Raw genomic sequence first — 54,325 nt, forward strand, 5'->3', positions numbered from 1 at the left:
CGTGCGTCGCGCAGGACCGTGGTGCCCTTCACATACGGGGCGAGCGGCTGAGACACCCAGACGTGGTCAAGACGGCGGCCCTTGTCGGCGGCAGACCAGTCTTTGGCGCGGTAGCTCCACCAGGTGTAGAGCTTTTCATCCAGCGGGGTGAACTGGCGCATGGCGTCCAGCCAGCCGCCTGCCTCGCGGACCTGCTCGAACAGTTCCGTTTCGACCGGGGTATGTGAGACCACTTTCAGGAGCTTCTTGTGGGACCAGACGTCGTGCTCGTAAGGCGCGACGTTGAGGTCGCCGACCAGAATGGCGGGTTTCGAGGTTTCCTCGCCTTTCAGCCATCCCAGCATCTCTGCCATGAAGTCGAGCTTGTGGCCGAATTTCGGGTTGATGGTGCGATCCGGCTCGTCACCACCTGCCGGCACATAGAAATTGTGCAGCCGAATGCTGGAGCCGTTGAAAGGCACGTCCGCCGCCACGTGACGGCTGTCCCCCACCTGGCAGAAGTCGCGTTTCTCGATGTTGCTCAGCGGCAGCTTGGAAAGCGTTGCGACGCCGTGGTAGCCCTTCTGGCCGTGGATGGCCATGTGTTCGTATCCCGCCTTGCGGAAGGCGTTTTCCGGGAAATTGGCGTCCGGGCACTTGGTTTCCTGCAGGCAGATCACGTCCGGTGCGACTTCCTCGATCAACTGTTCCACAATCGGCATGCGCAGGCGCACGGAATTGATGTTCCAGGTGACGAGTTTGATCCGGTCTGTCATGGGAAATTTGCCAAGGCTTGTTGCGGGAATAGCCAAGTCATACGGATTCGGCCACCGAGTGCAAACGAATTCAGGTCTCGGGATCGTCTTCCCCGGCCTTGCCGGTTTCGTCGACCCGTTTCAGGGCGAGCTGAGTGGCCGCGGGGCCGAGCAGTTCGAAGACGATGGTTGATCCGATGGCGACGGTCAGAATTTCGTCCCGGAACTGCGGCAGCACTTCGGCAGCAACCAGGGCCATGCCAAGCGCGACGCCCGCCTGGGGCAGTAGCGAGAGGCCGAAGAGATAGCTTCGGTCGGTTCCGGCCCCGCCGCTGAGCTTGCCGCCCAGCCAGCCTCCTGCCAGACGCCCGGCGAGCCGCAGCAGAACATATGCCGCGCCAAGGAGACCAAGCTTCAAAAGCAGGTCCGGCTGCAGCGCTGCGCCGGCCAGCACGAAAAAGAAGATCATGAACGGCCATTCGATATGTTCGATCTCATAGAACGGCCGGGTATGGTGACGCCCGGTGTTGACCACCATGGCCCCGCAGGCAATGCCGGCAAGCAGGAACGAGAGGTCGAGCCAGAGGGCCAGACCCGCCGTCAGGAACACGATGCCAAGCGCCTCGGCAAGGGTCGGGTCGCCGGGTTGGAGGCGGCCTGACAGGTAGCCTGCCGGGAGGCCGACAATCGCGCCAAGCAGGAGCGATCCGGCAATTTCCCAAACCGCATGCAGCAGGGCGCCCGAACCATCGCCGCCCATGAGCGCCTGTGCTCCCATGAGACAGAACGCAAAGACCAGAATGCCCCAGATATCGTCCAGCGCAACGATGCCGGACAGAATGGTTGTGAAGGGCCCCTTGGCGCGGTACTGGCGGATGACATCGCTGGTGGCTGCCGGGTCGGTGGCGGTCGCCAGGGCTGCCAGAATCAGTGCCAGTTCCAGCGGAAAGCCGAGCAGGGCGAGACCTGCAAAGACGACGATCGCTGTTGACACGACCGCTGAAGCCGAAACGACTGTTACGGCCTTGCCGCTGTTCTGCAGATGGACCCTGGAGAGTTTGCCGCCCAGAACGAAGGCGACCATCGACAGGGCCAGAACGGCGAGGGTTTCGTAAAGCTGGGTCAGGTTTTCAGGCAGAAGATCCAGAAAGGCGGGGCCCGCGGCCAGTCCGCACAGGATCAGCAGCGTCACGCGGGGCATCTGCGTCCTGTGGCCGATTTCGTCGGCCAGCATGCCGAGCAGTAGCAGGGCGCCAATGGCGATCAGGGTGGTCGCGATTTCCATGCTCATACATTGAGGGAAAGAGACCAGACGTCTTTGATCCGCCGCAATCCCGCCCTATTCGATTGCCCGCACGATAACAGATACGTGTTTATGCGGAGAAATCGTGATTTCGTCTACGCTCCGTTAGGAAATCCCGCGCATTTTGTGCGGTGAGTGAAAGCCTTTCTTAACCCTGCCGAGGACGCTGTGCTGGCAATCGTAAAATCGTTTTGTTCCATTTTCGGGTTCATCTTTTTAAGCTCGTGCGCGGCTTACGACTTTCCGGATCCAACGCCAGAAGACTACGCGGTACACGGCATCGACGTGTCCCGATGGCAGGGCGATATCGATTGGGCGGCCGCAAAACAGGGCGGTGTCGCCTTTGCCTGGATCAAGGCGACCGAAGGCGGCGACCACGTCGACCCGCGCTTTGTCGAGAACTGGGTGGCAGCGCGCCAGGCGGGCATGCCGCGCGGGGCCTATCACTTCTATTATTTCTGCCGTCCGGTTGAAGAACAGATTTCGTGGGTGAAGGAAATCGTTCCCGTCGACCCGCAAGCCCTGCCGCTTGTTCTCGACATGGAATGGAATGCGCATTCCAAGACCTGCCGGGAACGGCCGGAACGACCGCAGATCCTGCGGGACATGAAGATCTTCCTCGACGAAATGGAAAAGCACTACGGCAAGCGCCCGGTGATCTATTCCTCGGTCGATTTTCACCGAGACAGGCTGGTCGGTGCGCTCAAGAACGAGCAATTCTGGCTGCGCTCGGTCGCCAGCTTCCCGAACAACATCTATGAGCAGCGCGACGACTGGGTGTTCTGGCAGTATACGGCCGAGGGGCGGGTGCCGGGCGTCAAAGGCGACGTCGACCGGAATGCGTTCTTCGGAACCAAGTCCCAGTACCGCGACTGGCTGAACGGCAAGCTGAGGCGCTGACCGTTCCCAGGGCCAATACCGCTAGCGCACCTTGATCTGGTGCGTGACGTCTTTGCCGTTGCTGACTGTGACCTGGGTGAAGCCGATCATCTTGCAAAGATCGAGAAAGTTCAGGTCCTGCGGCTGGTTTGACCGCGCGAAGAGTTCCGTCGTGCGGGCCATCGAGGTCAGCGAGGCAAGCAGGGCCCGCAGCCGGAACAGCGTGTCATAGCGCCCGTCGCCGGTTGCCACCACAATCAGTTTTTCCAGTTCGGTGCCCTTGGCGAAGAGGTGATATCCGGGCGGATACCCCAGTTTTGCGTTCTGGGATGCAAGGCCGCTGACGAAGGCTGCCCGCGACCGCTTGCCCGTGTCAGGTGCAAGGTCCAGTTCTGAGACATAAACCTCCTGGGTCTGCACCTCCGGGTAATAATAGCCCGCATGCGCATCGAAGGCCGACACCGGTGCAATGGATGCAGCAAACCAGAGCGCCGCCAGCGCCATGGTAGACGCAACAGATTGAATTCGTTTCACTTCACAAAGCCCCCCGGCTGTTCGTGCGCCTATCAAGCCCGAAATGCAGGCCGAACGCAAATCGGACGCAAGCTGGGCGCAAGCTGGGGCGGGCAGCATTTGGCGTGAGAAGGAATAGAGACGCCTGCAGCGCTATACTTTTGCCATGATGCTAGCCGCTTCTTGAAAGCGTCAGGGCGCAGAACTTTGGAGTTTTGAACATGTTGATCCGCTTTTCGCTGGCATTTGCCGCGATCGTGATGATGGTGCTGCCAGCAAGCGCACAATCACGGCCGGCCATTGCCTTCACGACGGCCAATCTCAACATGCGCGCCGGACCGGGAACCAATTATCCCGTGATGGCCACCGTGCCGCGCGGGGGTGGGGTAACCATTTTCGGGTGTACGGCCGACTTCGGCTGGTGCGATGCCGCCTTCACCAATGTGAAGGGATGGGTTTCCGGCCAATATCTCAGCTATGGCGGTGAAGGCATCTATTATGGCCGGCCGATCCCCAGCGCGGGCATCAACCTGGGTGTGCAGCGCTACTACCGGGATTACCCGATCTATGCGGAGGCGCCTGCGCCTGCCTATCGCGGCGGGCCGGTCTACAAGGGCGATCCTCCCTATGATCCGCCGCCGGTTGAGCCAGGCCCAGTCTATGCACCGGAACCGCTTTACGAAGCGCCGCCTGTCGTGGTCGCGCCGCCGCAGCCGATCATTATCCGGCCCTATTGGGATTCATTTCCCGGCTATCCGCAAAGGTATTTCGAGCCGCGTATCTATTGACGCGGGCTGTTACCGGGCCGGTTTCGGTCCGGCCATGACCAGCGACCAGAAAACCTTGTGCTTGGCATTGGGCGCGTAAGCCGTCGCGATGCCAAGCCGGGTGGCGTCTTTCGTCAGCAACACCTGGTTATGCTTCGGGCTTTCCCGCCAGCCTGAAAAAGCTTCGGCAAAGGTTCTGTATCCGGCGCTGACGTTTTCGGCGGCAGCCGTCTTCGGCTCGCCGATGGAGGCCATGCGGGTTGCCAGCTGCTGGTTCGGGGCGAGCGATGCCTGAACGTTTCCGGCCGCGGCCATTGCGTCGGCCTGCGATTTTGCAATGGATGTCAGCTGCGGATCGGCAATCACGGGCGACAGTCCGTTGTTGATCCGGTATTGCGAGATCATCTGAGCGGCCGTTGCAGCATCCACCACACCGTCGACACGCGCCATGTCCTCGTAGAAGGGCGGTGTCTGCATGCGGTCGCCCATGCAGGCGGCAACCGAGAGCAGCAGCGCTCCGGCGAGGGCGAGTTTCAGGGATCGATGGACCATCGGATTGTCAGCCACGCTGTTGAAGCTCCCACTCAGGATCAATGAGATTTAGTGAGGCACATGATTCGCCTCACTTTGGAAGGTGATGGGACGACAGTTGAGCAGAATTGCGGCGCAAGGCTCCTGAAACCGGTGCACAAGCCTTTCAGCTGGGTTGTGCGCGCAATGGGTTGGAAAAAATGGAGCAGGTTTCTTGAATGGCAATTTTCAAGTTACATATAAAGTAACATGATGGTGCCGAGCGTCTTGGTATGGATCGGAGCACCAGGCCACGCATTGCTTGAGGACCTTTTCCATGTCCCTGTTTTCCGGAGCCGCATCAACCGCCGGATATGCGGAAAGAACGGCGAGGCTCGTTCCCGGGCTTGCAGACATGCACAAGATGTCAGGCCTGCTGCTGGCGGAGCGGGCGCCATCGGACGGGACAATCCTGGTGCTTGGTGCCGGTGGCGGTGTTGAACTGAAGGCCTTTGCCCGCATGCAGCCGGACTGGCGTTTCCTTGGTGTCGACCCGTCCGCAGACATGCTGGAAAAGGCGCAAGAGCACCTTGGTCCCCTCGGGGCAAGAGTGAGCCTGCTGGAGGGATACATCCATGATGCCCCCGAGAGACAATTTGATGGCGCCGCTTGCCTGCTGACGCTTCATTTTCTGGATCGGGAGGAGAGGTTGAAGACGCTTTCCGGACTGCGGCAACGGTTGAAGCCTGGAGCGGCCTTCGTTTCGGTTCATCACAGCTTTCCGACCGACCGTGCAGGCAAGGACAGGTGGCTGGCAAGATATGCGGCGTTTTCCACCCTATCCGGTACTTCCCGCTCGCTTACCGAAAACGGCATGGCCGCGATGAAGGAGCGATTGCCGGTGCTGACGCCCGAACAGGATGCGGATCTGTTGAGGCAGGCCGGATTTGTCGACGTCGAGACCTTCTACACGGCCTTCACCTTCAGAGGCTGGGTCGCCACCGCCGGGTAAACAATAAGAAAAGACCAGCCCGTGAGACACGGGCTGGTCAGGCTGCATGAGGCTAACGGGGCTTGAGGCCCCCAGCCTTTCAGGGAGCTTGTTGAGCCCGCCGCCTGCAGGTGGTTGCCCTGAAGGCGGCGTGCCGGATCAGCGGGTGGAGGCTTCCAGAACGTCCTCATAGGTCCGAAGACCGGTGGTCGGCGCGCAGACCAGGACGGACATGTTTCCCGGTGCGTGCTGGTTCTTCCACATTTTGGTATGGGCCTTCGGGATCTGATCCCAGGGGAAGACCTCGGACATGTAAGGGTCGATGCGCCGTTCGATCATCAGCTTGTTGGCGGCCGAGGCCTGCTTCAGATGGGCGAAGTGTGACCCTTGAAGGCGCTTCTGGTGCATCCACATGTAGCGGACGTCGAAGGTGCAGTTGAAGCCTGACGTGCCTGCGCAAATGACGACCATGCCGCCCTTCTTGCAGACCAGTGTGGAGACCGGGAAGGTTGCCTCGCCCGGGTGTTCGAAGACGATATCGACGTTGTTGCCCTTGCCGGTGATGTCCCAGATCGCCTTGCCGAACTTGCGCGCTTCCGCGAACCATTCCGCATATTCGGGCGAGCCGACCGTCGGCAATTGACCCCAGCACTTGAAGTCCTTGCGGTTGATCACACCCTTGGCACCGAGATCCAGCACGAATTGGCGCTTGTCCTCGTCAGAGATGACGCCAATGGCATTGGCGCCTGCTGCCGTAATCAACTGGATGGCGTAGGAGCCAAGGCCACCCGAGGCGCCCCAGACAAGCACGTTCTGACCCGGCTTCAGCTCATGCGGGTGATGGCCGAACAACATGCGATAGGCGGTTGCGAGCGTCAGCGTGTAGCAGGCGCTTTCTTCCCAGGTCAGGTGGCGCGGCCGGGGCATAAGCTGCTGGGCCTGCACGCGGGTGAACTGCGAGAACGACCCGTCCGGTGTCTCGTAGCCCCAGATCCGCTGGGAGGTGGAGAACATCGGATCGCCGCCGTTGCACTCCTCGTCGTCGCCGTCGTCCTGGTTACAATGAACCACGACCTCGTCGCCCACTTTCCAGCGCTTGACCTTGTCACCGACGGCCCAGACGATGCCCGAGGCATCGGAGCCGGCAATGTGATAGGCGGCGCCGTGACCGTCGAACGGGCTGATCGGCTGGCCGAGGCCTGCCCAGATGCCGTTGTAGTTGACGCCGGCGGCCATCACCAGAACCAGAACCTCGTGGCTGTCGAGTTCCCAGGTCGGCACGACTTCCAGTTTCATGGCGTCTTCCGGCGGTCCGTGGCGTTCACGGCGGATGGTCCAGGCATACATGTTTTTGGGAACGTGTCCGAGCGGCGGGATCTCTCCGATTTCATAAAGATCTTTCACCGGCGCGCCCTCTCGCGTTTGGTTGTCATTGGCTTCCGCGGTCGCTGTCATTCTCCCCTCCCAGGGCTTCTTTTGGGCCTCAGAATTTCGCATTTGCACAAGTCGTAATCGGGCAAATACCCAATTTTGCGCAACTATTGTTCAAAAACGATCACCGTTCTATACGACTATTGCTTAACTTGCGTTTTGATGCCAACCATATTTTGCATTGCACATTGGGGTTTCGCAGTCGCGTAAACTCCGGCACACTGCTGACTGTTCGGGAGAAACAGGCTGACGCGGTGCTGCCAAATCAAGAAAAAACAGGCAGCAGAACGCCTTAGGAGGATGAGTGGCATGAGTGCATCGGGTGAGAGCCGGCCGGAGAAAGATCGTCCATGGATTTTCCGGACCTACGCGGGCCACTCGACGGCGGCCGAATCGAACAAGCTCTACCGTGGCAATCTTGCCAAGGGTCAGACCGGCCTGTCCGTTGCGTTCGATCTGCCGACTCAGACCGGCTATGATCCGGATGACGCCCTGGCGCGCGGCGAAGTGGGCAAGGTCGGTGTTCCGGTGGCTCATCTCGGCGACATGCGCACCCTGTTCCAGGATATTCCGCTGGAGCGGATGAACACCTCCATGACGATCAATGCGACCGCACCCTGGCTGCTGTCGCTCTATATAGCGGCTGCCGACGAACAGGGCGCCGACCGCAAACTGCTGTCTGGTACGACCCAGAACGACATCATCAAGGAATATCTGTCCCGGGGCACCTATGTGTTTCCGCCGGCGCCTTCGCTCAGGCTGACGACCGATGTCATCGCCTGGACCTATTCCAACATGCCCAAATGGAATCCGATGAACGTCTGCTCCTATCATTTGCAGGAAGCAGGCGCGACACCGGTTCAGGAGTTGTCCTTCGCGCTGGCAACGGCTGTGGCCATTCTGGATTCCATCAAGGCGAGCGGTGCCATTCCCGAGGACGATTTCCCGAAGGCTGTCGGCCGGATTTCCTTCTTCGTCAATGCGGGCATGCGGTTCATTACCGAGATGTGCAAGATGCGCGCCTTCACCGAATTGTGGGACGAGATCTGCCTGGAGCGCTATGGCGTTGAGGACGAGCGCTATCGCCGCTTCCGCTATGGGGTTCAGGTGAACAGCCTCGGGCTGACCGAGCCGCAGCCGGAAAACAACGTCTACCGTATCCTCATCGAGATGCTGGCGGTGGTCTTGTCCAAGAATGCGCGCGCCCGCGCTGTGCAGCTGCCGGCATGGAACGAAGCGCTGGGCCTGCCGCGACCGTTCGACCAGCAGTGGTCGCTGCGTATGCAGCAGATCGTCGCCTATGAAACCGACCTTCTGGACTATGCGGACATTTTTGACGGCTCCGCCGAAATTACCCGCAAGGTGGAAGAGCTGAAGGCGCAAGCCCGCGAGGAACTTGCCCGGATCGATGCCATGGGTGGTGCGGTCGCCGCGGTCGATAGCAGCTACATGAAGCGTCAGCTTGTGGAAGCCAATTCCGCACGCCTTGCCGCGATCGAAGGCGGCGACCAGGTGGTGGTCGGCGTCAACCGCTGGACAGACAGCGAGCCTTCACCTCTGGCCGCCGGGGAAGACGGCGGCATTCTCACCGTTTCCGAGCATGTCGAGGAAGAAGCGGTTGAGAAGGTCAAGGCCTGGCGCGATGCACGCGATCAAGCCGCGGTCGAAACCGCGCTGGCGGACCTGAAAGCCGCCGCCCAGGAAGGCCGCAACATCATGGAGCCCTCGATTGCCGCGGCCAAGGCCGGAGCGACCACAGGCGAATGGGGCCGGACACTGCGCGAGGTCTTTGGCGAGTACCGTGCACCGACCGGTGTCGGTCAGGCCGTGCGGGACAATGTCGGCACTTTGGCAGACATCCGCTCTGACGTGGAGGCGGTATCAAAGAAACTTGGCCGCCGGCTGAAGTTCCTGGTCGGCAAACCGGGTCTCGACGGGCATTCGAACGGAGCGGAACAGATTGCCGTCAGGGCGCGCGACTGCGGCATGGAAGTGGTCTATGAGGGAATCCGCCTGACGCCGGCGCAGATCGTCAACGCCGCGGTGGAAGAAGACGTTCACGTGATCGGTCTGTCGATCCTGTCCGGCTCGCACCTGGCCCTGGTGCGTGACGTGATGGACCGCCTGCGAGCAGCCGGTGCGGACGATATTCCGGTCGTGGTCGGTGGGATTATCCCTGACGAAGATGCCGCACAGCTCAAGGCGCAAGGCATTGCGGCGGTCTATACGCCCAAGGATTTCCAGCTCACCGATATCATGGCCGATGTGGTGAAGATTGTCGGCAACCGTGCAGAACAGGCTGCTTGAACCGGCCTTCGTCGAAAGTGACAATAATGCCGATTGAAGTATTTATTGGCGAAAATTAGTCGCTCTTCTAGTCTCGGATAAACTTTCAGTTGCAACTGGCGCAGTCGTGGCTGCGTCGGTTTCGCTGGCGGGTTCAAGATTTATTTATACTTGGCCATTAGTAGTTTCCCTTAGCGCGGGTCTAAGCAGGAAACGATCCGATGATACGTAAGCCAATTTCCAGAATAACTTCAGTCCTCATCGGATTGCGGGACGGGACCAGTCTGCGCCAGCAGATTGCCCTTCTGGCGGCTTCGCTTTGCATCCTTTCGATTGCGGTGGCGGCATTCGGTGCGGCCCTGATTGCACGCGGCGAAGCCATCCGGGAAAACCGGTGGGACCTGACGCTGATTGCACGCAGCATGGCGCAGCGGCTGGACCAGACGATGTTCGACCGTTACCGCGAAGTGCGCAACGTTGCAGACATGGAACTGCTGAAGCCCGTCTGGACCCGCAATCCCGACATCATCCGTGAAACGCTTGACCAGCTGCAGCGCAGCCTGCCGCAATATGCCTGGATCGGCTTTGCATCTGTCGACGGCACGGTCGTGGCGGCAACCAAGGGCATGCTGGAGGGCGCATCCGTCGCCGAGCGACCCTGGTTCATCAGTGGCCTGAAAGGGCCCGCGGTCGAGGATGTGCATCTTGCCAAGTTGCTTGACCACCTGTTGCGGACAAGCCCCGACGAAGCGCCGTTTCGTTTCGTCGACGTGGCAATGCCGGTAAAAGACGAAAACGGAAAACTGGCCGGCGTACTCGGCGCGCACATGAGCTGGAGCTGGGCGGAAGAAACCCGGCGCGATGTTCTGGAAAACAATCTCGGCAAGGAAGGGCTCGACCTCTTCGTGCTTGCGCGCGACGGCTCGGTGCTTGTCGGGGAAGACGCCGAGGGCACAAACCTCTCCCGGGAAAATGCTGCCTACGATCCCGGCAATCCCGACATGGTGGTCGCGGAGGTCGAAACCTCGGGCCTTGGCGATTATCCGGGGCTGGGCTGGAAAGTTGCCGTGCAGCAGCCGGTCAGCGTCGTGTCGGCTCGGGTGGCGGCTCTGGTTCGCAATATCTTTCTGATCGGATTTGCCGTTGCCTGTCTTTCCGCGCTGCTGGCATGGCTTGCGTCTCGCACCATCTCGCAGCCGCTTCTCGGCCTGGTCTCTGCGCTGGACAGGATCGGGCGTGACGAAAAGGAAACGACAGTTCCGCGCCTGCACGGGTTCCGGGAGCTTTCGCAGGTGTCTGCCTCCGTCAGGTCGCTGTTGCGCCGGCTCGGTACGGTGGAAGAAAGCGCCAGGACAGCCCGGGACATGCTGGCGGTTCTGAAGGACGAATATAGCCGCAACATACGGTCCAGTGAGGAACGGAACCGGCAACTGGGAGCCGACATACGCTCCTTGAGAACGCTGGCGGAACACGATTCCCTGTCGGGCCTCCTGAACCGGCGTGCGTTCCAGCCATTTGCGGAAGATGCCTTTGCGACCTTCCAGCGTCACGACCGGCTGTTCAGTGTTCTGATGATCGATGCGGACCACTTCAAGACCGTCAATGACCAATTCGGGCACCGGGCCGGTGACGACGTCATCCGGGCCATCGGGGATGCCATCGTTGAAGAAATTCGCTCGACCGACAAGGCGGCCCGGTTCGGCGGGGAAGAATTCGTTCTCCTGTTGAGGGAAAACGACGCAAACGGGGCCTGGGTCCTGGCTGAACGCATCAGGTTGAGAATTGCAGCCCTCACCGTGGATGCCGGCGTTGGCAATATCTCTGTCACCGTCAGCATTGGTCTGGCGGAAGTCACGGCTGATGATCGTGATGTCGAAGACACGATCGCCCGGGCGGATCAGGCGCTTTACGTCGCCAAATCATCGGGCCGCAACAGGGTCTGTGTCGACTATCCGACCCCTCGGTCCCAGTCGGCCTGACGCCGTTGCTTTTGATGAAACCGAAGGTTAACTTAACGTAAAGTTTTGTTAACCCTTTGTTGAAACAATTGGCGGGTTCCGCCAGAAGGCGGCAATTCTCTGAGGGCCAGGAGGCCGGAATGGCGACGATCGAAAGGCCGCAATCGGCCCAGGTCGTGGCGCATGCGACAGAGTACCCCGCGGACCGTGATGGTGACGGCACCGGTTACGACCGCAGAAAGAAGCGTGACACCGCAGAGCGCCATGAAAATGAAACCGGGATGTCCGAGGACACTCCGGCAGTTCTTGTTGACGATCACCACACCGTAAATCATGTGCTGGATGGCGTTGCCGCCTATCGGGCTGTCGCGTTGCAGGTCATGGAACCGGGCATCGATCACGGGCCGGTACACCCCTTGCGGGGACCTGTGGACAGGATGCCCGCGGACAACGTCCGTCATGCCTATGAGGATCACGAGGACGGTGAGCCGCCCCATGAGGTGAATGTCGCGACCTGAGGGACGAAGTCGTCCAAAAGGTTGAAGCCACTTGGCTCGTTACGTATTAACCCGTATCTATGGCCGGCAGGGGAGATCCCCTATCGTTCGTGCACAGGTGCGCGTCCTTCGGGATGCAGTACCAGGTGCCGCCATTCCGGTTGGCAGGCCTGCCCATATCTGGCGCAGGTGGCTGATCCCGGGTGACAAGAGCTGGAGACTTGAGTTTGACTTTCCCCGCACATCTTCTCGAAGGCTACGGCCGTTACCTCAACAAGGGGTTCGTCAGGTACAAGGAAACCCATGAACGCCTGGCGGTCTATGGTCAGACGCCGGATGTGATGGTGATTTCCTGCTGCGACAGCCGCGTCACGCCGGAAGGCATCTTCAATGTCGGTCCGGGCGAATTGTTCGTGGTGCGCAACGTTGCCAACCTGGTGCCGCCTTACGAGGATACGGAAGGCCAGCACGGCACCAGCGCCGCGATCGAATTCGCGGTCAACGGGCTCAAGGTCAAGCACATTGTGATCATGGGACACGGCCAGTGCGGCGGCGTGAAGGCGTTCCGGGAAAACGCGAATGCGCCGATGGCGACAGGTCAGTTCATCGGCCGGTGGATCAAGCTGCTGGAGCCGGCGGCAATCGCGATGGCCTGCATGCCGGTGGACAAGGCCGACGATCCTCAGCTTGCCATGGAATATGCCGGTATCCGCCAGTCGCTGAAGAACCTGATGACCTTCCCGTTCATCGAGGCGGCCGTTTCGGCGGGTTCGCTCAGCCTGCACGGGTCCTGGTTCGACATCGGGTCCGGCGAATTGCGGGTCATGGACGCCGAAACACAGAGATTCTCCACGACAGCCCCTGAGGCTCTCGCCACGGCGGGATAAGCGCTGCAAGGAAAGGGACGTCATGCTCGTCGATCCGGTGCTCTATCGCCGAATGGCCAAATACAACAGCTGGATGACCGAAAAGGTCTATGCGGCAGCGGATCTCATGAGCGATGAAGACCGCAAGGCCGACCGGGGCGCCTTCTTCCGGTCCGTGCATTCCACGCTTAACCACATCCTGTTTGCCGACAGGGCCTGGATGAGCCGCTTTACCGGCCGCAAATACGAAATCAAGGGCATGGGCGTTGATCTCTTCGAGAATTTCGATGAGTTGAAAGCCGCCCATTTCGACATGTGCCTGCAGATCTCCGACTTTGCCGAGTGGCTGACCATCGACTGGCTGGCGGAGGATCTGGAATGGACAAGCGGCCAGGATGGTATTCCCCGGTCCCGGCCGCGCTGGATGCTTGTCACTCACATGTTCAATCACCAGACCCATCATCGCGGCCAGGTGTCGACACTGCTGACACAGGCCGGGCATGACATCGGCGTCACCGATCTGCCGTTCATGCCCGATCTGGTGTAACGGGGAAGCCTGTTCAGACTTCCGTCTTCATTCCGTAGTTCTTCACCGCGCCAAGCACCGCGTCGATCTCGGATTTCGAGAGAATGTGCGGCGAGCCGATCGTCCGGCTGAGGATATAGGCCTTGGCCAGGACTTCCAGTTCCTCAAGACGCCAGAGGCCCTTTTCAAGGGTCTCGCCGACAACCACGGCACCGTGGTTGGCCATCAGGCAGCCTTGCCGGTCTTTCATGACGTCTGTCACTTCCCGCGCAAGTTCGTCGCTGCCGAAAAGGGCGTAGCCTGCCAGAGGAACCGTGTCACCACCGAAGAGTGCGATCATGTAGTGGCAAGAGGGGATCTCCATCCGGTTGATCGCCAGCGCGGTGCAGTGGACCGGGTGGGCGTGCACGACTGCGTGCATGTCCGGCTTTGCCCGCAGCAGCGCAAGGTGGAACTGCCATTCGGTTGAAGGTGGCAGGGGCCCTTCGAAAGCGCTGTCACCGTCCAGCGGGATGGAGGCCAGCATCTCCGGGGTCATGCGGTCATAGGGCACGCCGGAGGGCGTGATGATCATCCGGTCGCCTGCGCGCGCGGAAATATTGCCCGATGTGCCCTGGTTGATACCGCGGCTGTTCATCTCCTTGCAGGAAGCGATGATGGCCTGGCGAAGTTCGGGAGTGTCCTGATAAGGCGTCTTAAGCATTGTTTTCCGTCAGATTGAGCATTTCCGTCGCCGTTTCCGAGCAGGTGGCGATGTGGGTGGCGTAGCCGCCGCGCAGGGCGGCCAGCATCGGTCTGGCACGGTCCGGGCCGGAGCCGACCAGCAGGCCCATGTCCTTGCCGCGCATCTGGTCCAGCGTCACGGCAATCATCCGGTCCTCGATTTCCCGGTTGAGACCGTTGCCGTCGTGGTCGATCAGGCGGCCGCAGATCACGCCGATGGCACCACGTTCCGCGCATGGGTCAACGTCGGCGGGGTCAAGCAGGCCGGTATGGACGACGTGGCTGTCTGCCGTGCAGGTGCCGCAGGCGAAGATGGTCTTGTTGCAGTCGGCCACCGCATCAAGCTGCATGCGGATCACCGGCTCCCGCTTCAGTTCTTCCACCAGCGCCCGGTTGGACAAGAGCAGCGGCACATGAAGGTTGACGCAGTGCGCGCCATAGCGGCGGGCGAGCGTTGCCGAGCAGGTTTCCGCGGCAAAGCCAAGGGCTGCCGGACGCGAGCCGACCAGCTGAACCACGGTAAGGTCCGGCACCGTCACCCGCGGCGCGGCCTCCGCCACCCGGTAGACCGTTTCGCCCCAGGCAACGCCAAGCCGGTCGCCCGGTTCCAGCAGGCCTGGCAGCCAGTCGGCAACCACCCGGGTGACCCGGTCAAGGGACTGGTCTGCCCCGGCGGGGGATGTCGGAACCACAATGGCGTCCTGCAGACCGAACCGGTCGACAAGACGGCGCGCCAGATCGTGGTCGCGGAAAATGTCCGTGTCCAGTGTAATGCGGACATAGTCCCGTTTTCGCGCTTCGGACAGATAGTTGACGACCGTCGCCCGCGAGATGCCGAGGCGTTCGGCGATCTCGTTCTGGTTCATGCCTTCCTGGTAGTAGCACCAGGTGACCTCGATGATGGCATCGTCCTGGCTGCGCGCCCTGGTGGCCGCGGAGGGTGCCGCGGCCTTGGTGCCGGTTGGCCGGGAACTGGTCGGGCCAGGGCTCATGCGCTCTTGGCGATCCTGCTGAGATCCGGGAAGAGGGCGGCAAGGCCTTCGGCGCTGGCCTCGCAGATACCGCGTTCGGTAATCAGGCCGGTGACGAGGTGGTTCGGCGTGACATCGAAGGCAGGATTGCCGCCGGGCGTGCCGACCGGTGTCACCTGCACGACGCCGATCTTGCCGTCGTCCGTCAGGCCCTGGATGTGCGTGACTTCGCGTTCCTGGCGTTCCTCGATCGGAATTTCGGCAACGCCGTCATCTACCGTCCAGTCGATGGTCGGTGAAGGCAGGGCAACGTAGAACGGCACGTTGTTGGCCTTGGCGGCGAGTGCCTTCAGATAGGTGCCGATCTTGTTGCAGACGTCGCCGCGGCGTGTGGTGCGGTCGGTTCCGACGATGACCATGTCGACAAGGCCGTGCTGCATCAGGTGGCCGCCGGCATTGTCGGTGATGTAGGTGTGCGGAATGCCGTGGCTACCCAGTTCCCAGGAGGTGAGGGCGCCCTGGTTGCGCGGGCGGGTTTCATCCACCCAGACATGGATCGGAATGCCGGCGTCATGGGCCTGGTACATCGGGCTCGTCGCCGTGCCCCAGTCCACGGTCGCAATCCAGCCGGCGTTGCAATGGGTCAGGATGCGGACAGGCTCTCCGTCCTTCTTGCCGGCTGCGATCTTGCGGATGATCTCAAGACCATTCTGGCCGATGCTGTGGTTGATGCCGACATCCTCGTCGGAAATCTCGTGCGCGAGCTTCAGCGCTGCGGCGGGACGGTCGGCTTCCGGCAGCGGGAGCAGGTGCGCACGGCAGCGGTTAAGCGCCCAACGCAGGTTGATGGCCGTCGGCCGGGTCTTGTCGAGAAACTCCCAGGCCGTGTCCAGATGCGCATTGGACGGGTCGATCTTTGCGGCCAGTGCCATGCCGTAGGCAGCGGTTGCACCAATGAGCGGCGCGCCGCGCACGCGCATCTCAACGATGGCGTCGGCGAAGTCCTGAAGTGTGTCGACCTGCTGGATGCGGAATTCGTGCGGCAGCCAGCGCTGGTCGATGATCTGCAGGGCAGCCTTGTCGTCATCCCACCAGAGCGAGCGGTAATGAGTGCCGTTGACCTTCATGGGATGTCCTTCTTGTTGAATTGGCGCGCAAGCTTCACGAGCGCATCGGTCGAGCCGTAACTTTCTGGCGACAGGATGAGGTCGGCCCCCATCAGCAGGTTGCGCGTTTCCAGACGGCGCTTCAGCTGCTTGTCCTCGATTTCCTCGAAGTCGGCATTGTGGGCGAGCGACAGGGTACGGCGGTGCATCTCGATACCGCAATAGCCCATGGCTTCGTTGCGGATTTCCTGCAGGAGGCCCGCACATGCGAAGTCCGATACCTGCCCCTGATCCTCGAACAGGGAAGCCGGATAAAGCATGCCGGTGCGCTCGGTGTTCCAGAGGCGGGTGAACTCGGCCTCGAAGGATGAGAAGGTTTCGGCGATGACCGACAGGACCCATTCCTGGAAATCGTCGAGTGTTTCCGCGCTGCGATGGGCCGGCTGGCTGAAATAGGCCATCAGGAAGTTGGCAGTCAGCATGCCGATGTCGAAGCCGAGCGGGCCGTATTGCACGAATTCGGGATCGATGACGCGGCTGTCGCTGTCCGTGGACATGATCGAGCCGCTGTGCAGGTCGCCGTGCACCATGGTTTCGGTGTTGGAAGCAAATTTCATCAGGAACCGCTGCACCTTTGCCTTCAGTTCGGCATTGGTGCGCAGGTCTGCCACAACGGGGTCGAGACCTTCCGTGTGGTGGTTCATTTCAGCAGCATAATAAGGATCAGTGAAAACCAGCGCTTCGGTGATTGCGGGGATTTCCACGTTGCCGGCGAACAGGCTGACATCGGCCTTCTTGTCCGCGCTCTTCATGGAAAGTTCCGAGCCGCGAAACGCGGTGCGGGCGCAGAAGGTGCCAAGGAAAGCACCAAGTCCGGCAACCTTTTCACCATCGATCAGCTTGCGCCGCAGGATCTTGTGCGGCGAGAGGAATTCCATGACGATCAGCGCCTGGTCCTCATCGAAGTGGTAGACCTCCGGCACTGCGCCCGGATCACGGGCGGCCTGTCGCACAAGCGCATGGTTCTCATAAAGCGCACGATAAAGCGGCAGCGGCCAACTGTCGCCCACCAGGCGCACATAGGGCAGCGCCTGCTTGACGATGATCGTGCCTTTGGGGCCCTCGACAATGAAGACGAGGTTCAGGTTGCCGTCGCCAACTTCGCGAACGGTCCAGTCAGAAGGGTCTGCTCCGATCCTGTCCGCAACGGCGGAAATGCCGGAAAGTCTTTCGCCGAGCGTTTCCGGCGTGAGGGGCCGATAGAGGTCTGGCGTGTCCATCTTGGGTCTTGTTCCTCCCTATTTTGCCCCGATAATGGTCAAGATTATTCAAAAGTCAACACAGTTGACAAATGCCTATTTAGCGTGTTGTAACGATGAGAAGCGGGGGAGGAACTCGCAAAAATATCGGGAGGAAAGGTGCCAGACGTCACCTGTAAATTGAGCGGCTTGGAAAAGTCCTTCGGGCGCAACCACGTGCTTCGGGGGATTGATCTGGAGCTGCGCGCCGGCGAAGTCACGGCGCTGATGGGAGCCAACGGTGCCGGCAAGTCGACGCTGGTGAAGGTCCTGTGCGGCTATCATTTTGCCGATGCCGGCGAGATCGAGCTGGCCGGTGCGCCCTTCAAGCCGCTTGATGCGGCCGATGCCATCTCAAAGGGTGTCGTGACCGTTCACCAGTCCATTGATGACGGTGTCATTCCGGATCTCGATGTTGCCACCAACCTGACGCTGGACCTCCTGACCGAACCGGGCGCCGATTTCTTCGTCAACGACAGGAAACTTCGCCGGCAGGCCCGCAAGGTTGCCGAAAGCATGGGGCTGACGATGGACGTGCGCACCCGTGTTGCGGATCTGGAGGTTGCCGACCGCCAGATGATCGCGATCGCACGTGCCATGGCCCGCGCGCCGAAGCTGCTCATTCTGGACGAGCCGACCTCATCACTGTCCGCTTCCGAAGCCGACCGCCTGTTCGCGCTGATTGACCGGCTGCGTGCGGAAGGTGTCGCCATTCTCTATATTTCCCACCGCATGTCGGACATCCGCCGCGTGGCCGACCGGATCGTTTCCATGCGAGACGGGGCGATTTCCGGCCTGTTCGAGACAGAGCCTCTGGATTATGTCGGCGCGGTCAACGCCATGCTTGGCCACCAGATGACCGAGGTCGATATCGATCCGGTTGCCGACGGCGATCCGATCCTGGAAGTCGATGGTGTGCGCCTACACGAAAATGGCCCGCAGATCGATCTGACTGCTCGCGAAGGCGAAGTGGTTGCCCTGACGGGTCTGCTCGGCAGCGGCACCACGGAACTGGCGGAAGTGCTGTTTGGCCTTGCGAAACCGGCCGGCGGCACCTTGCGCCTGGACGGCAAGGCCTACACTCCGAAGAGTGCGGAAGACGCCGTCGCCAAGGGTGTATTCATGTCGCCAAAGGACCGCAGCGTGAACGCCGTGGTGCCGGACTTCGACATCGCCAACAACATGACACTGCCGTTCCTGGGGGCATTCAGCCGGTTCTCTTTCCTGAGCGAACGCGGTCAACGCCGGGCTGCTGACGACATGATCGGCAAGATCGGGATCGTCTGTCAGGGCAACGGCGACGGCATCAACACCCTGTCGGGTGGCAACCAGCAGAAGGTCATGATCGGCCGCTGGCTGTTGCAGGCAAGCCGCGTGCTGTTGCTGGACGAACCTTTCCAGGGGGTCGACATCGGCGCCCGGCGAGACATCGGTCACTACATCCGGCAGACCGCAAAAGGGCGCACGACGCTCGTCTTCGTGGCGGAAATCGACGAGGCCCTGGAAATCGCCGACCGCATCGTCGTCATGCACGAGGCCGCCATCGTCGGCGAATACATCAACAAGAACGTCGACCTGAACCGTCTGGTCGCGGATGTCTCGGGGCCCGCAGGCGGGCAGGGGCAGAGCGAGCCAGCAACGCAGGCAATGGCAGGATGAATACCGGAACAATGAACAAGAACCCGCTCGAACTTGCCATCCGCTACGGCTTCCTCGTCCTACTCGGCGGACTGGCCCTTTTCTTCAGCCTCTATGCCAGCGGCTTTGCCAGCCCGCGTTCGGCAGTCTTCATCCTGCAGTCGGTGGCCATTACCGGCATTCTCGCACTCGGTGTCACCTGTACGCTGGTGGTGGGCGGTTTCGACCTGTCCATCGGCTCGGTCGCAACCTCGGCGCTGATGCTGTCCGCCTATTCCATGGTGGTGCTGGAGCAATCCGCCTTTGTCGCGGTTGCACTCTGCCTGGTGATGGGTGCGGTCGTCGGGCTGATCAACGGATTCCTGATCGTGAAGATGCGGGTGCCGGACCTTTTGGCGACGCTCGGCATGATGTTCCTTCTCATCGGTTTGCAGCGCATTCCGACCCAGGGCAATTCGATTGCGACCGGGATGAGCCTGGGCGAGGGCGTCGTTGCGGAGGGAACGTTCTCCGCGGCCTTCCTGTGGCTCGGTCGGCACCGGTTCGACCTGTTCCTGGACCGGTTGCTGCCGGTGCCGGTGGTGGTGTTCCTTTTGATCGCACTGCTGATCTGGCTGTTCCTGGGGTACACCCGCCATGGCCGCCTGATGTATGCCATCGGCTCCAACGAACGGGCTGCCGAACTGGTCGGCACAAACGTGCAGCGCTACAAGATCGTGGCCTACATGATTTCCGGCATGCTGGCATCGGTTGGCGGCATTCTGCTGGCTGCCCGCCTTGGCCGCGGTGACATCGCCTCCGGCAACAACCTTCTGCTCGACAGCGTGGCCGCAGCCCTCATCGGCTTCGCGGTACTGGGCGCTGCCCGCCCGAACGCCTTCGGCACGGCGGCAGGGGCACTGTTTGTCGGCATTCTTCTTCAGGGGCTGACGATGATGAACGCTCCTTACTACATGCAGGATTTCGTCAAGGGGGCCGTGTTGGTTGCCGCCCTTGTCTTCACATTCTACCTGTCCTCGCGACGTGGGGGCCGGAGAACAGCGTGACGCCCTGAATGGCGCCGTTTCCATTGGGAGGAAAACAAATGCTGAGACGTGAATTCATGAAGCTGGCGGTTGCCGCCGGGATCGGGCTTTCCGGCGGAGCGGCTTTTGCAGCCGACATGCCGGCGCCGTTCGACAAGCCGGAAGAGGTCAAGATCGCGCTGGTGCGTTATCTGTCCACCGGTGACTTCTTCCAGTCCTATCTTTCGGGTGTTGAAAAGCAGTCAGCTGCCCTTGGCGTTGATCTGCGTGTTCTCGACAGCCGTCAGGATGCCGCCCTTCAGGCCGACATGGTCGACCAGGCCATCGCGCTTGGTGTCGACGGCATCATCATCCAGCACGGCCTGACCGAATCCATGAAGGCCGCCGCACAGCGCGCCGTCGATGCGGGCATCAAGGTTGTCGCCTTCGACGTCAACGTTGAAAACGATGCGATCCCCCAGATCGAACAGTCCGACTACCTGCTCGGCAAGCTGGCTCTGGAGCAGGCGATCAAGGACAATGGCGACAGCTTTACCGCCGGCTATGTCTATGTGCCGGGCATCGCGCCGCTGGACCGCCGCGACGTCGCCTGGAAGGAAGTCAAGGAAGCCAATCCGGGGATCACGGAAGCGGCCATGTTCGGCACGCTTGATAACCCGATTGCCAACTCCGTTGCCAACCAGGCCCGTTCGGTGTTGCAGGCCAACCCGAACATCAATGTCGTCTTTGCCCCTTACGATGAATTTGCCAAAGGCGTGAAGATCGCGGTCGATGAAGCCGGTCTCAACCAGGACATCGCCATTTATTCCGCGGACGTTTCCACGGCCGATATCTCCGCCATGCGCGAGCCGGATTCCGCGTGGGCGGCAACGGTCGCGACCAACCCGGCGGTTGTCGGTGAAGTCAGTGTGCGCACGCTGGCGCTGATGCTGGCAGGTGAAGACCCGGGCAAGCAGGTTGTCGTGCCGCCGACCCTGATCACCCAGGACTTCCTGAACGAGCAGGACGTCAAGAACATGGAAGAGCTGGGCCAGAAGATGCCGCAGTTCCAGCATGCCGATGTTTCTGTTGCCGAGTGGATCCCGCTTCCGGCGCGCTAAGGCCAGGTTCAATAACCCGTCAAAAGAAAACCCGGTGCCTTGGCACCGGGTTTTTTTGTCTGGCAGGGACTGGGCGTGATGTCAGATTACGCGTCCCTTGTTCACATCAGGGATTGCGAGGCCTGCTTAACGTTCTTGGTCGCGGCGTCTATCTGGGCAGTTGCCGAGGAGATCGACTGCATGTTGGAGGTGATCCGTTCCACGCCCTGGGCGGCCGAATGCATGTTGGAGGATATGTCATTCGTAACCGCCGACTGCTCCTCGACCGAGGATGCGATGCTGGCGGCGATGTCTCCGACATTCTTGATGACAGCAAGGATCGACTCGATTGCGGCGACTGCCTGACCGGTCGTCTCCTGCATGGAGCCGATCTGGTTGGAGATCTCTTCGGTTGCCTTGCTTGTCTGCGCGGCGAGGCTCTTCACTTCGGAGGCAACAACGGCAAAGCCCTTGCCGGCTTCGCCAGCTCTTGCGGCCTCGATGGTCGCGTTCAGGGCCAGGAGATTGGTCTGGTCGGCAATGCCGTCGATCAGTTCGATTACCGAACCGATCGTCTTTGCATCCTCAGACAGCCCGCTCATGATGTCACTGGACCGCTCGGCCTCGGTCGCAGCGCTTTGCGAAACTTCAAGCGCGGTCTGGACCTGGCGGCTGATTTCCTGAATCGAGGCAACGAGTTCTTCTGCCGCTGCGGCAACTGTCTGCACGCTGGAATAGGTCTGTTCGGACGCTGATGCGGAAGTTGTTGCCTGTTCCGTCGTGTTGGAAATGGCCGTGGCGATTTCGGAAAGATCCTGGTCGATGCCCTGTTGAACGGTCGCGCGGCGACGTCTTTCGACGACTTGCGGAGTGCGGTCAGTCGCGAACTTCACGACCTTGAAGGGACGACCGGCGGAATCGAATATCGGATTGTAGGTTGCCTGGATCCAGACTTCGCGCCCACCCTTGCCGATGCGCTTGAACTCACCCGCCTGAAATTTGCCTTCGGCGAGATTCTTCCAGAACTGCCGGTACTCCGTGCTCGCCGCATGGTCCTTTTCGACGAACATGCTGTGTTTACGGCCCTTGATTTCATCGAGGGAGTAACCCATCGCGGACAGGAAATTTTCGTTTGCGTCGAGGATCGTGCCGTCGAGGTCGAAATGGATCACGGCCTGCGACCGGTTCATCGCTTCAACCTGACCTTCAAAATCGGCGCTCTTCTGCTTGCGCTCGGTGATGTCCGAGGCGATCTTGACTACCTTGACCACCTTGCCGGCGGTGTTGAGGATCGGGTTGTACGAAGCCTGGATCCAGACTTCTCGGCCACCCTTGCCGTAGCGCAGATATTCGGCGGTCTGAAATTCGCCTTGCGCCAGCTTTTTCCAGAAGGCCTTGTATTCTGCCGATGCCGCGTAGGCGGGGTCGACAAACATGCTGTGAGGTTTTCCCTGAACTTCATTGAGGGCGTAGCCCATCGCTTTCAGGAAATTGGGATTGGCAGTCAGGATCGTGCCTTCGGGGGTAAACTCGATGATGGCCTGCGAACGATTGAGCGCATCGAAGGCGGCTTTCCACATGTTCGACCCTGAAAACAGCACCTTGTTTACTCCCGGTTTTTGCCTCTGTAGGGGGAGATGTTGTCGTAGGGGAAACTGAAGAAAGAGTTTCAATGACCCTTTCTAGTCGGACGATATAGCTATTTTTGACAACACAAATAGGTGATCGCGCAATCCTGGGGCGGTGTCGAATTTAGCGCTGCAGCCTTGGGGTGTTTTCCCAGGTCTCAGGCCCTGGCCTGCCGCCGGACACGGCCGAATTCCGAGCTCAGCACCTGGGTTCTAAATTTTCGCAACAGGTCCATGTCGAGCTTGCCCTTCATCTCGAACATGATCGCAAAGGCCTGGCGCGGACTGAGGCTGTCCTTGTAGGCTCGTTTTTCGGTGAGGGCGGAATAGATGTCGCTGATCGTCAGAAGCCTGACCCTTTGCGAGATCTGATTGCCCTTGAGGCCATCCGGATACCCGGTTCCGTCCAGAAACTCATGGTGACACAGCGCCATCTCGACAACCTGCTTTGGAACTTCCTGGCGCGTTGCCAGCATCTCCCGGCTAAAGAGCGGATGTTTGTTGACAAGCTCACGTTCTTCCAGGGTCAGCCTGCCAGGCTTGTCCAGGATGGAAAGCGGGATCTTGACCTTGCCCAGGTCGTGCACCAGTGCACCCAGGCCGAGAATTGTCTGCTCCGCTTCGGAATGGCCGAGTGCACGCGAAAACGAAACGGTGTGCCCGGCGACCATCATCGTGTGGCAGAAGGTGTGGCTGTGGTGGCATTGAACCGCACTCAACCAACTGTCGAGACCGTCCGTCATGATGACCGAGGTGATGTCCTGGGCGTTGGTAGCCAGGAATTGCATGGGCAGGGGAGCGCCGGAAAGGGCTGCGGCCGACATCAGGTTCAAGCCCATGCTGGTGGTTTCAACCGACTTGACGATTTTCTCCGAGTACCGGCTGGGCAGCGTCGGTTTGGAATAGTCGCCCACCACTTCGCGTATTTTTTCGAACAGTGTCGCGAATTTTTCCTCGCGATCTATCAGATTGTAGAAGCCAAGCTCGCGCGCCTGCAGCACGCTCTGTCTGCTTTTTGTGTCAACGATGCCGAGCGCCGGCACGGATTGGCCGCTTCTCGAAAAATCTCGAAGTATTTTGATGTGGTCAGTGCCAAGGTCCAGAAAGTCGACAAGAAGCAGCGAGCGGGGCTTGATGTCCCTCAGGTTGGGGCGGGAGAAGGCAATTCGTTTTGTCGGGTAGAGGGTCGCGATTCTGGCGAAACGCGATGGAAAATTTCCGAAATCCACTGCCGCAACTAAAATTTGAACCATGATCAATTGGCATCTGAAACAATTTTGGTTGAAATCAAGGATTGTAGAAAAAACCTAAAAAAGGTTTAGTAAATCTGCCAAGTAAAAATACGCAGGATGCTGAGTAATTTTTGCTTCGGACACTTCCCTTTAACCGCCTGTGTGAATTGGCCTGCCTGTAAACGTTAAAGGCACTTGGTGAATAATCGAGTGCAGTGCAGCAAAGTTTTGGCTACGCGAAAAGTGCTGCGTGACGGTTGCAGGGCTGAAAGTCTCGCCTTTTCAGGTGCTCGACGTTTCCTGCGCTCACCAACGTGCCGGGCGAGCTGGCCTGTGCGGTCTCTGGATGAACGTGGTTGGAGGCTGATTGCCGCGACGCAGGGCTCTGATGTCGGGAGAGTTCTGAGCGAATACAGGATGCCGAAAACGAAAAAGGCGCGGACGATGTCCGCGCCTTCCTGACAAGATAAATTGTCGATGGTTGGTTGCCTCAGGCGGCTGCCACACCGTTCAGGAATGTTTCCACTTCCTGTTTCAGCTCTTCCGTGCGCGAGGACAGCATTTCCGATGCGTCCAGAACCGATTGGGAAGCCTGTGACGTCTGATTGACCGCACTGGAAAGGTCGGACATGCAGGACGACACGAAGGTGGTGCCTTCGGCGGCATTCTGGGCGTTCTGCGAAATCTCGCCGGTGGCCGAGCCCTGCTGGCTCACGGCTGCCGCGATGGTGCTGGTGTAGGAATTCACCTCTTCCATGATCTTGGTGATTTCCGCGATCGCACCGACCGAGTCCTTGGTCGCATCCTGAATGGCGGTGATCTGGGCGCTGATTTCCTCGGTCGCCTTGGAGGTCTGGGTGGCCAGTTCCTTCACTTCCGCTGCGACGACCGCGAAGCCCTTGCCGGCTTCCCCGGCGCGTGCCGCTTCGATGGTGGCGTTGAGGGCCAGCAGGTTGGTCTGCTCGGCAATCGCCTGGATGAGCGTTACCACTTCGCCGATCTTGGAGGCGGAGGCTGCAAGGCCTTCCACCTTTTCGTTGGTCATGCGGGTGCCTTCGGTTGCCCGGCCAACAACTTCCGTCGTCTGGGCCACCTGGCGGGAAATTTCGCTGATGGACGCAGAGAGTTCTTCCGCGGCACTGGCCACGGTTTGAACGCTCGATGTTGCTTCATCGGCAGAGTTCAGGGTTTCCGTCGCGCTTGAGGCGCTCTGGCCGGACAGGTCGGAGAGGTGTCCCGCAGTGCCTTCCAGGCCATGAACGGTTTCGTTGACCGAGTTGAGCACGTTGGAGACATTGGTCCGGAAGGTTTCGATCAGACCCTGAACACGGTTCTGGCGGTCGATCGCAGCGGCTTCGGACGTGCGCTGGTGCTCGGTCAGTTCGATCCGCTCGACGGCCCTGTCACGCAGGGTGCTGACGGCCTGGGCAAGCGTGCCGATCTGGTCGGAGCGTTCCTTGAAGGGGACTTCGTCTGCGAGATTGTCCTGCGCAATCTGGTCCGTGATTGCCGCAAGGCGTGTAATCGGACGCAGCTGGCGGCGAATTGCGAGGATCAGAAGGACCACCGAAACGGCGACGACCGGCAGCACCAGCATCGCGTAGCGGCTGGTCAGTTCCCATGCGTTGGCTTCGACTGCGGCCTTTTCCACGCCGGCATAAAGGATGCCGAGAATATCGCCCTTGGATGAGAAGATCGGCTGGTAAACAGTGAAGTAGTCCTTGCCGAGAATGGTGGCCTGCCCGTGAAAGGTCTTGCCCTGGGTAACGACAGGATAAACCGCGCCGTTCTGGCCGAGTTGGGTTCCGACGGCACGCTTGCCGTCACCCTTGATGATGTTGGTGGTCTTGCGCCAGAAATCCTTCGTTTCCGGATCCCAGGCAAAAACAGTCGCGGTTTCACCTGTCATGCGCCCGACGGCGTCAATCATGTCATGATTTTCGAACACTGGCATTTCGGCCAGTTCGATCCGCTTGACGTTGCTGTTCGCGTCCCAGGTGACCTTTGCACCGTCGATGCGGTCCTGAAACAGCGTCGCGGCCACGCGAAGGTTGATTTCCTGTTTGACCTGGGCACGGTCCTGCGCCTGACCAAGAGCGACCTGATACAGGATAAAGCCCACAACAATCATCGATATTCCAAGCACGCTGGCAGAAATAATTGCGAGCGTCGAAGTCACGCTTAATCGGGACAAGAACTTCTTCATCATTTCCCCCAAGGTCATAATTGGGATCATCTTTGTCGATTTGCGTAAATTAAGAATGAAAGAAAATTCGCGTAAAAATAGCAGTGATAATCACAGTTTAGTGAGCGTTTCATAGATCCGTGAAAGAGCTGCAGTTTATGTTGTTTTTGTGTATTTTCTCCGCATGATCCATCTCTGTACCGATGGAGTTTCTGTCTTGTCGCTTTCCTGAAGCTGAACTGAAATGAAAAGAAACCCCCGGTCAGTTACAAGAATGCTGGAGGAAACATGACGCGCCTGGCCGCCATTTGCCTTTTCCTGCTTTGCATTTCGGGGACGTCCGTCCTGGCGCGAAGCGTTACCGATTCCGCGGGTCGTACGGTCGAGATCCCGGATACAGTGACCCGGGTGTTTGCTGCCGGGCCTCCGGCGTCCATTCTCGTCTACGCGCTCAAACCGGAAGCGCTGCTCGGCTGGCCGAGAGCGCTGCGGGACTACGAGAAGCCATTTATCGCCGAAGCCTTTCGGGACCTGCCCGAGACCGGCCGGCTGACCGGACGCGGCGGGGAGGCAAACCTGGAGCGGGTTCTTGCCCTGAAACCCGATCTGATCATCGATTTCGGGTCCGTCCGCGATACCTATATCGATCTTGCCGACCGTGTGCAGGAACAGACGGGGATTCCCTATCTTCTGGTCAACGGCCGGTTCGATGAAACCGCCGGCGCGTTGCGTCTTGTGGGCGAGGCGCTTGGCGTTCCGGAGCGTGGAGATCTTCTGGCTGCAGATGTCGAGGCAACCTTCACCGCACTGACGTCGGCACTCGGTGCCGTACCCGAGGCGGACAGGCCGCGTGTCTACCTCGCCCGTGGGGCGGATGGACTTGAAACAGGCCTGAAAGGCTCGATCAACACCGAAATCATCGAAAAGGCCGGTGGACGCAACGTTGCCGATGTGCCCGGGCAATACGGACTGGTGCAGGCAAGTCCCGAGCAGATTATCGTTGCCAACCCGGACACAATCGTGACGTGGGACCGTAGCTTCTATGAAGCTGTCTGGCAGGATCCCCTGTGGCAAGGCATTGCCGCGGTACGTGACGGCCGGGTTTTCCTGTCGCCAACGGCCCCTTTCGGCTGGATCGACAGGCCGCCGTCCGTCAATCGGATGATGGGTTTGAAATGGCTTGCAGGCCTATTCTATCCCGAACTCTGGGATGGGGAGCTGCGTCAGGAAACCGCCGACTTCTATAAGTTGTGGTATCATGTGGACCTGAGTGAAGCAGAGCTCGACACTCTGCTGGAATGGGCAAAGGGGCGGGCTCCCTGACCGGCAAATCTACTTCTTTCGCGCGTTCCGGCTTGTTCGTATGGCTCGGCCTCGCGCTTGTTCTTGGCAGTTTCGCGGCTCTTCTGATCGGTCCGTTTCCGCTTACGCCGTCCGAGGCCGTCGGTGTGCTGGCGCGCGTCGTATCCGGCGCACAGCCTTCGGGAACGCAGGACACGGTGCTGCTGTCGATCCGTCTGCCAAGGGTGGTTGCCGCGCTGCTGGTCGGCGCTTCGCTTGCTGCCGCCGGTGCATGTTACCAGACCCTTTTCCGCAATCCGCTGGTGTCACCGGATATTCTCGGTGTTTCTGCCGGCGCGGGGCTCGGGGCCGTGCTTGGCATCTTCCTGTCGCTTCCTGTCGCGGCAATCCAGCTGATGGGTTTTGCTGGCGGTCTTGCCGCTGTTGCTCTCGTCGGTTTTGTTGCCGCGACGGTGCGCGGTGGAGACAGCACGCTTGTCCTTGTGCTTGCAGGCGTCGTCGTCGGTGCTCTGGCGGGGGCGGCGACATCCTTGCTGAAAGTGCTGGCAGATCCTTATGACCAGCTTCCGGCGATCACCTTCTGGCTGCTGGGCAGTCTGGCAGGGGTGAAGGCCGGCGATATCCTGCCGGCGGTACCTGCAGTTCTGTTCGGGCTTGTCCCGCTGTTCCTGTTGCGCTGGCGGATCAACGTCCTGTCTCTGGGGGATGAAGAAGCGAAGGCGCTTGGAGTGGAGGCCGGTCGACTGCGGCTTGTTGTCATTTTCTGCGCGACCTTGATCACCGCAAGCGTCGTCGCCATTGCCGGTGTCGTGGGCTGGGTGGGGCTGGTGATTCCGCATATCGCCCGAATGATTGTTGGCCCTGGTTTCGGGCGCCTGTTGCCGGCAGCAGCCTTGCTTGGTGCGGGATACCTTCTTGCAGTCGACACGCTGGCACGCACGCTCTCGGGAACAGAAGTCCCGCTCGGTATTCTGACCGCCGTTGTCGGTGCGCCATTTTTCCTGTGGCTGCTTGCCAGAGGGAGGCGGGCATGGGCGTGAAGCTCAGGGCTGAAAACCTGTCCATCGGCTATCCGGGCCACGATGTCGGGAGCGAGTTGAACCTGACCGCTTCCTCTGGCGACGTCTATTGCCTGCTTGGGCCCAACGGGTCCGGCAAGACCACTCTTTTCAAGACGCTTCTGGGGCTGCTGCCGGCGCGTGGCGGCACGGTGCTGGTGGAAGGACGGCCGCTGAAGTCGCTGTCCCGTGCGGATATCGCGACGCGGATCGCCTACGTTCCACAGGCACACGCCGCGCCCTTTGCTTTTCCGGTTCTGGAAGTCGTGTTGATGGGCCGAACCGCAAAACTGCGTGCCTTTCAGCAGCCCGGCCCGCGTGACAGGGACGTCGCGTTGGCGGCGCTGGAAAGGCTCGGTATCGGGGAACTCGCCGGTGCAGACTATACGCGGCTTTCCGGTGGACAGAGGCAACTGGTGCTGATCGCCAGGGCACTTGCGCAGGAAACACGTGTCCTCGTGATGGATGAGCCGACAGCCAGTCTCGATTTCGGGAATCAGGCACTGGTGCTTTCCGAAGTTGCGGGTCTTGCGGCGGACGGCCTGACTGTTGTCCTGTCGACCCACGACCCTGATCACGCCTTTGCAATCGGAACCAGGGTGGCCTTGCTTCACGATGGTCGCATCAAGACGGATGGCCCTCCAAAGGAAGTGCTGACAAGCGCTGCTCTTTGCAAAGTCTATGGTGTCGATGTGCGGATCGAACAGTTCGCCGATGGCCGCACCGTCTGCCTGCCGTCACTTGCGCGCAAGCGGGAAGCGGTGCAGGTCTGAATTGTGCCTTGACTCATTCATAACTTCGAGGTTATCAATCAAATCAATAACCGTGGAGTTATGAATTTGAGTGAGCCAACACCTGACCTTCTGTTTCGGACGCTGGCAGACCCGACCCGGCGGGCGTTGTTCGAGCGGCTTTGCCGAGAGGGCGAGCTGACGGTGCGGGTGTTGACCGACCAGGCCGGTGTCTCCCAGCCCGCAGTTTCCAAACATCTTGGCGTCCTGAAGGAGGCCGGGCTTGTCACGGACCGCCAGGAGGGCAGGCAGTCGCACTATAGCGCCAGGCCCGGAGCGCTCGCACCACTGGTCGACTGGACTCAGCGCATGAACGTGTTCTGGGAACGCCGGTTCGACGATCTGGAAGACCTTTTGAGAAGAATGGACCAATGAGTTTCTCGGACGAAGATACCCTTGCTGTTGTCGTGGAACGGGAAATTCCCTTTCCCGCGGAAAAGATCTGGCGCGCGTTGACCCAGCCCCACCTGATCGAGGAATGGCTCATGAAAAATGCCTTCAAACCGGTTGTCGGCCACCGCTTCGACCTGAGTGCCGACTGGGGAATGGTCGATTGCGAAGTCCAGTCGATCGAGCCGCATAAAGCGCTGGCCTACAGCTGGAACACCAAGGATCTTCGAAGCACCGTGACCTGGACATTGACCCCGACGGATAACGGCACCCTTCTGCGTATGGAGCAAATCGGCTTCACGCAGGAACAGCTGCCCTACTATCGCGGTGCAAGCGCCGCCTGGCCCCGCTTCATGGAAGCGCTGGAAAGCGTTGTTGCGCGGCTGGACGATGCCGGCAAAGACGCCTGATAACCGCAAGGAAGACGACCATGGACAATCAAATGTCCCCCGCGCAGCAGATTGACGCCAGGATCGCAGAACTTGACGACTGGCGTGGACGCACACTGGCGCGGATGCGCGCCCTCATTCACGATGCGGTTCCCGAAGTCGAGGAAGCCTGGAAATGGCGCGGTGTTCCCGTCTGGGAAAAGGACGGCATCATCTGCACCGGCGAGACTTACAAGAAAGCCGTGAAGCTGACGTTCGCAAAAGGCGCGTCACTTGATGATCCGGCTGGTCTCTTCAATTCCAGCCTGGACGGCAACGTGCGCCGGGCAATCGACCTGTTCGAGGATGCAGACATCGATGAAGCGGCGCTGAAAGCCCTCGTTTGTGCAGCCGCCGAGCAGAATGCCGCTGCCTCGGCCGCCAGGAAATCGCGCAGGAAATCAGCCAAAGTCTGACAGTCCGCCGCGCGGCGGCCTGAGCGCACACCTCCAACTCTCAAGAACCCTTTGCTGACGGATCTTTCCGGCAGACGGGATCTTGCGTCGTGATCACCAGGAGCAAACCATGAATTGGAACAAGATCATCCGTCAGCTGCACCGCTGGCTGTCCATAGCCTTTACGCTGGCCGTGGTTGTCAATCTGGCTGCCATGGGGCAGTCCGAGCCGGCACTCTGGATCGGTTTACTGGCGTTGGTGCCATTGATCTTCTTGCTGGTATCGGGACTTTACCTTTTTGCCCTGCCTTATGCCGAAAGGTGGCGTCGGCAGGCACGTTAACGGGCAGTCGATTGGAGGATAGCCCGAATTCGGCTTCCAGGCGCCGTTGGCCGTCAGGCCAACGGCATCGTCGTGCCCTATCCTGGAAACTTTATCGTGAAATAGGGGGCAGGGGCGTTTTCCCCCGGCGCAATCAACCCTGGAACGGGATTGTCATCCGGTGTCAGGGACTGCAGGTAGCTCGCAAGAGCTTCGGCGTCCTGTGTGGTCAGTCCGGCGTAGGCAGGCCAGGGCATAACGGGAATGAGCAACCGTCCGTCTGGTCGAACGCCGGTCGTCAGGGCCGTTACGATTTCTTCCGTACTCCAGGATCCCGCACCGCCATTGGCGGGCGTGAGGTTCGGGCCCCAGACAATACCTGCCTGCGGAATTTCAAAGCCGACATTGCCGCCGATGAGCCCGGCTTCGGGCATCGGCGCGCCGTTCGGTCCGCGCGGGCTGTGACAATCGGCGCAAGCCATGATCCGGGCAAGATAGGCTCCACGTGAAGCCTTGTTCTCATCCGCGGACGCGGATCCTGAAAAGGCCGCGAGCACGGCAAAAGCCAGAATGGTTCTCTGGAAGACCAAGCAGATCATTGCCGCCTCCTAAGCCGCAGCCTGACCTGGAAGCATTTCCAGGCCGTAGTCGGGAGCAAGTTCCATGAAACGTTCTGCACCTTCAGTGCCGGCTTCGGCAGCGCGTGCGAACATTGTTTCGAACCCGCCGGGCGTAACGGTCACATCGAGCCAGCCCTCGACATCGCCGACATTGCGAAACGCATGCGGGACACCGCGCGGCAGGACGACGACATCACCTGGATGGACGTCGAAGACTTCATCGGCGCACCAGATGCGGAAATGACCTTCGCGGACATTGAACATCTCGTCTTCCTTGTGATGGATGTGCAGGGGGACACCTTCTCCGGGCGGAACGATTTCCTCAAAAAATCCAAGCCGTCCGCCGGTATCGGCACTCCGCACCCTTAAGCGGCGGAAGCCGAGTATTTCGTTTTCGCAAGCGTCCCGGTGCGCCGCGATTGCGGCTGCATTAAAAATTGCTGTCATAATGGGTCTCCTCAAGCCGCAAACTGCGGCGAGGGCAAAAAATACGACTTTCCCGAAATTGCGGAAGTGGCGATACTCCGGACAGATTGTCCGGTTTCACAGGACGTTCGCATGGCACTCTTTGATGCAATCGAGATCTTCGCCCGGGTGGTTGAAGCCGGAAACATTACCCGGGCTGCCGAGCAGCTCGGCTTGTCCAAATCCCGTGTCAGCGAATGTGTCATTGCCCTGGAAAAACGTCTGGGGGTACGCCTTCTCGACCGGACCACCCGTCACGTTTCACCAACCGAAGCCGGTGTGATCTTCTACCAGCGCTGTACCCGTGCACTGGAAGAGGCACACGCAGGCGTAACTGAAGTGATGGCGTATCAGGAAACTCCAGTTGGCCATATGCGGATCGGTGCGCCTGAAGCTTTTGCTGACCGATTTATCATTCCGGCACTCGGGTCTTTTCTTGCAGAGAATCCGCAAGTGACAGCAGAAATCGTCGAAGACATGCGCATGGTCAACCTCGTTGAGCAGCGTCTCGACCTGTCGATAAGGATCGTGCGTGAACCGGAGCCTGCGACAATTGTCCGTAAACTCGGCATGTCGGAGATCCTCGTCTGTGCCGCACCGGACTACATCGCAAGGCATGGGGTGCCGCAACATCCCGTCGACATTCCGGACCACAAGTGCATCGGGTTCGCTGCGCTCTACTGGGCACGGGACTGGCCGTTCTTGTCGCCACAGAAGCACACCGTTTCACTGTCTCCCGTGATGATTTGCAACAGCACGGCATCGCTACGGGCAGCGGTCGTGTCGGGTATCGGCCTGGCGGCACTCCCCCGTTGGGCGGTTGCCACTGAGCTGAATGAGGGGGTCCTGGTCAGGGTGATGCGGGACTGGACGCTACCTGAAAGCGGCATTTATGCCGTCTATCCTTCAAACCGACTGGTGACGGCGAAGGTGCGCCGCTTTGTCGATCACCTGGCGCCGATCCTGCGCCAAAGTCTAAGCGACATGCCGGACATGGACGTAGCGCAAGATGGATGTCCCGCAGATGGCATAAATGTGATTTCGGATGGTTCGCGCCCCGACGAACAGGCAGCCAGTTTGCGTTGATTTGCGCTCATTACCGTTCGGTTTTGGCGGCCGAATGGCGCTGCTTGGCTGTAAATCGATGCTGACGCCTGTTCCTGTCATTGAGGTGTTTGTTGCAAAAATACACCCAGTAGTAGTAATTCAGGCGAGGTTGAGAAACGGGTTTAAGTAAATTTTTCGAAAAAAGTACCGATATATTCCCCAGATGGGGAATAGGAGATATGCCGTAGGGGCATAAGATCTTCCTGGCTGCGTCGGGGCGGTATGGCTGTTTAAGCTGGAACGTCTTGTTTGGTGTCAGCTGTGTTTTTGCCGGTTGCTTACTCGAGGGGCGGTCGGTCCTCGAAATTCGTTTCGGGTGTTTTTTAAACTATCGATACTGGCGTTAGGGAGCCGGGTGAGGTCGGAACTACCCGCTTGCAGCCCGCTGCAAAGTACCGGTTCGAATCCGGCTCCCATATTCCTCTCACACTTGTAGATCCATTGTTCCGATCTGCCAACTTCCTTTTGCCTAGCTGGCAAAGAGCAGCGCACTGCCTGCCACAACGCCTGCCGCGCCTACCCAGGCGCCGAGTGCCGGTGCTTCCCCGGTTCGCCACCACATCATCGGTAGCATGAGGACGGGTGTCGTTGCCGACAGGGTTGCGATGATACCGACTTCTCCGCCGGACAGCGCGAACAGGATCAGCGTCATGCCGAGACCCATGCCGAGCAAGCCGGAAATGGCGATCAGGCCGACGACAGGAAGCGTAAAGTTTCCTGCCGGCTTGACCCAGCTGACCGGAAGGCGTGTCAGAAGCAGCAGCCCCACAGCTGCAACGCCGACGCGTATGCTGGAGGCTGCGACCGGGTCAGCGCCGGTTTCCATGATCGGACGGGCAATGAGGGAGCCGACTGACTGGGACAGTGCCGCGGCAAGGCCGAGAAGCACGCCAATCCACACCGGACCCTTGATGTTTTCCCATTTGTGAAGCTGGGATTTGCGCTTGCCGAAACGGATGGCCAGCAGGACCCCCAGAAAGGTAAGGCCGATACCGACCATCTGCGTGGGGCTGAGGTCTTCGTTCAAGAGCAGCCAGCCGAGGATCGCCGACATGGGGGCATTCAGAGAGAACAGCATTGCGGTCCGGCGTGGACCCATGCGGTTCAACGTCAGGAAAAGCGCGGTGTCGCCAAGAAAGATGCCGACGAAACCGGACAGGACAAGAGGCAGCATCTGCGCGTCGCCGATGGAGCTCCACCCCGTGGTCAGGAACACCCAGGCACACAGCATCAATGCCACAAGCACCATGCGGGTACAGTTGAAGGCAATCGCGCCGAGATGCTGAGCGGGGCCGGTGGACAGCAGGCCCGTCAGTGCCCACAGGGCAGCCGCGCCGAGGGCTGCGGCTTCATAGAGAAACATCGGGTCAGGTCCGTAACAGATCGTCCTCCGGACCGGGCACTTTGCCGGTCCAGGCGGCTTCGAAGAAGGCGACTTCCAGTTTGCTCATCTGGCGGAAAAGGCCCGCAACGCGGGCTTGCTCGGGTTCCGGCAGAGTGGGGCCGATCCGGTCCATTTCCGCCCGGATCCAGGTCACGAAGGCCTCGAAGCCAGGCACGGCATGCAGGTCAATCCATTCGGCGAGATAAAACGCATCCGGGCGCGGTTTTCCCGCTTCGCGCTGGCCCCAGGTGAGATAACACCATTCCGCGCAGAGAAGGCATGCAAGCCCTTCGGCGTAACTGCCTTGTCCGGACGATTTTAGCAGGAGCTGCGAGAAAGCGCGGGTCACAGGGCCCTGTGCTGCGGTCTCGTAAACTTGCGGTTCCACGCCGAGCGCCTCGAATGAACGCAGAAAGTAGTCGTTTTCCTCCGAGGTCAGCAGAGCTAGGAAACCGGAGAGCCGCGACTTGGCAGGCATTCCGGGGGCTTTGGCGACGAGATATCCCAGAGTGGAAGCGAGATCCGTGACGAAGGTGTAATCCTCGATCAGATAACGCGCATAGGCTTCCTCCGGCATGGTGCCGTCGCCGATCGCAACAGTGAAGGGGTGGCTGGTCGCATCGCTCCAGTAGGGCTCTGCGCAAGCTGCCAGCCAGTCGGTGAAGCGTCCGCCGGGGGTGCTTTCAAGGAAGTCGGTGAACGACCCGTCAAATTCAGAGGGCATGGGAGAAAACTCGTTGGCGGCCTTTGCGAACGCCGGGAATAGGGGATGACAGAGGTGATGCTGTTTTCGCAGCCTGTCAACATCAAAACCTGTCGGTCGCCGGCAATGTTCGGGTTTGTGGCGCTGAGCTGGGTGTTGTCGCTTCAACGCTCGACATAGCGCATCGAGCTTCCCCGCACAGAGGAAATCCGGGGCCTGGATCGATGGCTCGGGGGGCTGCTTGGTACGTGTCGGGAACGCGGTTCCCGCTTCAGGACCTTCGCAGTGCCGTCGACCGGATAGCAGCCGGCAGGCCACAAGAAAACGGGCGCCAGAGGCGCCCGTTTGAACTGTCGATCAGGCTGCTGCCTTTTTCGGCGTGATCAGGCCGCGGTTCACGAGAACCTCGGCGATCTGGACGGCGTTGAGCGCCGCGCCCTTGCGCAGGTTGTCGGAAACGACCCAGATGTTGAGGCCGTTTTCAACGGTCGCGTCCTCGCGGATGCGGGAGATGTAGGTCGCATCTTCGCCGGCACTTTCGTATGGCGTGATGTAGCCGCCATCTTCCTGCTTGTCGATGACGAGGCATCCCGGAGCTTCGCGCAGGATGTTGCGGGCTTCTTCAGCGGTGATCTCGTTTTCGAACTCGATGTTGACGCTTTCCGAATGGCCGATGAACACCGGTACGCGAACGGCGGTGCAGGTCACCTTGATGGCCGGATCGAGCATCTTCTTGGTTTCCGCCAACACCTTCCATTCTTCCTTGGTGTAGCCGTCTTCCATGAAGCTGTCGATGTGCGGGATCACGTTGAAGGCGATGCGCTTGGTGAACTTGCTCGGCTCTATCGGATCGTTCACGAAAACCGCACGGGTCTGGTTGAACAGCTCTTCCATCGCTTCCTTGCCGCCGCCGGAAACCGACTGGTAGGTGGAAACGACGACGCGCTTGATCTTTGCGTGATCATGCAGCGGCTTCAGCGCCACGACCAGCTGGGCGGTGGAGCAGTTCGGATTGGCAATGATGTTCTTTTTCGTGAAACCGGCAACGGCAACGGCATTCACTTCCGGCACGATCAGCGGCACATCCGCGTCGTAGCGCCATGCGGAAGAGTTATCGATGACAATGCAGCCCTTGGCAGCGATCTTCGGCGACCATTCCTTGGAAACGGTGCCACCGGCGGACATCAGGCAGATGTCGGTGTCGGAGAAATCGTAGTTCTCCATGGCCTGAACCTTCAGCGTCTTGTCGCCGAAGGAGACTTCGGTGCCCTGGGAACGGCGGGAAGCGAGGGCGACGACTTCGTCTGCCGGAAAGCCGCGCTCAGCGAGAATGTCCAGCATCTCGCGTCCGACATTGCCGGTAGCGCCTGCAATTGCGATCTTGAAACCCATCTTTGACTAGTCCTTGTCCGTCTCCCCGCTTCGCCAGCCGCCCGGTTCTGGATGGGCGTGGCCGGCTCCCGGCGCCTCCCATCCCCGGGGAGGCGGGATGAGCGGCACCGTCAAGCGGTGGTCTTGGTGGTCTTGGTAGTGCGTTTAAGAGCGGTTGCGGCAGCCGTCCGGGGCTCGCCGCGCATGAAGGTAGCGCTGGCAAGGGCCTGGGACATCATATCCAGAATGTCGGCTTTCAGCCGGGTCATCGGGGCTCGCAATCGTCAAAACTTGAGACGGCGGTGTTTTTGCCCGGAAATCCCCGCGAGTCAACAAGGAATAGACAGGTGTTGCCAGCTAAGTGAACGAATTGATGCCGTTCGGGAACAGTCGAATAGCAGCAGCCTCGGCAATTTCACCGAAAGAAGACCTTCGCCAGCCTTGTGTACTGGCGTGGATGTGTTCGTTTTTTGCAGGTCAGGTGGCAAAGAGCCGTCCCGGTCCACGGTCCGCCGTCGGCAGGTCCGCCAGATGCATCATGTGCCATGCGAGCGCCAGGTTGGAGCTGATGACGGGTTTGGAAAGACGTTTCTCGCAGGCTTCAATGACAGGCATCGTGCGCAAGTTGGTGCAGGAGGCAAAGACGGCTTCTATCTCCGGATCCTTGCCAACCTCGCAGATTGCCTCTTCCACGGACTGCAGGCTGATCCTTGCAACCACGGCTTCTTCCGCTTGCCCGAAAGAGCCGACACTCAAGGGCGTTATGCCGTTTTCTTCCAGGAGACGGCAGAGTGCGTCGGAGACTTCCTCCACATAGGGCGAGACGATGGCGATCCGTGAGACACCAAGGTGTGCCAGGGCTGCAACGACTGCGCGGGCGGGGTCGGTCACGCGTGCGCCAGGATGAGTTGCCTGGATCGCACTGGCGACCTGATCCGATCCGATCACCGTTGCGCCGGACGTGCAGGCATAGGCAATGACGTCGAGTGGTCGCGTTCCCGGCAAGAGGGCTGCGGTGTGCGTCAGCCGGGCCTTCATCTGCATGAGTTTTTCGGAGGTGACTTCGGAAGCGCTCTCGATTCTGGCGTGAAGCAGCGAGACGCCTTCCTGATCAAAGAGGGGCCGAAACTCGCTCTCGATGGTTTCGTCAACCGACAGCAAGATCAGGCCGAAAGCCGCTTTGGTTGCCGATCCCCTGTCGCAGTCGAAGGAAAGTTTCATGCCGCGGTTCCAGGTGTTCTAGCAGGTGATAACAGGAATGTCAGGCCCTGCCGGCACGGTCAGGAATTCGGGCGACCCGTCTCTAATGACGATGTTTTCCTCGTGAACCATCATCCTGCCGGGGCCGAGAGCAAGGCTCGGCTCCAGTGTCAGCACCATGTTTTCTCGAAGTGGGGTCTCGTCGAAGCCGGTCAGGCTGGGTGCTTCGGTAAGCTGCATGCCAAGTCCGTGGCCGAGCCGGCCGACGTCACCTTCGCCCTGGTCCAGCACCTTGGCCATGGCCTGGAATAGATCGGCACAGGTACGGCCCGGGCGGGCAATTTCGGCAGCTGCCTCAACGGCCCGGACAAGTGTTTCATGGGCGGATCTGACGGCATCACTCGCCTGGCCGATCGCAAAGTTGCGGTCAAAATCGCAGAAATATCCGCTTTTGGTGGCACCCGTATCAAGCATCAGGACGTCCCCTTCCTGTAGGGGCCGGGCCGAGGGGGGAGAAATGACATCGCCGTAGCCGTCCTGTCCGGCTCCGCCGACCAGATAAGGCACATCGTCCGCACCTTGCTTCAGAAGCTCGATCCGGAAGGACCGGAAAACCTCGTTGAGCGGTTGGCCGGAGTGGAAAAGCTCCGGTGCCCTGGCAAATGCTTCCGAACCGATACCGCAAATCTCGCGCAGGAGAGCAATTTCACGTTCAGATTTCACCATCCTGAGGCTCTGGATCACACCGGTTCCGTCCAGATATTCAGCGTGGTTGGTGAGATCTCGAAGGCGCTGAAAGTCGCGAAGCGGCATGCGAAGCACGCTTTCGCGCCCCATCGGCATGGCGATTTTCGTGAAGCCCTTGAGGGTGTCCGCGAGCAGGGCGATGCCGTCATCGACGGGGTGCGGGGCGGAAAATACCCGGATATCGTCAATCCAGGTGCTCGCCATCAGGTGCGCGCCGATCTGCGGAATGACCGCAATCGGCTTGCCGTTTACCGGCACCACGAGGAACCAGGGCCGCGTGGGACTCTGCCAGAACAGGGTCCGGAACCCGGTGAAATAGCGCATTTCGGCTTCGGTCGTGAAAAACAGCGCCTCGATGCCCTGGGAATGCATGGCTTTTTGAGCTGCTTGCGTGCGCGCGGCAAATTCGTCTTCAGGAAAATCCTGTTCAGACATCTTCCGGTCCTTCGGAAAGATAGCAGAGCACCCGGGCTTCCGGTCCGAGGCCGAGGGTCGATGCCCCGCGACCTGCATGTCGAACGGCTGTGATACCGCCCGCACCGGATGGCGTCGTCGCAATGCCGTTGTTGCCCAGCCAGTCGACCGTTTCCGCCGCCTCGCTGTCGGAAACGGTCACGAAGAAATCGGCTTCGCTGGCCAGGTGCTTCAGCGCCAGATGCGAGGGTTCCTTGCAGTCTAACCGGCCCATGTTCGACACCGGGCCGGGCGCCGTGACGGGTTTTCCGGCTTCGATGCTGGCCATGAGGGCGGGTGCGTATTCCGGCTCCACCACGACGATGGTTACATCGCGGCCCCAAGTCAGGCGAGCGCCGACGGCACAGGCGGCGGCAAGTCCGCCGACACCCGCCTGCAGGAAGACATGCGTGGGCGGTGTCTTGATCTGCCGGGTAATTTCCGCGGCCATCACAAGATAGCCCTCCATGACGTCGTGTCCGGCGGCGGTCATGCCCGGCCAGGTGCTGTCCGGCAGCAAGGTCCAGCCTTCGGCGTCGGCGCGTCTCTGGGCTTCCGCCATGCTGTCTTCATAGGTGGCTCCGGCCCGGGCAACATCAGCGCCCCGGGCCTTGAGTCGGGCCTCAAAGGCGCTTGGAACAGTTTCGGCAACGAAGACGACAGCCTTGGCCCCAAACAGCGGAGCGCCTGCCGCAAGGGACATGCCGTGGTTCCCGGCGCTCGCACAGACAAAGGTCCTGCCGGTCAGCGCGGAAGCGTGAGACTGGGCAAGTCCGCCCCGAACGCGGCTGTCCGCCAGTTTGGCAATCGCATAGGCCGCGCCAAGTGCCTTGAAGCTGCCAAGGCCCATGCGCTGCCGTTCGTCCTTGAGGGCAAGGTTGCCGATAGCAAGACCGGCCGCGAGGTCATTCGCAATCAGCAGCGGGGTTTCATCCGCACGCGGGCATTTCCGAAAAAGGTTCTCTGCTCCGGCGACGTCCTGCGACACGGATCCATCCGCAAGCCCGCTTTGCTCGGGAAGGCCTTTGCCGAGGAAAGGATTTTTCAGTGTTTTCATTATCTGCCCCGCGCGGTTTCCCAGGCAGGTCAGCAGCTCTGAAGGCCGGTTGCAAGCGACTTGCTGAAAATGACGGTTACGAGCCAGATCGGGCCGTGTCCGAGATGTTGCGCCTGGTTGCGAAAAAGACTTGCCTGTTTCTGACAAATCGAAATATCATGAATTATGGATATGAAAGATGCGCTGAGCGCCTTTGGGGCGCTCAGCCAGAAAACCAGACTGGAAGTCTTCCGGTTGCTGATCCGGGCTGGTGACGCAGGAATGACTGCCGGAGAGATCGGCGAGGCTCTGGACGTTCGGCAGAACACCATGTCGGCGAACCTTGCTGTTCTGCTTCAGTCCGGGTTGGTCCGAAATGAACGCGAGGGGCGGTCGATCCGCTACTTCGCCGATCTTGACGGCATAAGCGAGTTGCTGACGTTTCTGATGGCCGATTGCTGTGGTGGTCATCCGGAACTTTGTGCGCAGGTCATCGAGACGATCGCCTGCGGAGAGACCTGTTGAGGTTGAGGGGGATCAAATGTCCGGCGATGTCTACAACGTGCTTTTCCTGTGCACTGGCAATTCCGCCCGGTCGATCATGGCGGAGGCGATCCTGAGCCGGGAGGGACAGGGCCGCTTCAGGGCGTTTTCTGCCGGGTCACAACCGGCTGGAGCGGTGCGTCCGGAAGCACTTGCCTTGCTCAGCAAACTCAATTTCAAGACGGATGAGCTGCGCTCGAAGGACTGGGCCGAATTCGCTGCGCCGGATGCCCCGGTCATGGATTTCGTCTTTACCGTTTGTGACAATGCGGCGAAGGAAACCTGCCCTGTCTGGACTGGCCAGCCGATGTCAGCCCATTGGGGCCTGCCGGATCCCGCAGCCGTTTCCGGAAGCGATAGCGAAAGGGCTGTCGCATTCAACGATGCCTTCCGGATGCTCAGCAACCGGATCTCGGTTTTCGTGAGTCTGCCGATGTCTTCGCTTGACCGTTTGTCCCTGCAGAAGAAACTCGATCAAATCGGGCAGTCCGCCGAAGAGCGCGTGTAACGTTTCTCCGGCGGACTGGTTTCAAGGTTGTCGCGTCAGGCGACTGCCTGGCCTTCGCGCGACGTGCGCAGGGTCAGCAGTGCGATGACCAGGGCGATGAGCGCACAGGCGGCAACCGCGCCAACCAATGGCAAAGCTGTCCGGTCGAAGAACGGGCTGCAGACGAGGATCATCACGCCACCGGCAACCATCTGGAAGGTGCCCCCAAGGGAGGATGCCATGCCGGCATGTTCGCCATGTTCTTCCAGCGCCATGACCATCACCGGAGCAATGACCTGGCCGAGGCAGGTGTTGCCGATGAAGAAGAGCGCCATCAGAACCGGCAGGTCGTCGATGCCGCTCCACACAAGAATGACCAGCAGGACGTTGGCTGCCGCAAATCCGCTGACGGCCCTCAATGCCACTCTGCCCATGCCGAAGCGCTCACCAAGCGAGGCGGCAAACTGGGAAGACGCAAAGAAGCCGATCGCGTTCAGCGCGAAAACAAGGCTGAAGGCTGTCGGCGTCAACTGGTACTGGGTCATGTAGACCAGCGGCGCTGCGGCGATGAAGACGAAGAAACTCGCCAGCGAGAAGCCACCGATCAGCGTCAGACCCATGAACCTGCTGTCACGCATCAGGTAGATGGCGCTGCGCAGCATTGCTGTCGGGTCGATCTTGCCTCGGCGCTCGGCCGGTAGCGTTTCGGGCAGCAGGAAGGCCATTTGCAGCATGGCGAGAAGGGAAATCACGCCCAGGGCCACAAAGATCAGGCGCCAACTGCCGAACTGGATGATCAGGCTGCCGGCGAGCGGTGCCAGCATCGGCGAAACGCTGAAGACCAGCATCACCAGAGCCATCAGCCTGGTCGCTTTTGGTCCGGTGTGGAGGTCGCGGACCACGGCCCGCACGATGACCATCGGCGCGCCGGCACCAAGGGCCTGCACGAAACGGCCGAATGTCAGGGCTGAAACGTCGACCGCGGTCGCGCACATGACCGATCCGATGAGGAAGACGATCAGGCCCAGGAAGGCGGGCAGCTTGCGTCCAAACCGGTCTGCCAGCGGACCGTAGATCAACTGGGCTAACCCGAAAGCGATGAAATAGACCGTGAAGGTCATATGAACCGCAGCGTCGTCCGTCTGCAATGCCTGCACGATTTCCGGCATGGCGGGCAGATAGAGGTCGATGGCAAATGGACCGACAGCAGCGAGAAGCCCCAGCACAATGGCGGAGCGGACAAAACCGATCTGCATTGGAAAATCCGATGAAAAATGCGCCGGAGGCACAAATGCGGGAAAGTTTGGAAGATGGAGGTGGCGGAGATCACCGCCCAGCCTTGATATGATGTAAGTGTTCGAAATGCAAATTCAAGGCTTGCTGGGTGTTGTCATGAAAGCTTCATGCAACTGTCACCGATATTGTAATCAGGGCCACTAGCTTGCGCGCACCATCAACCCGATATTTTGTGGGAGCGAGTGCAATGGCGGACCTTCGTGGGCGCTTTTTAAAAGGTGTCAGCCTTTCAGTCCTGTTCGGCCTTGGCGCCGTGTCGGCAGCACAGGCAGAGTATTTCGAGCGTATCAACACATTCCCGGTCTACAAGACCCTGCCGGAAGGCGTGGATCAGGCCACCGAAACCGTTGCCGAAATCATCTACGCCACGAAGGACGGCCGCACGTTCGTCTTCACCGACAGCCCGGGCGAAGCCATTGTTTTCGTCAATGCGGCAAACCCGCTGAACCTGCAGCCGATGGGCCGCACCGCGCTTGGTGGTGAGCCGACTTCGGTCGCCGTCGGCGAAACATTCGCCTATGCCGGCGTCAACACGTCCGAAGACTACGTCAATGCGTCCGGCCATCTGGCCGTGATCGCTCTCGACGGTCTTGGTATCACCGCGAAGTGCGACGCCAAGGGTCAGCCGGACAGCGTTGCCATCTCTCCGGACGGCAAATTCGTTGCAATCGCCATCGAGAACGAGCGCGATGAAGATCTGAACGACGGCGTGATCCCGCAGATGCCGGCCGGCCATCTCGCGATCTTCGATCTGGACGAAACCGGCACGCCGACCAACTGCGACGCGGTCCGCATTGTCGACCTGACGGGTCTTGCAGAAGTCGCGCCGACCGATCCGGAACCGGAGTTCGTTTCGATCAACTCCCAGAACCAGGTTGTCGTCACGCTGCAGGAAAACAACCATATCGCCGTGGTCGATCTGGCCTCCGGTGAAGTTGTCAGCCATTTCTCCGCCGGTACGGCTTCGGCTGAAAATATTCCGGTTTCCAAGGCGCGCATGAGCGATGCCTCCGGTTCGACCGAAAACGTCAAGCGTGAGCCGGATGCGGTTGCCTGGATCGACGACGAGCGTTTCGTGACCGCCAACGAAGGCGACTACGAAGGCGGTTCGCGCGGCTTCACCATCTGGAACACCAAGGGCGAGGTCCTGTTCGACAGCGGCAACCAGATGGAACACCTTGGCATGGCCAACGGCCACTATCCGGCCAAGCGCGCGTCCAAGAAGGGCACCGAGCCGGAAGGTGTGACGGTTGGTGAATTCGGCGGTGAAAAGCTGATCTTCGTCAATTCCGAACGCGGCAACTTCGTCGCTGTCTACAAGGACACCGGCGCCGAGCCGGAATTCGTCCAGTTCCTGCCGACACACGTCGGTCCGGAAGGCTCACTTGCGATCCCGAGCCGTGACCTGTTTGTGGTTGCCAACGAGGTCGACAGTGCGGAAGACAACGTTCGCGCGCAGGTCTCCCTCTACAAGTTCGGTGCGGAAGCTCCGTCCTACCCGATGGTCGTGTCCGAAACCGACCCGGAAAAAGGCGCGCCGATCGGCTGGGGCGCCCTGTCCGCACTGGCTGCAGACCCGGAAGACGGCAACAAGCTCTACGCCGTCAGCGACAGCTTCTATGATGACGCCCGCATCTACACGCTGGACATCTCTTCCAAACCGGCAAAAATCGTTGCCTATGCAACCGTTCAGGGTGGCAAGCAGGCAAAACTGGACCTGGAAGGCATCTCCGTTGCCAAGGATGGCGGCTTCTGGCTGGCTTCCGAAGGCAATCCGGACAAGGAACTGCAGCACCTGCTGCTGAAAGTCGGCACCGACGGTCAGGTTCAGGAAGAAATCACGCTTCCGGAAGAGCTGAACGCCCAGTCCGCGCGTTTCTCCTTTGAAGGCGTTGCCGAGTTCGAAATGGACGGCAAGACGCTGGTGGCCGTCGCCGTTCAGCGTGAGTGGAAAGACGACCCGAAGGGCATGGTGAAGCTGGCCATATACAACCCGGCCGACAAGTCCTGGGGCTTCGTTCACTATCCGCTCGACAAGCCGAAGAGCGCAGCCGGCGGCTGGGTCGGCCTGTCGGAAATCGTCTCCATGGGCGACGGCAAATTCGCCATTCTGGAGCGCGACAACAAAGGTGGTGAAGACGCAGCCATCAAGCAGATCACCACGATCTCCCTGGAAGGTGTGACCCCGGCTGCCTACGGATCTGAGCTCCCGGTGGTTCAGAAGCGTTACGCCATGGATATCCTGCCGGCTCTGGCCGAAGGCAAGGGCTGGGTTCTCGACAAGCCGGAAGGCCTGACGATCACGGCCGATGGCCGCCTGATCCTGGTCACCGACAATGACGGTGTCGATGATGCACCGGGTGAAACCCGACTGATCGACCTCGGCCCGGCAAGCCGCCTGAACTAAGGCACTTCAGACAAAGGTCTTCCCAAGACCTGAGCGAAGGTCCGGCCGCTTTATGCAGCCGGGCCTTTCCTTTTCTGCATTGCCATTTTCAAGCCGTGAAACTTCGTCTTTGCCAGTGCCGCAGGGCGGCAAAACTGTGCAGTCCGATAAGTGCTGCAAGCAAAAGCGCTGCGGCATGGTGCAGGCCTGCCGGTGGCAATCCGGCGAAAGCCGCAAGTCCCGGCAATGTTCCATTCGCAATCTTTTCCAGGCTACCGGATATGACGATCATGCCGATACCGCTGACCAGGAGCAGAAGCGGTACGAGGCGCAAGGCGGCGTGGACGCCCTTGCCGATAGCTTGCTGCAACCCGGAATGAACGGCGAAGACCGGTTGAGGGGCCCCCTTTGCCAGCCAAAAGATTGTGCGGACAAGAGCGAGCAGGCCCGCAGACAAGCCAAGTCCCAGATGGGTCCTCAGAAGGTTGGGCGAAAACGGTTCGTTGTTCGTCAGGGCATAGCCGGTAGCCAGCGCGCTGATGGTTAGAGCGGCAATCGTCCAGTGCAGCAGCCTGTTTCCGGTTACGGGCAAGGCCGCCATCATTCATCCTCCCGAATGACGGTGTAGAGTGCGGCATGAAAGCTGATGCCCTTGAATTCGGCGACGATGCCGCTTTTGCCAAGCTTCTGAATGGCGGCCTGATACGCATCTGGACTTTCCCAAAGCGCGATGTTGACCAACTGGAACTTTGCCTGCGGAGACAGGGACTGGTGCAGGCGCGTGGTGATGTAGCCGGGCTGCTCTTTCAGGAAGTCGCGCGCCTGTTCCCAACTGCGAACTGCGTCGGCAAGACGGTCTTCGGGAACTTCGAAGGAATTGATCAGCGTTACCGGGGCGTTGGTGTTGATTTCACTCGCCATGGCGGAGACTCCTAGGTTGGCGGTCAGGAAGGAAAGTGCTGCCAGTTGAATGGCACGACGTGTCCAGAGTGATGTCATTTCGAACTCCTAATTATATAGCAAGCTATGTTTATTTATATAGGGTGCTATCTATCGTATATGCAAGGGATGACCTTCGAAAAAGATTCCTCCGCCGGGTATCTGGCAAACCACATGGCACGGCTGTTTGCCGCCGGTCTCCATCGCCGCATCCGGCCGCTAGGCCTTTCACCGGGCCAATTTCCGGCACTGGTCGCCCTTTGGGCAAAGGAAGGACGCACGCAAAAGGAACTCGTGCAGTTGCTTGATATCGAACAGGCAACGCTGGCAAACACCCTGGCCCGGATGGAGCGGGACGGCTTGATCACCCGCCGGGCGAGTGAAGAAGACGGCCGGGTTCAGGAAATATTCCTGACCGACAAGGCCAAGGTTTTGGAAAAGGAAGCCATCGCGTCTGCGATTGCCCAGAACGGAGAGGCGCTGGAGGGGTTTTCGGAACAGGAAAAGGCGCAGTTCCTGGATTTCATGCACAGAGCCATTTCAGCCATGCAGAAAGCCCAGACCGGCAGTTCCCGATGAGTGCCAGCTTGCTGGGCCTGTTCGGCGTCTCCTTTCTGGCTGCCACCCTGCTGCCCGCCCAATCCGAACTTGGTCTTTCCGGCCTGATTGCGCTTGGAACGGAACCCGTCGTTCTGCTGGTTGCGGCGGCAAGCCTTGGCAACACGCTCGGATCAATGGTCAACTGGGGTCTCGGCAGGGCCGCAACCGCCTGGTCGACCGCTTCCTGGTTTCCGGTCAAGCCTGACAAGCTCGCCAAGGCAACGGGCTGGTATCACCGCTACGGACGATGGAGCCTGCTGCTCAGCTGGGTGCCGATTATCGGCGATCCCCTGACATTGGCGGCAGGTGTGCTCAAGGAGCCCTTCTGGAGCTTCACCCTGCTGGTCGCAATTGCAAAGACAGCACGCTATGTCGCTGTCGCGTTGATCACGTTGCAGGTTATCTGAGACTGCGGGCCAGATGACGGAAAGTGCCCGGCTGGTTCCAGCCGGGCAGGTGACGTTGCTTCTGATCAGTCCCCGGCGCGATACTCGGGCGGTATCGTGAAGACTTCGTCGGCGCGGCCATAGCCGCCGTCCTTGACCTCTTCCACCAGAACCATGGTGTTGGGGCGCACGATCTCACCGAAAAAGGAAACGAGCAGGTCGGTGGTCTTGTGGATCAGCTCTTCCTTTTGCGCTGTGCTCAACGCAGCTTCGGGCAGTTTGTAATTTGCAAAGGGCATTACGGTTCTCCTTGGGGTTTTGGTGTCCGTGTCTAGATGATGCCGCCGTTGGCACGCAGAACCTGGCCATTCATCCAGTCCCCGTCTGGACCGGCCAGAAAGGCAATGGTTGCAGCGATGTCCTCGGGGGTGCCGAGACGGCCGAGCGGGTTTGATTTCCGGATCGTTTCCACAAGCTCCGCCGGCTTGCCGGCAAGGAAAAAGTCGGTCTCGACCGGTCCGGGGGCGATCGCGTTGACCCGGATGCCACGCGGGCCAAGCTCCTTCGCCAGAACCCGGGTCATGGCTTCAACGGCGGCCTTGGTCGCGGCGTAGAGGCCGTAGTGGGGCTGATAGAGGCCGACCACACTGGAGGAAATGGAGATGATGCGGCCACCGTCCGCGAGCCGGCTCGACGCGAGCCGCATGGCGCGAAAAACACCACCGAGATTGACCGCGCATTGTCTGTCGAAATCTTCGTCGCTTGCTTCGGCAATGGCGGCATTGCGCATGGTGCCGGCATTGTTGACGAGTACACCCACCGGGCCAAAGGCCTTTTCTGCAGCTTCGAAGAGACGCTCGTGGGTCGCTGTTTCGGCAACGTCTCCCTGGATCGCGATTGCCTTGCCGCCCTGGTCTTCCAGGCTTCGGACAAGAGCGAGAGCCGCAGCTTCATCCTTGCCGTAATTGACCACCACCTGAAACCCGTCATGTGACAGCCTGCGGGCTATGGCTGCGCCTATGCCTTTGCTGGCGCCGGTGACGATGGCGGTATCGAGATCTGGTGTCATCTAAGTCTCCTTCTCGTTGATCCTGAACATAGCGAGGCGGAAACTCCGGATAATGATGCTTTAAATGAAAAGATAATTCGGCTAACAGGAGCAAATGTACGGCAAGTTCGACGCAATGCAGCTCTTTGTCCGGGTGGTCGAACGAGGCAGCTTCACTGCTGCCGCGGCAGATCTGAACTTGCCACGGTCCACCGCCACGGATGTGATCCAGCGTCTTGAGCGTGATCTCGCCTGCCGGTTGCTGGAGCGAACCACACGCCATGTGACGCCGACCCCGGATGGTGAAGCCTATTACCGGCGATGTGTGTCGATCCTGGCGGAAGTGGAAGAAGCCGAGGGCGCGCTGCGCGGGCACGAGCCTGCCGGACAGTTGCGGGTCGATGTGCCGGGACGGCTGACCCGCACTTTCCTGTTGCCGCACCTGCCGGACTTCATGGCGCGTTATCCGAAGATCGACCTGCAGCTCGGCCAGGGAGAGCGCTTGGTGGATCTGGTGCGGGAGGGAGTTGACTGCGTGCTCCGTGCCGGCGTGCCGGACGACAGTGGTATGATAATGCGAAAGTTGACGGAGATCGCGGAGATCACCTGTGCCAGCCCGAACTATCTGGCCACGCACGGTACGCCGACAAATCTTGAGGATCTGGAAGGGCACCTGATGGTCGGCTTTCTGTCGTCACGGACGAGTGCCGTCATGCCGCTTGACTTTCGGACGTCCGCAGGCGTGCGCGAAATAATGCTGCCCAGCCGGATCGTCGCCAACGATGCAGAAACGGTACACCAACTCGGGTGTCTTGGATTCGGGCTGATCCAGGCACCTCGGTACCGGCTTGCCGAAGATCTGGAAAGCGGTGCGTTGGTGCAGATCCTGCCGGAATTTCCACCGACCTCGTTGCCACTGGCTGCGTTCTACCCCCAGAACCGCCAACTTTCACCACGCGTTCGTGTCTTTGTCGAATGGGTGGCCGGTATCTTTGCCGCGGTGGAAATATAGACCTCAGAACCTCTGGATCAGATCCCACTTGTTGCCGAAGGGGTCCTGGAAGACGGCAACCTTGCCATAAGCCTCATGGCGTGGTGTCTCCAGAAAGGTGACGCCGGCCGTGAGCATCGCCTGATGATCGCGATCGAAGTTGTCGGTGTGCAGGAACAGGAACACACGGCCGCCGGTCTGGTTGCCGATGGCGGCGTGCTGATCGTCACCGTCGGCTTGCGCCAGCAGGAGATGTGTCTCGGAGCTGCCCTTGGGCGCGACCAGTACCCAGCGCTTGCCGTCGCCAAGGTGAGTGTCTTCGACCAGGTCGAAGCCAAGCTTGCCGACATAAAAGTCGATACCCTGGTCATACTCGGGCACGATGAGGGCGATCGCTCCAATCATCTGTTTCATGGCAGGCCGTTTCCTACTGCGCGCGCCGGTAGACGGATACGTTCGTGTAGCTTGCAACGTCCACCAGGTGGACGGTTTGCGTCACGGTCAGCGTTCTGCCGTCGTCAGACAGTTCCCGGTCGGCTTTCATGATCGTCAGCCCTCCGCGGCGGGCTTCCGAAATGAGGTTGCGATCTCCCTGGAACACGAGACGCATGGCGTCGACCAAACCGCTTTTGCCAAGACGCACTTCCGGACCGTCCGGCATTGCCTCGAAAGTGTCGTTGGTGACTTCGCCGTCGGATGCCACCTGGTTCATCGTGAAGACGGCAACGCCAAAGTTCTCGTCAATCTTGAGCGTGGCGCTGCGTGGCGGTTCGCCTTGTTCGAAGTCGCTTTCCTCCGTGTCGAGGATCCAGGTGCCGAGAAAAGGGGCGAGTTTGTCTTCGATCATGGGACCAGCGGTATCTTGAAAAGGGAAAGCCGCCACCGGGATAACCGGTGACGGCTCTGCTTGCAAATGGCGATTGCCTATCAGGCGCTCAAGGCGTCCAGTTCGGCAATGATGGCGTCGCCCATTTCCACGGTGGAAACGGTGGCCTGGCCAGGCGCTGCGATATCTTTCGTCCGCAAGCCCTTGTCGAGAGCGTTGGCGATGGCCTTGTCCAGTTTGTCGGCGGCTGCAACTTCCTCGAAGGAGTAACGCAGCGCCATGCCGAAGCTGGCAATCATGGCGATCGGGTTGGCCGCACCCGTGCCGGCAATGTCCGGAGCCGAGCCGTGGACGGGCTCATACAGCGCCTTGCGCTTGCCGGTAACACCATCCGGTGCACCGAGCGATGCGGACGGGAGCATGCCGAGCGAACCGGTCAGCATGGCGGCAACGTCGGACAGCATGTCGCCGAAGAGGTTGTCCGTCACGATGACGTCGAACTGCTTGGGCCAGCGCACAAGCTGCATGCCGCCGGCGTCAGCCAGCATGTGCTCCAGCTGAACATCCTCATAGCCGTTCTTGTGCGTCTGGGTAACGACTTCGTTCCACAGTACGCCGGACTTCATCACGTTCCGCTTTTCCATGGACGTGACCTTGTTGCCGCGCGTGCGCGCCAGCTCAAAGGCGACGCCGGAAATGCGCTCGATCTCGTAGGTGTCGTAGACCTGCGTGTCGATACCGCGTTTCTGGCCGTTGCCGAGGTCGATGATTTCCTTCGGTTCGCCGAAGTAGACGCCGCCGGTCAGCTCGCGCACGATCAGGATGTCGAGACCTTCGATCACGTCCTTCTTCAGCGAGGATGCATCGGCAAGCGCCGGGTAGCAGATGGCCGGGCGCAGGTTGGCGAACAGCTGCATGTCCTTGCGCAGACGCAAAAGGCCGGCTTCCGGGCGAACTTCGTAGGGAACGTCGTCCCACTTGGGCCCGCCGACGGCGCCGAAGATGACCGCGTCGGCAGCCATGGCCTTGGCCATGTCTTCTTCGGAGATCGACTGGCCATGCGCGTCATAGGCGGAACCACCCACCAGGCCTTCGTCGGTTTCAAAGGACATGCCGCCCTTTTCATTGAACCAGGCAATGACCTTTTTCACTTCCTGCATGATTTCCGGGCCAATGCCGTCACCCGGCAGAAGCAGAAGGTTTTGTGAAGCCATGGATGTTCCATCCCGCATTTTGAGAAATCTGATGGCGATGGGTTAGCGCGTCGGCCGTTGTCTTTCAAGATGAAGCCAGTTGCGAAGAACTCAAGCAAGCCGTGGGGAAAGGTCAAGAACGGCTGAAAGGCCCGGAGAGCAGCGGGATTGAAGCCGGTATCAGGACAGCTCCTGCAAGGATCAGCCGAGCCAGCCCCGCACTGCCTGGAACAGGAGGTTCAGCGCCAGCGCGGTCATCACCCATCTGAAGCCGGTCTTGAAGCTCTTCTCGTCCATTCGGCCGAGCAGGCGGCTGCCGGCGAGTGTGCCGAGAAAGCCGCTGGCGATCATCAGAACAATCAGTCCCAGCCAGGGCGCAAAGGCAAAGCCGAGCGCGCCGAACGCAATGATCTTGAAGACGTGCATGATCAGCGCGGTGATTGCCTGGTTGGCGACGAACCCGTGGCGCGGCAGGCCGAGGGTCGACAAAACGGCACCGCCGATGGGGCCGGCCGCACCGAAGAACATGGACAGGAACGTGGAGGCAAAACCCGCTGCTGCCATGACCCGTTTCGGCGCCTTGCCGAAATGCGGTGCCTTGCCCCAGACGACCCACAGCACGAACAGGCCGATGCCCGCCTTCAGAACCGCCGGTGGCAATTCCACCGCGATGGCGCCGCCGACGGCCGCGCCAATTGCCGCCCCGACTGCGAACCAAAGCGCAATCAGCCAGTCGACATGTTTCAGTTGTACAAGCGCACGCCCGGCGTTCGATCCGAGCTGAACGACACCGTGGACCGGCACCAGGGCACTGGCGGGCATGACGGTTGCCATGATCGCGATCAGCGCGACCCCGCCGCCAAGGCCGACGGCCGCCGTCAGGGCCGAGGTGAAGAAACTCGTGACGATCAGTGTCAGCGATGCAGCAAGGTGCAGCTGATCGGGAAAGAAGAAGCCGGCGATGCCCGACATGTCACGACCATCTCTTGTTGGCGTAGTTGACCGCTTCGCGGACATCCAGTGCGCGGGTGGAATTGCCGCTGCGCAGATAGAAGACCGAGGCCTTGTTTTCTTCCAGATAGACGGCGCGGGGTGCCGGGCTGACGATGACCATCGCCACGTCCTTGCCGTCCACCCTGGAAAAGACCGTGTGGATGTAAGGACAGAGATCTCCGCCGAGTGTCTTGGAAACGATGTCGTTGACGGTGCGCTCGAACGAATCGAGGTCCGGGCTTTTCAGCGTTGCCAGGTCCTTGTCGAGACCAAGCGGTGTGCCGTTGTCATCAACACCGATCAGAAGATGGCCGCCATCGGCATTGAAGAAGCCGGCAAGGGTCTTGGCGATGACCTTTTCCAGGGACCGGTTGGTCCGGTTTTCCTTCAGGTCCCAGCGCAGCGACGACTTGAACTCCACGCGCCGGTTTTCGCCCTGTTTCAGAAGATCGGGAATGAGCGCGGTCTGCTCTTCGCGCAGTGACCGGTAGGCTTCGGACGTTCGCATGTAGTTGCGGGTGAAGATGCCGAAGGCGAGGCCGACAACTGCGCCGAGACCGGTATAGGCAACCGCAACATCCAGATGCCGGGGAAGCAGCACCAGCCAAAGGCGCGCTGTCAGAAATTCAAGGAGGTTCGGAGCCGTTTCCGAAAAACGTGCCAGTTCCCACCAGACCACCACAAGGTTCAGCGGGTGGATCACCAGCACACCGACAATGGCCCCGACCACGACATAGGCTGCCAGAAAGGGAAGCTTGAACGGGGAAAGAGCCATATTTGAAAATCCAAATGAAAACGCCGGTCGGAACCGGCGTCACTCTTAATCCAAAACCTTCCCGCCGTCATCCCGGCCCGTCATCCTGGGTCGGCATCGTGCGAGCCGGGATGACGATGACGGATTTCACAGGCGGTCAGGCCGCCGCGGGCAGGGCCGTTTCGACCAGTTTCACCCAGTAGGAACAGCCGACCGGGATCAGGTCGTCGTTGAAGTCATAGGCCGGATGGTGCAGGCCCGCGCTGTCGCCGTTGCCGGCGAAGATGAACGCGCCCGGGCGTTCTTCCAGCATGTAGGAGAAATCCTCACCGCCCATCATCGGCTCGATCTCGCGATTGACCTTGCCGACCCCGGCAATGCCTTCGGCGACGGCTGCCGCGAAATCCGTCTGTTCGTCGTGGTTCGCCGTGACCGGATACCCGCGCGTGAACTGCAGAACTGCCTTTGCACCGAACGCATCGCCAACAGAGCTGACGATGGATTCCATCCGTGCCTGGGCGAGATCCCGCATTTCCGGGCTGAGCGTGCGCACAGTGCCGCGCAGCAGCACTTCCTGCGGAATGACGTTGAAGGCGTTGCCACCCTGGAAAACGGTCACCGACACAACAACCGAATCGAGCGGATTGGCATTGCGGCTGGCGATGGTCTGCAGCGCGGACACCAGTTGCGAGCCGATCACGATCGGGTCGATGGTCTCATGCGGCTTGGCGGCATGGCCGCCCCGGCCGGTGATGGTGATGCGGAATTCGTCGGTCGCGGCCATGATCGGGCCCTTGCGGATGGCGAATTCGCCCACCGGCATGCCCGGGAAGTTGTGCATGCCGTAGACTTCCTCGATCGGCCAGCGTGTCAGAAGACCATCGTCGATCATCGCCTTCGCGCCAGCGCCACCTTCTTCGGCCGGCTGGAAGATGACGACGACCGTGCCGTCGAAGTTGCGGGTCTCCGCGAGGTATTTTGCAGCGCCCAGCAACATGGCGGTGTGGCCGTCATGGCCGCAGGCGTGCATCTTGCCCGGGATCTTGGAGGCATAGTCCTTGCCGGTGATTTCCTCGATCGGCAGCGCGTCCATGTCGGCGCGCAGGCCGATGGTCTTGCCGGCACCGCCATTGCGGCCCTTGATCACGCCGACGACGCCCGTCTTGCCGACGCCCGTTGCGATTTCATCGACACCGAAGCTCTGCAGCAGCTCGGACACCTTCTCGGCAGTCCGCACCGTTTCGTAGAGAATTTCGGGATTTTCGTGAATGTCGCGGCGCCAGGCGGTGATCTCGTCGGCCAGATCCGCGAGGCGATTAACGATGGGCATGAAGGACTCCTAGAAACACATGGGAACAGGAAAGCGCTTTAAGCTTGAACGGCTAACCTATCGCAAGCTGCAAAAAGAGGAAGTGGGATTGCGGAAAAAGTTATGTGCACGGCGATGGTCTGCAAGACTGATCCGCCTCCAGGTCATTCTCCGGATGATTTTTCCTGCAAACGGAAAACGCGCGTGCGTTTGATCTCGTTGTCTTCCAGCGCACCGACCACCGGAACGCTGTAGGCCGCCAGTTCAATCAGGCGTGACGAGGGCAGATAGGACCGGCCAGGGTCGCCGACATAGACCTCGATGTTGTTCGTCAGCAACCTGTCGAGAAATGCCAGCACCTTGTCGGCCATGGGCTTGTCGTAGAAAACGTCACCACAGAAGACAAGGTCCGCTTGCGGCGGTTCTCCGGTGGTGATGTCCGCGGTCTCGGTGGTGATCTCCACCTCGTTGAGCGCAGCGTTGAGGCGTGTTGCGGTCAGGGCGTAGGGGTCGATGTCGACCGCGTGGCAGGACGCTGCGCCGGCCTTCATGGCGGCTATACCGACCAGACCGGAGCCGCAGGCAAAGTCGACAACGCGTTTTCCCGCGACCAGTTCCGGCGTGTCGAGCACGTAGCGGGCAAGTCCCTGGCCGCC

At 60.2% G+C, this 54,325-nt stretch carries 58 protein-coding genes (2 of these 58 running past the window's edge); 25 read left to right on the forward strand and 33 right to left on the reverse strand.

Annotated features, from left to right (window positions below; genetic code table 11):
- On the reverse strand, positions 1–755 hold the 5' portion of the coding sequence (gene xth / locus FIU93_RS08245; protein WP_023002841.1) for an exodeoxyribonuclease III. It extends 55 nt beyond the left edge of the window; 755 of the gene's 810 nt are visible here — the first part of the coding sequence; its start codon is at positions 753–755; its stop codon lies beyond the left edge, outside the window.
- A gap of 70 nt (positions 756–825) precedes the next feature.
- On the reverse strand, positions 826–2,019 hold the full coding sequence (locus tag FIU93_RS08250) for a cation:proton antiporter (protein WP_209010311.1): 1,194 nt from the start codon (positions 2,017–2,019) through the stop codon (positions 826–828).
- Positions 2,020–2,172: 153 nt separating this feature from the next.
- Between FIU93_RS08250 and FIU93_RS08255 the strand changes: the two genes are divergently transcribed.
- Positions 2,173–2,937: a GH25 family lysozyme gene (locus FIU93_RS08255; RefSeq protein ID WP_023002843.1), complete on the forward strand. Its 765-nt coding sequence runs from the start codon at positions 2,173–2,175 to the stop codon at positions 2,935–2,937.
- A 21-nt stretch (positions 2,938–2,958) separates the two neighbouring features.
- On the opposite strand, the gene FIU93_RS08260 is transcribed toward FIU93_RS08255, so the two are convergent.
- Positions 2,959–3,450, reverse strand: coding sequence for a hypothetical protein (locus tag FIU93_RS08260; protein WP_209010312.1), 492 nt, complete (start codon positions 3,448–3,450; stop codon positions 2,959–2,961).
- Positions 3,451–3,650: 200 nt separating this feature from the next.
- On the opposite strand from FIU93_RS08260, the gene FIU93_RS08265 reads away from it, so the two are divergent.
- Positions 3,651–4,217 carry an SH3 domain-containing protein gene (locus FIU93_RS08265; protein ID WP_023002845.1) on the forward strand — a complete coding sequence of 189 codons (567 nt, stop codon included), beginning with the start codon at positions 3,651–3,653 and terminating at the stop codon, positions 4,215–4,217.
- A 9-nt stretch (positions 4,218–4,226) separates the two neighbouring features.
- Here FIU93_RS08265 and FIU93_RS08270 read toward each other — a convergent pair whose 3' ends face one another.
- Positions 4,227–4,763: a CAP domain-containing protein gene (locus tag FIU93_RS08270; protein WP_306355459.1), complete on the reverse strand. Its 537-nt coding sequence runs from the start codon at positions 4,761–4,763 to the stop codon at positions 4,227–4,229.
- 280 nt (positions 4,764–5,043) lie between these two features.
- On the opposite strand from FIU93_RS08270, the gene FIU93_RS08275 reads away from it, so the two are divergent.
- On the forward strand, positions 5,044–5,718 hold the full coding sequence (locus tag FIU93_RS08275; protein WP_152505330.1) for a class I SAM-dependent methyltransferase: 675 nt from the start codon (positions 5,044–5,046) through the stop codon (positions 5,716–5,718).
- A gap of 138 nt (positions 5,719–5,856) precedes the next feature.
- On the opposite strand, the gene ccrA is transcribed toward FIU93_RS08275, so the two are convergent.
- Complete coding sequence (ccrA, locus tag FIU93_RS08280; protein WP_023002848.1) at positions 5,857–7,152, reverse strand: crotonyl-CoA carboxylase/reductase; 1,296 nt, start codon at positions 7,150–7,152, stop codon at positions 5,857–5,859.
- Positions 7,153–7,437: 285 nt separating this feature from the next.
- Here ccrA and FIU93_RS08285 point away from each other — a divergent pair, with 285 nt between their 5' ends.
- The 5 genes from FIU93_RS08285 (at position 7,438) to FIU93_RS08305 (ending at position 13,282) form a co-directional block, all read left to right on the forward strand.
- Entirely contained in the window at positions 7,438–9,435 is a 1,998-nt protein-coding gene (locus FIU93_RS08285; protein ID WP_152505331.1) for a protein meaA, read from the forward strand.
- A gap of 200 nt (positions 9,436–9,635) precedes the next feature.
- Positions 9,636–11,393, forward strand: a complete 1,758-nt coding sequence (locus FIU93_RS08290) for a diguanylate cyclase (RefSeq protein ID WP_152505332.1) — start codon at positions 9,636–9,638, stop codon at positions 11,391–11,393.
- Between the two features lie 119 nt (positions 11,394–11,512).
- Positions 11,513–11,890, forward strand: coding sequence for a hypothetical protein (locus FIU93_RS08295; protein WP_023002851.1), 378 nt, complete (start codon positions 11,513–11,515; stop codon positions 11,888–11,890).
- A gap of 206 nt (positions 11,891–12,096) precedes the next feature.
- The gene (locus FIU93_RS08300; protein WP_139314252.1) at positions 12,097–12,756 is read left to right on the forward strand and encodes a carbonic anhydrase; all 660 of its coding nucleotides are present in this window, start codon (positions 12,097–12,099) and stop codon (positions 12,754–12,756) included.
- 22 nt (positions 12,757–12,778) lie between these two features.
- The gene (locus FIU93_RS08305) at positions 12,779–13,282 is read left to right on the forward strand and encodes a DinB family protein (RefSeq protein ID WP_023002853.1); all 504 of its coding nucleotides are present in this window, start codon (positions 12,779–12,781) and stop codon (positions 13,280–13,282) included.
- A 13-nt stretch (positions 13,283–13,295) separates the two neighbouring features.
- Here FIU93_RS08305 and FIU93_RS08310 read toward each other — a convergent pair whose 3' ends face one another.
- The 4 genes from FIU93_RS08310 to mtnK are packed head-to-tail and all read right to left on the reverse strand — an operon-like array spanning position 13,296 to position 17,341.
- Complete coding sequence (locus FIU93_RS08310) at positions 13,296–13,964, reverse strand: class II aldolase/adducin family protein (RefSeq protein ID WP_152505333.1); 669 nt, start codon at positions 13,962–13,964, stop codon at positions 13,296–13,298.
- The gene (locus FIU93_RS08315; protein ID WP_062486654.1) at positions 13,957–14,976 is read right to left on the reverse strand and encodes a sugar-binding transcriptional regulator; all 1,020 of its coding nucleotides are present in this window, start codon (positions 14,974–14,976) and stop codon (positions 13,957–13,959) included. The genes FIU93_RS08310 and FIU93_RS08315 overlap by 8 nt, the downstream gene beginning before the upstream one ends.
- A complete protein-coding gene (gene mtnA, locus FIU93_RS08320; protein WP_152505334.1) occupies positions 14,973–16,082 on the reverse strand; it encodes an S-methyl-5-thioribose-1-phosphate isomerase in 1,110 nt (369 codons plus the stop codon). Before mtnA ends, FIU93_RS08315 begins: the two co-directional genes overlap by 4 nt.
- A complete protein-coding gene (gene mtnK / locus FIU93_RS08325; RefSeq protein WP_152505335.1) occupies positions 16,079–17,341 on the reverse strand; it encodes an S-methyl-5-thioribose kinase in 1,263 nt (420 codons plus the stop codon). Before mtnK ends, mtnA begins: the two co-directional genes overlap by 4 nt.
- A gap of 138 nt (positions 17,342–17,479) precedes the next feature.
- Between mtnK and FIU93_RS08330 the strand changes: the two genes are divergently transcribed.
- Genes FIU93_RS08330 through FIU93_RS08340 form a run of 3 tightly spaced genes read left to right on the forward strand, consistent with a single transcriptional unit; the run spans position 17,480 to position 21,122 of the window.
- Positions 17,480–19,018 (forward strand): sugar ABC transporter ATP-binding protein, encoded by a 1,539-nt coding sequence (locus tag FIU93_RS08330; protein ID WP_209010313.1) that lies wholly within the window; start codon positions 17,480–17,482, stop codon positions 19,016–19,018.
- Positions 19,015–20,043, forward strand: a complete 1,029-nt coding sequence (locus FIU93_RS08335) for an ABC transporter permease (RefSeq protein ID WP_023002859.1) — start codon at positions 19,015–19,017, stop codon at positions 20,041–20,043. Before FIU93_RS08330 ends, FIU93_RS08335 begins: the two co-directional genes overlap by 4 nt.
- 56 nt (positions 20,044–20,099) lie before the next feature.
- Entirely contained in the window at positions 20,100–21,122 is a 1,023-nt protein-coding gene (locus FIU93_RS08340) for a substrate-binding domain-containing protein (RefSeq protein ID WP_228872690.1), read from the forward strand.
- 101 nt (positions 21,123–21,223) lie between these two features.
- On the opposite strand, the gene FIU93_RS08345 is transcribed toward FIU93_RS08340, so the two are convergent.
- The 3 genes from FIU93_RS08345 to FIU93_RS08355 all read right to left on the reverse strand — a co-directional run bounded on the left by FIU93_RS08345 (position 21,224) and on the right by FIU93_RS08355 (position 26,092).
- Positions 21,224–22,681, reverse strand: a complete 1,458-nt coding sequence (locus tag FIU93_RS08345; protein WP_152507539.1) for a PAS domain-containing methyl-accepting chemotaxis protein — start codon at positions 22,679–22,681, stop codon at positions 21,224–21,226.
- A gap of 206 nt (positions 22,682–22,887) precedes the next feature.
- Positions 22,888–23,982, reverse strand: coding sequence for an HD domain-containing phosphohydrolase (locus tag FIU93_RS08350; RefSeq protein ID WP_023002862.1), 1,095 nt, complete (start codon positions 23,980–23,982; stop codon positions 22,888–22,890).
- Positions 23,983–24,451: 469 nt separating this feature from the next.
- The gene (locus FIU93_RS08355; protein ID WP_209010314.1) at positions 24,452–26,092 is read right to left on the reverse strand and encodes a Cache 3/Cache 2 fusion domain-containing protein; all 1,641 of its coding nucleotides are present in this window, start codon (positions 26,090–26,092) and stop codon (positions 24,452–24,454) included.
- 342 nt (positions 26,093–26,434) lie between these two features.
- Between FIU93_RS08355 and FIU93_RS08360 the strand changes: the two genes are divergently transcribed.
- The 7 genes from FIU93_RS08360 to FIU93_RS08390 all read left to right on the forward strand — a co-directional run bounded on the left by FIU93_RS08360 (position 26,435) and on the right by FIU93_RS08390 (position 30,853).
- Positions 26,435–27,469 carry an iron ABC transporter substrate-binding protein gene (locus tag FIU93_RS08360; protein ID WP_152505336.1) on the forward strand — a complete coding sequence of 345 codons (1,035 nt, stop codon included), beginning with the start codon at positions 26,435–26,437 and terminating at the stop codon, positions 27,467–27,469.
- Between the two features lie 32 nt (positions 27,470–27,501).
- Complete coding sequence (locus FIU93_RS08365) at positions 27,502–28,488, forward strand: iron ABC transporter permease (RefSeq protein WP_031270200.1); 987 nt, start codon at positions 27,502–27,504, stop codon at positions 28,486–28,488.
- Positions 28,485–29,279 carry an ABC transporter ATP-binding protein gene (locus FIU93_RS08370; RefSeq protein ID WP_152507541.1) on the forward strand — a complete coding sequence of 265 codons (795 nt, stop codon included), beginning with the start codon at positions 28,485–28,487 and terminating at the stop codon, positions 29,277–29,279. The genes FIU93_RS08365 and FIU93_RS08370 overlap by 4 nt, the downstream gene beginning before the upstream one ends.
- A 60-nt stretch (positions 29,280–29,339) precedes the next feature.
- The gene (locus FIU93_RS08375) at positions 29,340–29,672 is read left to right on the forward strand and encodes a metalloregulator ArsR/SmtB family transcription factor (RefSeq protein ID WP_023002867.1); all 333 of its coding nucleotides are present in this window, start codon (positions 29,340–29,342) and stop codon (positions 29,670–29,672) included.
- Positions 29,669–30,097 carry an SRPBCC domain-containing protein gene (locus FIU93_RS08380; protein ID WP_023002868.1) on the forward strand — a complete coding sequence of 143 codons (429 nt, stop codon included), beginning with the start codon at positions 29,669–29,671 and terminating at the stop codon, positions 30,095–30,097. Before FIU93_RS08375 ends, FIU93_RS08380 begins: the two co-directional genes overlap by 4 nt.
- 20 nt (positions 30,098–30,117) lie before the next feature.
- Positions 30,118–30,531 (forward strand): DUF1801 domain-containing protein, encoded by a 414-nt coding sequence (locus FIU93_RS08385; protein ID WP_152505337.1) that lies wholly within the window; start codon positions 30,118–30,120, stop codon positions 30,529–30,531.
- Positions 30,532–30,640: 109 nt separating this feature from the next.
- Positions 30,641–30,853 carry a hypothetical protein gene (locus FIU93_RS08390; protein ID WP_023002870.1) on the forward strand — a complete coding sequence of 71 codons (213 nt, stop codon included), beginning with the start codon at positions 30,641–30,643 and terminating at the stop codon, positions 30,851–30,853.
- Positions 30,854–30,930: 77 nt separating this feature from the next.
- On the opposite strand, the gene FIU93_RS08395 is transcribed toward FIU93_RS08390, so the two are convergent.
- Positions 30,931–31,431 (reverse strand): c-type cytochrome, encoded by a 501-nt coding sequence (locus FIU93_RS08395; protein ID WP_152505338.1) that lies wholly within the window; start codon positions 31,429–31,431, stop codon positions 30,931–30,933.
- Between the two features lie 9 nt (positions 31,432–31,440).
- Positions 31,441–31,899 carry a cupin domain-containing protein gene (locus tag FIU93_RS08400; RefSeq protein WP_055659738.1) on the reverse strand — a complete coding sequence of 153 codons (459 nt, stop codon included), beginning with the start codon at positions 31,897–31,899 and terminating at the stop codon, positions 31,441–31,443.
- Between the two features lie 111 nt (positions 31,900–32,010).
- Between FIU93_RS08400 and FIU93_RS08405 the strand changes: the two genes are divergently transcribed.
- Positions 32,011–33,003, forward strand: a complete 993-nt coding sequence (locus tag FIU93_RS08405; protein WP_152505339.1) for a LysR family transcriptional regulator — start codon at positions 32,011–32,013, stop codon at positions 33,001–33,003.
- Positions 33,004–33,493: 490 nt separating this feature from the next.
- Here the strand turns inward: FIU93_RS08405 and FIU93_RS08410 are convergent, their stop codons facing one another.
- The 7 genes from FIU93_RS08410 to FIU93_RS08435 all read right to left on the reverse strand — a co-directional run bounded on the left by FIU93_RS08410 (position 33,494) and on the right by FIU93_RS08435 (position 39,939).
- Positions 33,494–34,387 (reverse strand): DMT family transporter, encoded by an 894-nt coding sequence (locus tag FIU93_RS08410; RefSeq protein WP_023002874.1) that lies wholly within the window; start codon positions 34,385–34,387, stop codon positions 33,494–33,496.
- Positions 34,388–34,391: 4 nt separating this feature from the next.
- Positions 34,392–35,132 (reverse strand): TenA family protein, encoded by a 741-nt coding sequence (locus FIU93_RS08415; protein ID WP_152505340.1) that lies wholly within the window; start codon positions 35,130–35,132, stop codon positions 34,392–34,394.
- 336 nt (positions 35,133–35,468) lie between these two features.
- A complete protein-coding gene (locus FIU93_RS08420) occupies positions 35,469–36,503 on the reverse strand; it encodes an aspartate-semialdehyde dehydrogenase (protein ID WP_152505341.1) in 1,035 nt (344 codons plus the stop codon).
- 110 nt (positions 36,504–36,613) lie between these two features.
- Positions 36,614–36,751: a hypothetical protein gene (locus tag FIU93_RS31360; protein WP_006937785.1), complete on the reverse strand. Its 138-nt coding sequence runs from the start codon at positions 36,749–36,751 to the stop codon at positions 36,614–36,616.
- 208 nt (positions 36,752–36,959) lie between these two features.
- Complete coding sequence (locus FIU93_RS08425; RefSeq protein ID WP_152505342.1) at positions 36,960–37,703, reverse strand: aspartate/glutamate racemase family protein; 744 nt, start codon at positions 37,701–37,703, stop codon at positions 36,960–36,962.
- A gap of 18 nt (positions 37,704–37,721) precedes the next feature.
- Positions 37,722–38,864, reverse strand: a complete 1,143-nt coding sequence (locus tag FIU93_RS08430; RefSeq protein WP_152505343.1) for a Xaa-Pro peptidase family protein — start codon at positions 38,862–38,864, stop codon at positions 37,722–37,724.
- Positions 38,857–39,939: a pyridoxal-phosphate dependent enzyme gene (locus FIU93_RS08435; RefSeq protein WP_173017294.1), complete on the reverse strand. Its 1,083-nt coding sequence runs from the start codon at positions 39,937–39,939 to the stop codon at positions 38,857–38,859. Before FIU93_RS08435 ends, FIU93_RS08430 begins: the two co-directional genes overlap by 8 nt.
- Positions 39,940–40,104: 165 nt before the next feature.
- On the opposite strand from FIU93_RS08435, the gene FIU93_RS08440 reads away from it, so the two are divergent.
- Both FIU93_RS08440 and FIU93_RS08445 read left to right on the forward strand, forming a co-directional pair.
- Positions 40,105–40,443 carry a metalloregulator ArsR/SmtB family transcription factor gene (locus FIU93_RS08440; protein ID WP_055659730.1) on the forward strand — a complete coding sequence of 113 codons (339 nt, stop codon included), beginning with the start codon at positions 40,105–40,107 and terminating at the stop codon, positions 40,441–40,443.
- Between the two features lie 16 nt (positions 40,444–40,459).
- Positions 40,460–40,969, forward strand: a complete 510-nt coding sequence (locus FIU93_RS08445) for an arsenate reductase ArsC (protein WP_152505344.1) — start codon at positions 40,460–40,462, stop codon at positions 40,967–40,969.
- Between the two features lie 35 nt (positions 40,970–41,004).
- Here FIU93_RS08445 and FIU93_RS08450 read toward each other — a convergent pair whose 3' ends face one another.
- On the reverse strand, positions 41,005–42,204 hold the full coding sequence (locus FIU93_RS08450) for a multidrug effflux MFS transporter (RefSeq protein WP_055659725.1): 1,200 nt from the start codon (positions 42,202–42,204) through the stop codon (positions 41,005–41,007).
- Positions 42,205–42,431: 227 nt separating this feature from the next.
- Here FIU93_RS08450 and FIU93_RS08455 point away from each other — a divergent pair, with 227 nt between their 5' ends.
- A complete protein-coding gene (locus FIU93_RS08455; RefSeq protein ID WP_152505345.1) occupies positions 42,432–44,651 on the forward strand; it encodes an esterase-like activity of phytase family protein in 2,220 nt (739 codons plus the stop codon).
- 88 nt (positions 44,652–44,739) lie between these two features.
- Here FIU93_RS08455 and FIU93_RS08460 read toward each other — a convergent pair whose 3' ends face one another.
- Together FIU93_RS08460 and FIU93_RS08465 are read right to left on the reverse strand one after the other, a co-directional pair.
- The gene (locus FIU93_RS08460; RefSeq protein WP_152505346.1) at positions 44,740–45,234 is read right to left on the reverse strand and encodes a cytochrome b/b6 domain-containing protein; all 495 of its coding nucleotides are present in this window, start codon (positions 45,232–45,234) and stop codon (positions 44,740–44,742) included.
- Positions 45,231–45,629: an antibiotic biosynthesis monooxygenase family protein gene (locus FIU93_RS08465; protein WP_152505347.1), complete on the reverse strand. Its 399-nt coding sequence runs from the start codon at positions 45,627–45,629 to the stop codon at positions 45,231–45,233. The genes FIU93_RS08460 and FIU93_RS08465 overlap by 4 nt, the downstream gene beginning before the upstream one ends.
- Before the next feature lie 69 nt (positions 45,630–45,698).
- Here FIU93_RS08465 and FIU93_RS08470 point away from each other — a divergent pair, with 69 nt between their 5' ends.
- Entirely contained in the window at positions 45,699–46,148 is a 450-nt protein-coding gene (locus FIU93_RS08470) for a MarR family transcriptional regulator (RefSeq protein ID WP_023002888.1), read from the forward strand.
- Entirely contained in the window at positions 46,145–46,576 is a 432-nt protein-coding gene (locus FIU93_RS08475) for a YqaA family protein (RefSeq protein ID WP_152505348.1), read from the forward strand. The genes FIU93_RS08470 and FIU93_RS08475 overlap by 4 nt, the downstream gene beginning before the upstream one ends.
- Positions 46,577–46,641: 65 nt before the next feature.
- On the opposite strand, the gene FIU93_RS08480 is transcribed toward FIU93_RS08475, so the two are convergent.
- Both FIU93_RS08480 and FIU93_RS08485 read right to left on the reverse strand, forming a co-directional pair.
- Positions 46,642–46,854 carry a 4-oxalocrotonate tautomerase family protein gene (locus FIU93_RS08480; RefSeq protein WP_075283965.1) on the reverse strand — a complete coding sequence of 71 codons (213 nt, stop codon included), beginning with the start codon at positions 46,852–46,854 and terminating at the stop codon, positions 46,642–46,644.
- Positions 46,855–46,886: 32 nt separating this feature from the next.
- The gene (locus FIU93_RS08485; RefSeq protein WP_152505349.1) at positions 46,887–47,624 is read right to left on the reverse strand and encodes an SDR family oxidoreductase; all 738 of its coding nucleotides are present in this window, start codon (positions 47,622–47,624) and stop codon (positions 46,887–46,889) included.
- Between the two features lie 94 nt (positions 47,625–47,718).
- Here FIU93_RS08485 and FIU93_RS08490 point away from each other — a divergent pair, with 94 nt between their 5' ends.
- Positions 47,719–48,615, forward strand: a complete 897-nt coding sequence (locus tag FIU93_RS08490) for a LysR family transcriptional regulator (RefSeq protein ID WP_152505350.1) — start codon at positions 47,719–47,721, stop codon at positions 48,613–48,615.
- Positions 48,616–48,618: 3 nt separating this feature from the next.
- Here FIU93_RS08490 and FIU93_RS08495 read toward each other — a convergent pair whose 3' ends face one another.
- From FIU93_RS08495 to FIU93_RS08525, 7 genes are all read right to left on the reverse strand, one after another.
- Positions 48,619–49,008 (reverse strand): VOC family protein, encoded by a 390-nt coding sequence (locus FIU93_RS08495; RefSeq protein ID WP_152505351.1) that lies wholly within the window; start codon positions 49,006–49,008, stop codon positions 48,619–48,621.
- A 13-nt stretch (positions 49,009–49,021) separates the two neighbouring features.
- A complete protein-coding gene (locus FIU93_RS08500; protein WP_023002891.1) occupies positions 49,022–49,441 on the reverse strand; it encodes a hypothetical protein in 420 nt (139 codons plus the stop codon).
- Between the two features lie 80 nt (positions 49,442–49,521).
- Positions 49,522–50,634, reverse strand: a complete 1,113-nt coding sequence (gene leuB, locus FIU93_RS08505; RefSeq protein WP_062486691.1) for a 3-isopropylmalate dehydrogenase — start codon at positions 50,632–50,634, stop codon at positions 49,522–49,524.
- Between the two features lie 180 nt (positions 50,635–50,814).
- Positions 50,815–51,585: a sulfite exporter TauE/SafE family protein gene (locus FIU93_RS08510; RefSeq protein WP_152505352.1), complete on the reverse strand. Its 771-nt coding sequence runs from the start codon at positions 51,583–51,585 to the stop codon at positions 50,815–50,817.
- Between the two features lies 1 nt (position 51,586).
- A complete protein-coding gene (locus FIU93_RS08515; RefSeq protein ID WP_023002894.1) occupies positions 51,587–52,381 on the reverse strand; it encodes an ATP-binding protein in 795 nt (264 codons plus the stop codon).
- A 136-nt stretch (positions 52,382–52,517) separates the two neighbouring features.
- Positions 52,518–53,690, reverse strand: a complete 1,173-nt coding sequence (locus FIU93_RS08520) for a M20 aminoacylase family protein (protein ID WP_055659708.1) — start codon at positions 53,688–53,690, stop codon at positions 52,518–52,520.
- A 143-nt stretch (positions 53,691–53,833) separates the two neighbouring features.
- A protein-coding gene (locus tag FIU93_RS08525; protein WP_152505353.1) for a methyltransferase crosses the window boundary here: on the reverse strand, positions 53,834–54,325 show its 3' portion. It continues 180 nt past the right edge of the window; 492 of the gene's 672 nt are visible here — the last part of the coding sequence; its start codon lies off the right edge, out of view; its stop codon occupies positions 53,834–53,836.

The organism is Labrenzia sp. THAF35, assembly GCF_009363595.1.
Lineage (GTDB): Bacteria > Pseudomonadota > Alphaproteobacteria > Rhizobiales > Stappiaceae > Roseibium > Roseibium algicola.

What these genes read in the sequence shown, in the direction of transcription:
- FIU93_RS08250 (WP_209010311.1), bottom strand. Translation starts at nt 2,019, where the DNA reads ATGGAAATCGCGACCACCCTGATCGCCATTGGCGCCCTGCTACTGCTC.
- FIU93_RS08265 (WP_023002845.1), top strand. Translation starts at nt 3,651, where the DNA reads ATGTTGATCCGCTTTTCGCTGGCATTTGCCGCGATCGTGATGATGGTG.
- FIU93_RS08275 (WP_152505330.1), top strand. Translation starts at nt 5,044, where the DNA reads ATGTCCCTGTTTTCCGGAGCCGCATCAACCGCCGGATATGCGGAAAGA.
- ccrA (WP_023002848.1), bottom strand. Translation starts at nt 7,152, where the DNA reads ATGACAGCGACCGCGGAAGCCAATGACAACCAAACGCGAGAGGGCGCG.
- FIU93_RS08285 (WP_152505331.1), top strand. Translation starts at nt 7,438, where the DNA reads ATGAGTGCATCGGGTGAGAGCCGGCCGGAGAAAGATCGTCCATGGATT.
- FIU93_RS08290 (WP_152505332.1), top strand. Translation starts at nt 9,636, where the DNA reads ATGATACGTAAGCCAATTTCCAGAATAACTTCAGTCCTCATCGGATTG.
- FIU93_RS08295 (WP_023002851.1), top strand. Translation starts at nt 11,513, where the DNA reads ATGGCGACGATCGAAAGGCCGCAATCGGCCCAGGTCGTGGCGCATGCG.
- FIU93_RS08305 (WP_023002853.1), top strand. Translation starts at nt 12,779, where the DNA reads ATGCTCGTCGATCCGGTGCTCTATCGCCGAATGGCCAAATACAACAGC.
- FIU93_RS08310 (WP_152505333.1), bottom strand. Translation starts at nt 13,964, where the DNA reads ATGCTTAAGACGCCTTATCAGGACACTCCCGAACTTCGCCAGGCCATC.
- FIU93_RS08315 (WP_062486654.1), bottom strand. Translation starts at nt 14,976, where the DNA reads ATGAGCCCTGGCCCGACCAGTTCCCGGCCAACCGGCACCAAGGCCGCG.
- mtnA (WP_152505334.1), bottom strand. Translation starts at nt 16,082, where the DNA reads ATGAAGGTCAACGGCACTCATTACCGCTCGCTCTGGTGGGATGACGAC.
- mtnK (WP_152505335.1), bottom strand. Translation starts at nt 17,341, where the DNA reads ATGGACACGCCAGACCTCTATCGGCCCCTCACGCCGGAAACGCTCGGC.
- FIU93_RS08335 (WP_023002859.1), top strand. Translation starts at nt 19,015, where the DNA reads ATGAATACCGGAACAATGAACAAGAACCCGCTCGAACTTGCCATCCGC.
- FIU93_RS08340 (WP_228872690.1), top strand. Translation starts at nt 20,100, where the DNA reads ATGAAGCTGGCGGTTGCCGCCGGGATCGGGCTTTCCGGCGGAGCGGCT.
- FIU93_RS08345 (WP_152507539.1), bottom strand. Translation starts at nt 22,681, where the DNA reads ATGTGGAAAGCCGCCTTCGATGCGCTCAATCGTTCGCAGGCCATCATC.
- FIU93_RS08350 (WP_023002862.1), bottom strand. Translation starts at nt 23,982, where the DNA reads ATGGTTCAAATTTTAGTTGCGGCAGTGGATTTCGGAAATTTTCCATCG.
- FIU93_RS08355 (WP_209010314.1), bottom strand. Translation starts at nt 26,092, where the DNA reads ATGATTGTTGTGGGCTTTATCCTGTATCAGGTCGCTCTTGGTCAGGCG.
- FIU93_RS08360 (WP_152505336.1), top strand. Translation starts at nt 26,435, where the DNA reads ATGACGCGCCTGGCCGCCATTTGCCTTTTCCTGCTTTGCATTTCGGGG.
- FIU93_RS08375 (WP_023002867.1), top strand. Translation starts at nt 29,340, where the DNA reads ATGAATTTGAGTGAGCCAACACCTGACCTTCTGTTTCGGACGCTGGCA.
- FIU93_RS08380 (WP_023002868.1), top strand. Translation starts at nt 29,669, where the DNA reads ATGAGTTTCTCGGACGAAGATACCCTTGCTGTTGTCGTGGAACGGGAA.
- FIU93_RS08385 (WP_152505337.1), top strand. Translation starts at nt 30,118, where the DNA reads ATGGACAATCAAATGTCCCCCGCGCAGCAGATTGACGCCAGGATCGCA.
- FIU93_RS08390 (WP_023002870.1), top strand. Translation starts at nt 30,641, where the DNA reads ATGAATTGGAACAAGATCATCCGTCAGCTGCACCGCTGGCTGTCCATA.
- FIU93_RS08395 (WP_152505338.1), bottom strand. Translation starts at nt 31,431, where the DNA reads ATGATCTGCTTGGTCTTCCAGAGAACCATTCTGGCTTTTGCCGTGCTC.
- FIU93_RS08400 (WP_055659738.1), bottom strand. Translation starts at nt 31,899, where the DNA reads ATGACAGCAATTTTTAATGCAGCCGCAATCGCGGCGCACCGGGACGCT.
- FIU93_RS08405 (WP_152505339.1), top strand. Translation starts at nt 32,011, where the DNA reads ATGGCACTCTTTGATGCAATCGAGATCTTCGCCCGGGTGGTTGAAGCC.
- FIU93_RS08410 (WP_023002874.1), bottom strand. Translation starts at nt 34,387, where the DNA reads ATGTTTCTCTATGAAGCCGCAGCCCTCGGCGCGGCTGCCCTGTGGGCA.
- FIU93_RS08415 (WP_152505340.1), bottom strand. Translation starts at nt 35,132, where the DNA reads ATGCCCTCTGAATTTGACGGGTCGTTCACCGACTTCCTTGAAAGCACC.
- FIU93_RS08420 (WP_152505341.1), bottom strand. Translation starts at nt 36,503, where the DNA reads ATGGGTTTCAAGATCGCAATTGCAGGCGCTACCGGCAATGTCGGACGC.
- FIU93_RS31360 (WP_006937785.1), bottom strand. Translation starts at nt 36,751, where the DNA reads ATGACCCGGCTGAAAGCCGACATTCTGGATATGATGTCCCAGGCCCTT.
- FIU93_RS08425 (WP_152505342.1), bottom strand. Translation starts at nt 37,703, where the DNA reads ATGAAACTTTCCTTCGACTGCGACAGGGGATCGGCAACCAAAGCGGCT.
- FIU93_RS08430 (WP_152505343.1), bottom strand. Translation starts at nt 38,864, where the DNA reads ATGTCTGAACAGGATTTTCCTGAAGACGAATTTGCCGCGCGCACGCAA.
- FIU93_RS08435 (WP_173017294.1), bottom strand. Translation starts at nt 39,939, where the DNA reads ATGAAAACACTGAAAAATCCTTTCCTCGGCAAAGGCCTTCCCGAGCAA.
- FIU93_RS08440 (WP_055659730.1), top strand. Translation starts at nt 40,105, where the DNA reads ATGGATATGAAAGATGCGCTGAGCGCCTTTGGGGCGCTCAGCCAGAAA.
- FIU93_RS08445 (WP_152505344.1), top strand. Translation starts at nt 40,460, where the DNA reads ATGTCCGGCGATGTCTACAACGTGCTTTTCCTGTGCACTGGCAATTCC.
- FIU93_RS08450 (WP_055659725.1), bottom strand. Translation starts at nt 42,204, where the DNA reads ATGCAGATCGGTTTTGTCCGCTCCGCCATTGTGCTGGGGCTTCTCGCT.
- FIU93_RS08455 (WP_152505345.1), top strand. Translation starts at nt 42,432, where the DNA reads ATGGCGGACCTTCGTGGGCGCTTTTTAAAAGGTGTCAGCCTTTCAGTC.
- FIU93_RS08460 (WP_152505346.1), bottom strand. Translation starts at nt 45,234, where the DNA reads ATGATGGCGGCCTTGCCCGTAACCGGAAACAGGCTGCTGCACTGGACG.
- FIU93_RS08465 (WP_152505347.1), bottom strand. Translation starts at nt 45,629, where the DNA reads ATGACATCACTCTGGACACGTCGTGCCATTCAACTGGCAGCACTTTCC.
- FIU93_RS08470 (WP_023002888.1), top strand. Translation starts at nt 45,699, where the DNA reads ATGACCTTCGAAAAAGATTCCTCCGCCGGGTATCTGGCAAACCACATG.
- FIU93_RS08475 (WP_152505348.1), top strand. Translation starts at nt 46,145, where the DNA reads ATGAGTGCCAGCTTGCTGGGCCTGTTCGGCGTCTCCTTTCTGGCTGCC.
- FIU93_RS08480 (WP_075283965.1), bottom strand. Translation starts at nt 46,854, where the DNA reads ATGCCCTTTGCAAATTACAAACTGCCCGAAGCTGCGTTGAGCACAGCG.
- FIU93_RS08485 (WP_152505349.1), bottom strand. Translation starts at nt 47,624, where the DNA reads ATGACACCAGATCTCGATACCGCCATCGTCACCGGCGCCAGCAAAGGC.
- FIU93_RS08490 (WP_152505350.1), top strand. Translation starts at nt 47,719, where the DNA reads ATGTACGGCAAGTTCGACGCAATGCAGCTCTTTGTCCGGGTGGTCGAA.
- FIU93_RS08495 (WP_152505351.1), bottom strand. Translation starts at nt 49,008, where the DNA reads ATGAAACAGATGATTGGAGCGATCGCCCTCATCGTGCCCGAGTATGAC.
- FIU93_RS08500 (WP_023002891.1), bottom strand. Translation starts at nt 49,441, where the DNA reads ATGATCGAAGACAAACTCGCCCCTTTTCTCGGCACCTGGATCCTCGAC.
- leuB (WP_062486691.1), bottom strand. Translation starts at nt 50,634, where the DNA reads ATGGCTTCACAAAACCTTCTGCTTCTGCCGGGTGACGGCATTGGCCCG.
- FIU93_RS08510 (WP_152505352.1), bottom strand. Translation starts at nt 51,585, where the DNA reads ATGTCGGGCATCGCCGGCTTCTTCTTTCCCGATCAGCTGCACCTTGCT.
- FIU93_RS08515 (WP_023002894.1), bottom strand. Translation starts at nt 52,381, where the DNA reads ATGGCTCTTTCCCCGTTCAAGCTTCCCTTTCTGGCAGCCTATGTCGTG.
- FIU93_RS08520 (WP_055659708.1), bottom strand. Translation starts at nt 53,690, where the DNA reads ATGCCCATCGTTAATCGCCTCGCGGATCTGGCCGACGAGATCACCGCC.